We start from the raw sequence: 56,148 nt of genomic DNA, 5'->3' as shown, positions 1-56,148 counted from the left end.
AGAGGCATCGCTCCAGGCGGAGCGAAGGCCGGTGCGTGAGGGCGCGCCGGATAATTGAAGTACGGGAGAGGGCGCTGGCCGTGAGCGGTGACGTACAATCACCGCTCACGCAGCGTCCTTTTTTTACCAATAAAAGACAAGAAACGATGGACTTGCAAATCGCATTGCTGCTCGGCCAGGACGGCATCGTCAACGGCGCCATTTATGCGCTGCTGGCGCTGGCGCTGGTGCTGGTGTTTGCCGTCACGCGGGTCATTTTCATACCCCAGGGCGAATTCGTTGCCTACGGCGCACTGACTCTGGCGGCCTTTCAAGCGGGGAAGACCCCGGGTACGCTCTGGCTCCTGCTCGGCGCCGGTGCCCTGGTTGCAGTTATTGACACTGTCATGGCTGTACGCAGCGGTAGCCTGGGACGGCTGAAACGCATCGCCCTTTGGGATCTGGTTCTGCCTGCCCTGGTGGCCGGACTTGTCCTCTGGCTGGAGCCGGGGAACCTGCCGCTGGTCGCGCAGGTGGCACTATCGCTGGCCATCGTCGTCCCGCTCGGCCCGATGGTCTATCGCCTGGCCTACCAGCCGCTGGCGGAAGCCTCGGTGCTGGTGCTGCTCATCGTCTCGGTGGCGGTGCATCTGGCCCTCGTCGGTCTGGGCCTGCTCTTCTTTGGCGCCGAAGGCTCGCGCACCACGCCCTTCAGTGAAGCGCAGTTCAATCTCGGCACGCTGACGGTCAATGGCCAGACGCTGTGGGTGCTCGGTGCCAGCGCCGTCCTGATCGTTGCCCTCTACCAATTCTTCGGTCGCACGCTCTACGGCAAGGCGTTGCGCGCCACTGCCATCAACCGGGTCGGTGCCCGCCTGATGGGCATCTCCACCACCATGGCGGGCAAGCTGTCCTTCACGCTGGCAGCGGGCATTGGGGCACTTTCCGGCATCCTCATCGCGCCGATCACGACGGTCTACTACGACACCGGTTTCCTCGTCGGTCTGAAGGGTTTCGTCGCCGCCATCATCGCGGGTCTGGTCAGCTACCCGCTTGCCGCCGCCGGAGCCATCCTTGTCGGATTGCTGGAATCTTTCTCTTCCTTCTGGGCCAGTGCCTTCAAGGAAGTCATCGTGTTCACCCTGATCATTCCGGTCCTCGTGTGGCGCTCCTTCACCTCCCATCATGTGGAGGAGGAGGAATGAAAGCGCGTCTGCCCTTCCTGGTATTTCTGGGCCTGCTGGTCCTGGGACCGGCGTTCCTGCCGGAGTTCTATGTCACGCTGCTCAATTACATCGGCTTGTATTCCATCGTCGCGCTCGGCTTGGTCCTGCTGACGGGCGTCGGCGGCCTGACGTCCTTTGGCCAGGCGGCCTTTGTCGGACTCGGTGCCTATGCCACGGGCTATCTGACGACCGCCTACACCGTATCGCCCTGGCTGGCCTTGCTGGTCGGCCTGGCCGTGACGGCCGCAGTAGCGCTGATACTGGGCTTTCTCACACTGCGGCTGTCCGGCCACTATCTGCCGCTGGGCACCATCGCCTGGGGCCTCAGCCTGTATTTCCTTTTCGGCAACCTCGAGTTCCTCGGCGGGCACACCGGCCTGACCGGCATCCCCGTCCTCGAATTGGCCGGTTTCAAGCTGGATACCGGCCGCGAGTTCTATTATCTGATCTGGGCGGCTCTGCTCGGTGCCATGCTGGCGACGCAGAACCTGCTCGATTCGCGGGAGGGGCGCGCCATTCGCGCGCTGAAGGGCGGCGGCCTGATGGCCGAGAGCATGGGCGTCAACACGGCCCGCACGAAGACCATCATCTTCCTGATAGCTGCGCTGTTCGCCTGCGTCTCGGGCTGGCTCTACGCCCATCTTCAGCGATTCGTGAACCCGACGCCCTTCGGCCTGCACATCGGCATCGAGTATCTCTTCATGGCCGTGGTCGGAGGCGCCGCGCATGTCTGGGGCGCATTGGTTGGTGCCGGCCTCATCACCATCCTCAAGCAATGGCTGCAGGATGTCCTGCCGAAGATCTTCGGACAAAGCGGCAATTTCGAGGTGATCTTTTTCGGCATCATGCTGATCTTGGTGCTGCAGCGTGCGCGAGAGGGCATCTGGCCCTGGCTGGTGCGACTGGTTCCGGTGCGGCAGGGACAGCGTACGGTCGCCGAGGCGGAGGCGCTGCCGCGGCGCGAGATGCCGGTTGCCGGTACGGTGCTGCTGGAGGTGAAGGACGCCCGCAAGCAATTCGGCGGCCTGGTCGCCAACAACAACATGAACCTGACCGTGAAGGCCGGCGAAGTGATGGCCCTGATCGGCCCCAACGGCGCCGGCAAGAGCACCATGTTCAACTGCATTTCGGGCGTCGATCCGGTCACCTCCGGCGAGATCCGCTTTCTGGGCGAACGCGTCGACGCGTTGACCTCCCGCGAGATCGCGCGGCGCGGCATGGGCCGTACCTTCCAGCACGTGCGCCTGCTGCCGACCATGAGCGTGCTGGAGAACGTCGCCATCGGCGCCCATCTGCGCGGATCGAAGGGCGTGCTCTCGGCCTCTCTGCATCTCGAGCGCGCCGAGGAGGCCCGCCTGCTGGCCGAGGCCAAGCGTCAACTCGAGCGCGTCGGCCTGGGCGAGCATTTGTTCGACGAGGCGGGCAGCCTGCCGCTCGGCCAGCAGCGCATTCTCGAAATTGCCCGTGCGCTCTGTTCCGATCCCTGCCTGCTGCTGCTCGACGAGCCGGCGGCCGGCCTGCGCTATCTGGAGAAACAGTCGCTGGCCGAACTGCTGCGCAAGCTGCGCAGCGAGGGCATGGGCATCCTGCTGGTGGAACACGACATGGATTTCGTCATGGGCCTAGCCGACCGCGTTGTCGTCATGGAGTTCGGCGAGAAGATTTCCGAAGGCCTGCCCGAGGAAGTACAGAAGGATCCGGTGGTGCTGGAAGCCTATCTCGGAGGGGTGGAATGATGACGACCCCAATCCTGGAAATCCGCGAGCTGTGCGTCTCCTACGGCAAGGTCGAGGCGCTGCACCACATCAACCTCAAGGTGGAGGCGGGGAAGATCGTCACGGTGATCGGACCCAACGGCGCCGGCAAGACCACCATGCTCTCCGCCATCATGGGCCTGCTGCCCTCGAAGGGCGAGATCGAATTCCAGGGCGAGGTGCAGCGCGACATCGAGGTCGAGCATCTCGTCGCCATGGGCATGACGCTGGTGCCCGAGAAGCGCGAGCTGTTCGGCGAGATGAGCGTGGAGGACAACCTCCTGCTCGGTGCCTTCCAGCGCTACCGTCACGGTGACCGCGACGAGGGCAAGACCATGGACCAGGTCTTCGCCACCTTCCCGCGGCTCAAGGAACGGCGCACCCAATTGGCCGGCACGCTCTCCGGCGGCGAGCGGCAGATGCTGGCGGTGGGCCGCGCCCTGATGGCCAAGCCGAAACTGCTCATGCTCGACGAGCCGAGCCTCGGCCTCGCCCCGCTCATCGTGCGCGAGATCTTCCACATCATCGCCGACCTGAAGAAGACCGGCGTCGCCATCCTGCTCGTCGAGCAGAACGCGCGCGCCGCGCTGCAGATCGCCGACTACGGCTACGTCCTCGAGACCGGCAGCGTTGCCCTGGAAGGCGACAGCCGCCAACTGGCTGACGATCCGCGCGTCGTCGAAACCTACCTTGGATTGGGCGGAAAGAAGCAGTAAGTTTATGTAAGTTAAAGATTAAACAGGGAAATGTTTCACGTGAAACATTTCCCTGTTTTTTTGCTCGCTCCTCGCGTATCATGGCGCCTCCCTGAAGCGATCTCCGAGCCATGCTGTTTCCCACGCGTTATGACGTCATCATTATCGGCGGCGGCCATGCCGGCACCGAAGCGGCGCTCGCCGCGGCACGCGCCGGCTGCCGCACGCTGCTGCTGACGCACAACATCGAAACGCTGGGCGCGATGTCCTGCAACCCCTCCATCGGCGGCATCGGCAAGGGGCACCTGGTCAAGGAAGTCGACGCGCTCGGCGGCGCCATGGCGGCGGCCACCGACGAGGCCGGCATCCAGTTCCGCATCCTCAATTCCAGCAAGGGACCGGCGGTGCGCGCCACGCGCGCCCAGGCCGATCGTGTCCTCTACAAGGCGGCGATCCGCCGCCGCCTGGAGAACCAGCCCAATCTGACGCTGTTCCAGGCGGCCGTTGACGACCTCACCGTGTCCGGCGACCGTGTCACCGGCGCCGTCACCCAGCTCGGCCTGCGCTTCGAGGCCGAAACCGTGGTGCTGACCGCCGGCACCTTCCTCGCCGGGCTGATCCATGTCGGCCTCGATCACTACCAGGCCGGCCGTATGGGCGATCCCCCGGCGGTGAGCCTCGCCGCGCGCCTACGCGAGTTGAAGCTGCCCGCCGGTCGCCTGAAGACCGGCACGCCGCCGCGCCTCGACGGGCGCAGCATCGATTTCTCGATCATGACCGTGCAGCCGGGCGACGACCCGGCACCGGTGTTTTCCTTCCTCGGAAATGCTGCGCAGCATCCGCGGCAATTGCCCTGCTGGATCACGCATACCACCCAGCACACGCACGACATCATCCGTGGCGGTCTGGACCGATCGCCCATGTTTACAGGAGTCATCGAAGGAGTGGGTCCTCGCTATTGTCCCTCCATCGAGGACAAGATCCACCGCTTCGCCGACAAGACGAGCCACCAGATCTTCCTCGAGCCGGAAGGCCTGACGACGCACGAGATCTACCCGAACGGCATCTCCACCAGCCTGCCCTTCGATGTGCAGCTCGAGCTGGTGCACTCCATCCCCGGCCTCGAGCACGCCCACATCCTGCGCCCCGGCTACGCCATCGAGTACGACTACTTCGACCCGCGCGGCCTGCATTCCTCGCTGGAAACCAAGGCCATCCGGAACCTGTACTTCGCCGGCCAGATCAACGGCACCACCGGCTACGAAGAGGCCGCCGCCCAGGGCCTGCTCGCCGGCCTCAACGCCGCCCTGCGCGCCAAGGGCGAGGCACCGTGGTGCCCGCGCCGCGACGAAGCCTATCTCGGCGTGCTGGCCGACGACCTCATCACCCGCGGCGTCTCCGAGCCCTACCGCATGTTCACCAGCCGCGCCGAATACCGCCTCAGCCTGCGCGAGGACAACGCCGACCTGCGCCTGACCGAAGCCGGCCGCCGGCTGGGCCTCGTCGACGACGTGCGCTGGGACGCCTTCAGCCGCAAGCGCGAGGCCATCGCCCGCGAGCAGGAGCGCCTGAAGACGACCTGGGTGAATCCTAAGACGGTCGATGCCGCGAACGCCGAACGCGTCCTCGGCAAGCCGCTCGAGCACGAATACAGCCTGGCCGAACTGCTGCGCCGGCCCGACGTGAGCTACGCCAGCCTGATGACGCTACCCGGCGCGGGCGAGCCGATCGTCGATGCGCAGGCCGTCGAGCAGCTGGAGATCCAGGCCAAGTACCAGGGCTACATCGACCGCCAGGCCGAGGAGATCGCCAGGAGCCGCGAGCAGGAAGACACGCCGCTGCCGGACGACCTCGACTACCGCACGGTGCGCGGCCTCTCGATCGAGGTGCAGCAGAAGCTCAACCAGCACCGGCCGGAAACCCTCGGGCAGGCCTCGCGCATCCAGGGCATCACGCCGGCCGCCATCTCGCTGTTGCTGGTGCACCTGAAGCGGCGCGGCTCATCGTTGCGGGAATCCCGCAGGCGCGCATGAGCAGGGTAGAACAAATGTCGCGCGGCCTGGCTGCGCTGGGCCTGGATTTGCCGCCCGCCGAGCAGGAGAAGCTGCTGGCCTTCGCCGCGTTGCTCGGCAAGTGGAACAAGGTGTACAACCTCACCGCGCTGCGCGACGAGGAACAGGTGATCAGCCACCACCTGCTGGATTCGCTGGCGGTGCTGCCGTACTTGGGCAACGCGAAACGCCTCGCCGACATCGGCAGCGGCGGCGGCCTGCCGGGCATCCCGCTCGCCATCGCGCGGCCGGACCTGCAGGTGGCGCTGGTGGAGAGCAACCAGAAGAAATCGGCCTTCCAGCAGCAGGCGAAGATCGAGTTGCGCCTCGCCAACGTCTCGGTGCACTGCGCGCGGGTCGAGGCCTGGCAGCCGGCGGAGAAATGCGACGTGGTGATCTCGCGCGCGTTTTCCGATCTCGCCGAGTTTGTCAAGCTGTCCGGCCATCTGCTCGCCGAAGGCGGCGCGCTGCTGGCCATGAAGGGGGTGCACCCCTACGAGGAAATCGCCCAGCTGCCGGCCGGCTGGCGCGTGGCGGAGGTGACGCCATTGCAAGTGCCGGGCGTGGAGGGCGCGCGCCACCTGGTGCGCGTGATAAGGGAGCAATAAAAAAATGTCCTATATATTTGCAGTCGCCAACCAGAAGGGCGGGGTCGGCAAGACCACCACCACGGTGAACCTCGCTGCGGCGCTCGCCGCCCAGGGCCAGCGCGTGCTGCTGGTCGACCTCGACCCGCAGGGCAACGCTACCATGGGCAGCGGCGTGGACAAGCGCACGCTGAAGAACTCGGTCTACCACGTGCTGCTTGGCCTGACCTCGCTGGCCGAGGCGCGCCAGGCATCCGAGACCGGCAAGTACGACACCCTGCCGGCCAATCGCGATCTTGCCGGCGCCGAAGTGGAGATGGTCGACCTCGACAACCGCGAGACGCGCCTCAAGCACGCCCTGGCGATGCACGACAAGGACTACGATTTCGTCCTCATCGACTGCCCGCCCTCGCTCAGCATGCTGACGCTGAACGGCCTGTGCGCCGCCAACGGCGTCATCATCCCGATGCAGTGCGAGTACTACGCGCTGGAGGGCCTCTCCGACCTGGTGAACACCATCAAGAAGGTGCACGCCAACCTCAACCCGGACCTCAAGATCATCGGCCTGCTGCGCGTCATGTTCGACACGCGCAGCACCCTGTCCAACCAGGTCAGCGCGCAACTCGAGCAGCATTTCGGCGACAAGGTGTTCAAGTCCATCGTGCCGCGCAACGTGCGCCTGGCCGAGGCGCCGAGCTACGGCATGCCCGGCGTGGTGTTCGACCGCGCCGCCAAGGGCGCGCAGGCGTATCTCGCCTTCGCCGCCGAGATGATCGAACGCGTCAAGACATTCTAGGGAGACAAAATACATGGCTACCAAACCGAAAGGCCTCGGCCGCGGGCTCGACGCCCTGCTCGCCGGCAACAGCAACGAGCCGCAGCGCCAGGACACCTTGCGCGTCGACTACCTGCAGCCCGGCAAGTACCAGCCGCGCACGCACATGGACCAGGAGTCGTTGAACGAACTGGCCGCCTCCATCAAGGCCCAGGGCGTCATGCAGCCGATCCTGGTGCGCCCGGTCGACGGCGGCCGCTACGAGATCATCGCCGGCGAGCGCCGCTGGCGCGCTTCGCAGCTGGCCGGCCTGCACGAGGTGCCGGTGCTGGTGCGCGAGATCCCCGACGACGCGGCGCTCGCCATGTCGCTCATCGAGAACATCCAGCGCGAGAACTTGAACCCCCTGGAAGAGGCGATGGGCATCCAGCGCCTCATCGACGAGTTCGGCATGACCCACCAGCAGGCCGCCGATTCCGTCGGCCGCTCGCGTCCCGCCGCCAGCAACCTGCTGCGCCTGCTGCACCTCGCCAAGCCGGTGCAGGACCTGCTCATGTCAGGCCAGATCGACATGGGCCATGCCCGCGCGCTGCTGCCGCTGGCCAAAGCCAGCCAGGTGCAGCTCGCCCACCGCATTTCCGCCAAGGGCTATTCCGTGCGCGAAGCCGAGCGCATGGTGCAGCACGAGCTCAATCCGCCCAAGCAGAAGGCCGCCGCGGCGAAGAAGGAAGACCGCGACGTGGCGCGCCTCGAGGAGGAACTCGCCGATTCGCTCGGCACGCAGGTGAAGATCAAGATGAGCGCCAAGGGTGCCGGCCAGATCGCCATCGGCTTCTCCAGCCTCGACCAGCTCGACGGCCTCCTCGAGAAGCTGCGTTAATTGTTCTCCGCCGCCGCCTCCCGCGGCGGCGTCGGCGCGAAGTAGCTGGCGGCGATCACCAGCAGCGCCACGCCGAGCAACGACACCGTGCGGCCCAGCGTGTTCACGTGGGCCGTGTCCACCAGCATCAGCTTCAGGCCGACCACCCCGAGCAGTCCGAAGCCGGCGAACCACAGCGTGCGCAGGCCGCGGCGCGTCGCCTGGATCATCAGGCCGAGGGCGAGCAGGGTCCACAGGATCGACCAGCTCGCCTGCAGCGCCACCGAGTCGACCAGGGCGTGCCAGACGAAGGGCACGCCCAGCCAGTGGTGCACCGTGCGCGCCGCACCGGCGCTGACCCAGACGAAAGTCAGCCCCCCCAGCACGGCGAAGAGAAGGCCTTTCGCGCGGGACTGCTCACGCACCCAGGCGAACAGCGTCGCCAGCACGAGAATCTGCGCAAGGTCGAGCGGATTGAGCAAGGGGATGTAGGTCCACCCGCCGGCCGTGCCGGAGTAATCGAAGTTGAGCACGCAGGTCCACGCCGCCAGCGCCAGCACCACCGGACTCGAGCCCAGACTCAGATAGGCGTTGCGGTTCGTTGCGAGCGGCCATGCGTCGATCCGCGCTGCATAGTGCGCCGCCGCGAGCTGCAACGCCGGCACCACGCCCCAGCCGAGCATGCGCGCGAGGCGGATCTCGGGCAGCCCTTCCTTCAGCTGCCAGCTCGCCTCCCAGCCGGCGAGCGCGGCGAGCACGCAGAAGCCCAGCGCGTGGCGAAGCTTGAGCCACAGCGTTTCACCTTCATCCTCCTGGCGCTTCAGCACTGCGAAGTGGCCGGCATACGCCAGCAGCCAGCTGATCCACGCCGCATCGGCGAAAGGATGGCGCTTGAGGTCGAGCACCGCCACGGCGCCGCCGGCCAGCACCAGCGGCAGCAGGACGGCGGCCCGGCGTAGAATCAGCCAGTCGAGCCGTTTGCCGGCGAACTCGGCCGCCACCAGCGGCAGGGCAACCAGTGCCAGCGAGGCGGCGAAGCGCCAGGGCCGCTCGACGAAGACGTCGATCTCGTTGAGCCCCGTTCCGTAAAGCCACAGCGCGCTCCACAGCAGCATCGCGGCGGAGAGGAATTGCGGCGCCGCCTTCGGATTCATACGGCTGGCCGCGTAACTCCCGATCAATCCGGCGACCGCCACCAGCATGCCGCCGACGAAGACGTCGTTGGCGAGCGCCGTGACGTGACGGAGCTCGTCGACGTGCAGCAGGAAATAGCCGCCGGCGACGAGCTGCAGCGCCAGGCCGGCCAGCGCGATGCGCGTGCGTTCGCGTTTCGCGCCCATCCACGCCGCCGCCGCGCCTTCCAGCGCCCACAGCGCCACCGTCGCACGCGCGCCGAAGGCAAAGGGCACGGCCAGCGTCAGCAGCGCGGCGCCGACCCAGCGCTGGCTCTCCGCCAGCACCGACAATTCATCGCTGCCGCGCCGGGCGACGAAGGTGGCGATCGCCAGGTAGTACAACCCCGCAAGGCCGGCCGACCAAGCGAGGCCGTATTCGAAGGGCTCCACCAGCGGCACCTGCAGGAAGCCGCACACCACCGGCGTGCCGAAGATCAGCACGGCATCGACGCGGTCCACTGCCGCGGTGCCCGGCGCCGCACGCAGCGCGAACACGATCGGGATCAGGCTGTAGATGAGGAACAGGACGACGAGGAAGGGCTCGGCCGTCGAGAAATACTCCGGCCGGTAGAACTTCAATCCCCAGTTCACACCGATGGCGAAGGTGAGCAGGAAGCCCGCCACGTTGAGCGAGCGCCACGACCTGAACCAGCTCAGGCCGAAGATGAACAGGTTCAGCAGGGTGAAATAGGAGAACAGCACGACGTGGTTGCCGGTGTCGCTCGAAGCGAGGATCGGCGCAAGGAAGGCGCCGATCAGGCCGAGCACCGCCAGCGAGCGGCCGTCCTGGATCGCGGCCAGCAACATGCCGCCGACGCCGAGTAGCACGAACAGCGCGAAGGCCGCGGCGGTGCCGATCAGCGCGTAGCGCGTCAGGGCGAAATAGACGACGAGATACAGCACCGCCACGCCGCCGCCCTGCAGGGCGAAGCCGAACATCTCGTGGCCGGCGCGCTTGCGCCAGCCGAGCACGCCCAGCGCCACGCCGAACAGCGCCGCGATGCCGAGGCGCGCCTCCGCCGGCAGCACGCCGAACTCGGCGGCGAGCTTCAGCGCCGAGCCGACGCCGAAGATCAGCAGCACGACGCCGATCTTCGCCAGGATGTTGCCGCCGAAGAGCAGCTTCGCCAGCCAGCCCGGCTCCTTTTCCGTCGCCGGTTCCCCGGCAGGCGGAACAGCCGCCGCTTCCTCCGGCAAAGTCAGTCTCTGCGGGACGGCGGTTATCTCGGCCTGAGGCTCGGCGTTCGTTTCCGCGGCCGGCGGCGCTTCGACGGCAGGGGCTTCCGCCGGCTTGGGCGGCGCGGCCTGCAGTTCGTCCAGCATCTTGTAGAGCCAGCGCATCTTCGCCTCGAGGTCGGCGTAGCGCCGCTCCGACTCGCGCCGCGCCTTGCCCAGCCGCCATTCCAGCAGGACGTAAATGAAGATCAGCGCGACGAAAAAGCCGAAGACGGTTTCCATTCCTGCCTCCTTAGTGGGCATCCCCGCGGAGATTGGCGACGATTTCCTGCAACGCTTCCGGCGTAGCGGCTGCCGGCGCCACCGCCGGCGCCACGCACAAACTGACTTTCGAGAACAGGCCGCGCCGGAACGGTCGCGTCATGGCCGGCCCGTCCTTGCGCGAGAAGAAGCTGCCCCACAGTCCCTTCAGCGCCATCGGCACCACCGGCACCGGCGTGCGTTCGACGATGCGGGTGATGCCCTTCCTGAACGGATACAGCTCGCCCGTGTCGGTGATGCGGCCTTCCGGGAAGATGCCCACCAGGTCGCCGGCCTCGAGCGCCTTCGCCACCTCGTCGTAGGCCTTGTCCAGCAACGCCGGGTCTTCCTTCGCCGGGGCGATCGGGATGGCGCGCCCTTCGCGGAAAACAAAATTGATGATCGGCAATTTGAAAATCTGGTGGTCCATGACGAAGCGGATCGGCCGCGGGCTGGCCGCCATGATCACCAGCGCGTCCACGAAGCTGACGTGGTTGCAGACGATCACCGCTGCGCCTTCCTCGGGAATGTGCTCCAGCCCTTCCTTCTTCAGGCGGTACACCGAGTGGATCAGCAGCCACACGATGAAGCGCATGAGAAATTCCGGCACCAGCCGGTAGATGTACAACGCGACGACGGCATTCAGCAGCGCCGTGGCGAGCAGCAGCTGCGGGATGGTCAGGCCCGCCGCGAAAAGGCCGATGGCGATGCCGGCCGCGGCGACCATGAACAGCGCATTGAGGATGTTGTTGCCGGCGATGATGCGAGAGCGGTGCGAAGGCTCGGAGCGGATCTGGATCAGCGCATACAGCGGCACGATGTAGAAGCCGCCGAAGAGGCCGATGAGGAACAGGTCGGCGAGGATGCGCCAGTGGCCGGCATCGTGCAGGAAGGCCGCCAGCGCCATCGGTTCGTGCTGGAGGTGCGCGGCCAGCGCGAAATAGAGGTCGATGCCGAACAGCGTCATGCCGATCGAGCCGAAGGGCACCAGGCCGATCTCCACCTTGTGGCCGGACAGGCGCTCGCATAGCAGCGAGCCGACGCCGATGCCGATCGAGAAGACGATCAGCAGCAGCGTCACCACCGACTCCTGGCCGGAGAGGATGTCCTTCGACAGGTTGGGGAACTGCGTGAGGAAGATCGAGCCGTAGAACCAGAACCAGGAGATGCCCAGCACCGAGAGGAACACCGTGCGGTTGCCGCGCATGAACCGGAAGTTGCGCCAGGTCTCGGTGAAGGGGTTCCAGTTGATCCTGAGCGACGGATCGGCCGCCGGGGCGAGCGGTATGAAACGCGAGAGCAGGAAACCCGTCGCCGAGATGCCCATGGTGACGAGGGCCGCCGCGGTGACCCCCCAGCCCTCCTGCGCCACCAGCCAGCCGCCCAGCATCATGCCGGCGAGGATCGCCACCGAGGTGCCCATCTCGACCATGCCGTTGCCGCCGACTAGTTCGGATTCCTTCAGGTGCTGCGGCAGGATGGCGTACTTCACCGGGCCGAACAGCGCCGACTGGACGCCGCCGAGGAAGAGGGCGGTGAACAGCAGCGGCAGGCTGTGCAGGAAGAAGCCCGCCGCGCCGAGCGCCATGCAGCACAGCTCGATCGCCACCGTGATGCTGATCAGGCGCGACTTCTCGTACTTGTCCGCGAGCTGGCCGGCGGTCGCCGAGAACAGGAAGAAGGGCAGCACGAACAGCCCCTGCGCCAGGTTCTGCAGGATGTCCGTCGACATCGTCGTGTAGCTGGCGGTGGAATAGGTGAGCAGGATCACCAGCGCCTGCTTGAAGACGTTGTCGTTGAGCGCGCCGAGGAATTGCACGCCGAAGAAGGGCGCGAAGCGCCGCTCCTTCAGCAGGCCGAACTGACCGGATGACATGAACCTTTCTCCCTGGTATCCGTTGTTGTTAGTCGAGGCGGACCAGCACCCGCTTGCTGGCCGGGTCGCGCGACGCGACGAAGGCAAACACCGATTCCACCGTCACCGTGTCGATCTTGCCGGCCCAGCGCCGCTCCGACGGATGGTCGTCGAAGGCGATGTTGGCGCGGAACATGCGGCCGCCCAGGCGCGTCATCGCGGGAATTTCCAGCGTCGTCGGCGCGTAGCCGCTGGCCTTCAGCCACTGCTGCGCCTCGGCGCGACTGACTGACGGGCCGGGCCCCGTCGCGTCGGCCATCACTTCCAGCGCCCACTGGTTGGAGTTTTGGTAGCGCGTCGAGAACGGATAGGCGAGCATGTTGTAGTTCGGCTCGTGCAGGCGGACGAAATTGCCCTCGCGCAGGCTGGCGGCGACCTTCTTCTGCATCTCCTCGCCCGGCACCACGATCAGCCCTTCCCAGGCGAACAGGTCGTCGAGGAAGAAGTTGGCGAGGCCCTCGTTGAACAAATCGGAAACGGCGGTGCCGCACTGGTTGAGCATGTGCACCACCAGCCAGCGCCCCTGCGGATGGTCGCGCCAGGCGAAGCCGAGATGCGAATAGCGCAGCCGGTATTTCGACAGGTCCTGCCCGACGCGCCCGATCAGGGCGACTTCGGCGCCCGAGGCCTCCAGCGCATCGCGCGTTTTCAGGGCTAGGCGGAAAGCCTTCTGCAGCGTTTCGGCCGTAGGCGGGTTTTCCGAGCAGGTCTGGCCGGCCTGGGCGCGGCCGCCCAGCAAAAACAGGCAGGCCAGGACGAGGAAGAGCGCTTTTCTCATTCAGCCGCCCCTCAGTGCTTCACGCGGGAATGGTGGATCAGCGATTTGCCGACCTCATTGGGAATGAAGGCGATGATCTTTCCCGAGGCGACCAGGGCCTTGCCGGTGGACTCGGCGACCACCGAGACCGCCGTGCCGACGGCGACCGAGGCGTTGCCGGAAAGGTCGGCCGCCACCTTGACCGAGACGGTGGCCGCCTCGGAGGCATTCTTCAGCACCAGCACCACGGCATCGCCTATCTTCTCGATGGACTGGACCGTCAGCATCGAACCGACCGCCATTACCGAAGCGGTTCCGGCGACGACCACGCCGACCGCGCGCGAGGCGGCGGCGGAAGCGTTGCCCGAAGCGCGCGAAGCATCCTGTGCAAAGGTCGGAGCGGAAAACAGCAGGGCGGCGGACAGCAGAACGACAGACTTCAGCTTCATATCTTCTCCTTCTTCTTTTCAAAAAACGATCGGGTCATGAAAACGGACGGTGCGAAGCGCCGGCCCCTGAACGACAGGTGGCGCTTCAGGACGAAGTCGAACAGCAGCGGATTGTGTTTCCGGATTTCGCCCAGCACCGGCACGGCGGACTGCGGTATCAGGCCGAGCTGCACCATATAAGTAACGGAAAACAGCGGCATCACGCCGGGCAGCGGGTAGTCCGAGCCGTTGTGCAGGCGCGCATGCCAATCCTCGCGTGCGAGCACGGTTTCCAGCGCCGGCCCGGCGCGGTTCAGTTGCGTCATGGCCGAGATGTCGCCGTTCAGCTTCGGGCCGTAAGTGGGGTCGTCCATCAGGCGGGCGAAGAGGTCGAAGCTGTCGACATAGGGCCCGTTTTCGCCCTTGTCGAGGTCGCGGTCCTGGCCCATCGAGCCGCAGTGGGCGATCACGGCGCGCACGCCATGGTCCAACGCCCGGCGCAGCAGCAGGGGGTTGCCGAAGTGCTGCGTGTTGCCGCCGTGCACCGCGCGTTCCTCGCCGGCATGGCTGATCAGCGGCAGATCGAGCTTCGCCAGCGCCGCGAAGAAGCGGTCGCACAGGGGCGAGGCCGGGTTCATGCCCTGCGCGGCGGGCAGCCACTTGATGGCACGGGCGCCGCCGGCCGCGGCGCGCTCGAGTGCCTCGATACAATCCGGGCGGTAGGGATGGATCGAAGCCACCCATTCGAAATATTGCGGGTACTTGCGCGCCATGTCCCGCGCGTAGTCGTTCGGCACGAAGAACGAACTGTTGTCGCGGTCGACCGTGCCGTCCTCGCGGTGGTGGTAATCGAAAGCGAACAGCATCAGCTTGACGCCCGGCCGCATGCCTTCCAGCAGGTTGTGCATGCGCTCGATGTAGCTCTGGTCGACCCGGCCGGGGGCGTCGTGGGCGCAGCCGGCGTTCAGGAAGAACAGCCGCTGGGCGTACTGGATCGGGTACACCATGGATTCCAGCGACGGGCTGATCCAGATGCCGCTGCCCGAATCCCCGGTGCCGACGAGGTGGGCGTGGCAGTCCCAGACCTGGGCCGGATCGAGCCCTTCCCAGGCAGCTTCGACAAGTTCGTGATCGGCCACTTCGCGCGGAAGGGCCGCCAGGCATGGGTTCATCAGGCCATGCTCGGGCCAGAAACGCCAGGCGGCTGCGCCGGCAAGTCCCAGGCCGGCAGTGCCGGCGATCATCAGGAAGCGGCGGCGGTTCATGCGTTGTGCTCCAGGTAATCGAGCACATTGCTGAGGACTTCCCGCAGGAAGTCCTTGTTGATCCAGAAGTAAACCTCCTTGCCTTCCTTGCGGCTGTCGAGCACGCCGGCTTCGCGCAGGATCTTCAGGTGGTGCGACACGGCGGAGCGGGAAAGCGTCGATACCTCGGCGATCTGGCCGACATTCAAGCGCTCGCCGGGTTCGAAAGTCAGCAGGATGCGCTGGCGATGCTCGTCGCCGAGCGCGGTGAATACCCTGGACATGTGCTTCCAGGCAGACGGGATGGCGCGGGAGTAGTCGGGATTCATAACGAAGAATTTAGTTATTTAGTTATATCTTGTCAATGACAAATTTTGCTGCGTCGCACCAATATGGGTATTGAACCGATCTATTTGATAACTGGAGATTTAATTGGCTTGCATACCAGCAACCACGCGGTTTTCCGGTTTGACAGATCTTTTATAAGACTATAAAATCCGCCGTCTTTGTAAGCGGCGGCCGCGTTGCGCAGCGCGAAGTTTTGCAGCGCGCAAATTCGGGTTGTCGAGCGTGGTGAAGCCGGCATGCTGATGTTCCGGGCAGTTTTTCTGCAAGCGGTCGCAACCCTGGTGGTGGCGGCAATCGCGGGGCTCCTGGCAGGTAAGCACGGCGCGGTTTCGGCGGCACTCGGTGGTGCCGCGATCGTCCTGCCCAATGCGCTTTTCGCCCTGCGTCTGTTCGCGGAAAGCCGGAAGCCGGGCGGCGCTTCACCCGCCGCGTTCTTTGTCGGGGAATTCATGAAAGTCGCCGCAACCATCGCGTTGCTGGCGGCGGCCGCAAGCCTGTACCGCGAAATGCATTGGCTCGCATTGATCGCTGGTCTGGTAGTGGCCCTTAAAGCGAATCTATTGGCACTTTTGAGCAAAAAGTTCTGAACATGGCTACCGAGCACGCTCCCACCGCTTCCGAATACATCGTCCACCACCTCACCTTCCTCACCAACAAGAAGCAGGTTGGCCTGGTCGACTGGTCGGTCCTCCACCTCGATACCCTGTTCTTCTCCATCGGCCTCGGCCTGCTCGGCGTGTTCATCCTCGCCCGCCTTGCCGCCCGCGCCACTTCCGGCGTGCCGGGCCGCTTCCAGGCCGCCGTCGAGATCGTCGTCGAAATGGTCGCCGACCAGGCCAAGGGCATCGTGCATTCGCCCGAGTCGCGCAAGTTCGTCGCCCCGCTGGCGCTCACCGTGTTCATGTGGATCTTCCTGATGAACGCCATGGATCTGCTGCCGGTCGATCTGCTGCCGAAAATTTGGTCCTGGATTTTCGGCGCTGCCGGCCACGATCCGCACCATGCCTACCTGCGCGTCGTGCCGACCGCCGACTTGAACGCCACGCTCGGCATGTCCTCCGCCGTGCTCCTGCTCTGCCTCTACTACAGCGTCAAGATCAAGGGCCTCGGCCACTGGATCCACGAACTGTTCACCGCCCCCTTCGGCGCGCATCCCGTGTTGTGGCCGATCAACTTCGCCATGCAGCTGATCGAATTCGTCGCCAAGACCGTCTCGCACGGCATGCGACTCTTCGGCAACATGTACGCCGGCGAACTGATCTTCATGCTGATCGCCCTGATGGGCGCGGCCTGGGCCGGCACCCTCGGCTCCGGCCTGCTCTGGATCGGCGGCGTCATCGCCGGCACGATCTGGGCCATTTTCCACATCCTGATCATCACCCTCCAGGCCTTCATCTTCATGATGCTGACCCTGGTGTATGTCGGTCAGGCGCACGAGAGTCACTAATTACTTAACCCGTTTTTTGTCTTAAACCTCGTAACCAAAGGAGTTGTCATGGAACAAATCATTGGCTTCGTTGCTCTGGCCGCCGGCCTGATCATCGGTCTGGGTGCCGCCGGCGCCTGTATCGGCATCGGCATCATGGGCAGCCGCTTCCTCGAGTCGTCGGCCCGTCAGCCCGAGCTGATGAACACCCTGCAGACCAAGATGTTCCTGCTGGTCGGCCTGATCGACGCCGCGTTCATTATCGGCACCGGTATCGCCCTCTGGTACACCACTGCCAACCCGTTCCTGCCGAAGTAATCGACCCCCGTCCAATCAAGGAGCGATTACCGTGAATCTGAACGCAACGCTGTTTGCCCAGCTGGTTGTGTTCTTCATTCTGGCGTGGTTCACGATGAAATTCGTGTGGCCGCCCATCATGAAGGCACTCGACGAGCGCGCGAAGAAGATCGCCGACGGGCTATCGGCTGCGGACAAGGCGAAATCCGAACTGGCGCTGACCGAGAAAAAGGTCGTCGATGAGCTGAAGAAGGCCCGCGAATCCGCCACCGAGCTGCGTGCCGGTGCCGAGAAGCAGGGCGCCCAGCTGATCGAGGAAGCCCGCCAGGAAGCGGCGCGCATCATTACGCAAGCCCGCCAGGCCGCCGAGGCCGAGGCCGGCGTCGCCGCCCAGCGCGCCAAGGAGGCCCTGCGCGAGCAGGTCGCCGCCCTCGCCGTCGCCGGTGCCGAGCGCATCCTGCGCAAGGAAATCAACGCCCAAGTCCACGCCGACCTGCTCGCCAACCTGAAACAGGAACTCAAGTAAGCCATGGCCGAGAACATCACCCTCGCACGCCCCTACGCCGATGCCGCATTTCAATTGGCGCGGGCGACCAATGCGCTGGGTCCATGGCAGCAGGCGCTCGACCGCATGGCGGCCGTCGCCGCCGACGCGCAGATGGTGGAATGCATCGGCAATCCCCGCCTGCTGCCGGCGCAGGTCGCGCAGCTGTTCCTCGACGTCGTCGGATCGGTCTCTGCCGAACAGCAGAACTTCGTCCGCCTCCTCGTCGACAACGAGCGCCTGCAGGTTCTCCCCGAGATCCGCGACCTTTACGTCGAACTGAAGAACGGGCAGGAGGGTGTGCAGGAGGCCGACATCGCCTCCGCCTTCCCGCTAGACGATGCCACGCTGAAGAATCTCGTCGCCGAACTGGAAGCACGCTTCAAGTGCAAGATCCAGGCGACGGTCAGCCTCGACCCCGAGCTCATCGGCGGGGTGCGGATCGCCGTCGGCGATCAGGTCATCGACGCTTCCGTGCGCGGCAAGCTCGCAGCCATGGCCACGGCGCTACAGAGCTAAGAAACCAGGAGTCAAGACATGCAACTCAATCCCTCCGAAATCAGCGACCTGATCAAGAGCAAGATCCAGAATCTGCAGCTGGCCGCCACCGCCCGCACGGAAGGCACCGTCGTCTCCGTGACCGACGGCATCTGCCGCGTGCACGGCCTGGCCGACGTCATGCAGGGCGAAATGCTGGAATTCCCCGGCAACACCTTCGGCCTCGCCATGAACCTCGAGCGCGACTCCGTCGGCGCGATCATTCTCGGCGAATACGAGCACATCACCGAAGGCGACACCGTCAAGTGCACGGGCCGCATCCTCGAAGTGCCGGTCGGTCCCGAGATGGTCGGCCGCGTCGTGAACGCCCTGGGCCAGCCCATCGACGGCAAGGGCCCGATCGCCGCCAAGCTCTCCGAGCCGATCGAGAAGATCGCCCCGGGCGTGATCTGGCGTAAATCGGTGTCGCAGCCGGTGCAGACCGGCCTCAAGTCGGTCGACTCCATGGTGCCGATCGGCCGCGGCCAGCGCGAGCTGATCATCGGCGACCGCCAGACCGGCAAGACCGCGGTGGCCATCGACACCATCATCAACCAGAAGGGCAAGGACCTGTTCTGCGTCTACGTCGCCATCGGCCAGAAGGCCTCGACGGTGAAGAACGTGATCCGCAAGCTGGAAGAGACCGGCGCGATGGAATACACCATCGTCGTCGTCGCCACCGCCTCCGAGTCCGCCGCGATGCAGTACATCGCCCCGTACTCCGGCTGCACCATGGGCGAATACTTCCGCGACAACGGCCAGGACGCCCTGATCATTTATGACGACTTGACCAAGCAGGCCTGGGCCTACCGCCAGATCTCGCTGCTGCTGCGCCGTCCGCCCGGCCGCGAAGCCTACCCCGGCGACGTGTTCTACCTGCACTCCCGCCTGCTCGAGCGCGCCGCCCGCGTCTCCGAAGCCTACGTCGAGAAGTACACCAAGGGCCAGGTCAAGGGCAAGACCGGTTCGCTCACCGCGCTCCCCGTCATCGAGACGCAGGCCGGCGACGTGACCGCCTTCGTGCCGACCAACGTCATCTCGATCACCGACGGCCAGATCTTCCTGGAGACCGACCTCTTCAACGCCGGCATCCGTCCCGCCATCAACGCCGGCATCTCGGTGTCCCGCGTCGGCGGCGCCGCCCAGACCAAGGTCATCAAGAAGCTCGGCGGCGGCGTGCGTCTGGCSCTSGCCCAGTACCGCGAACTCGCGGCCTTCGCCCAGTTCGCCTCCGACCTGGACGAAGCCACCCGCAAGCAGCTCGAGCGCGGCCGCCTGGTGACGGAACTGATGAAGCAGGCCCAGTACTCGCCGATGCAGGTGGCGGAAATGGCCGTGACCCTGTTCACCATCAACAAGGGCTACTTCGACGACGTCGAGGTGAAGCGCGCCCTCGCCTGCGAGGCCGCCCTGCACCAGTACATGCGCCAGAAATACGCCGACCTCATGAACAAGATCGAAAGCACCAAGGACCTCGACGCCGATGCGGAGAAGGCCCTCGATGCCGCCGTTCAAGAGTTCAAGAAGACCTGGGCGTAACCACTAGCCGGAGCCAACCATGCCAAGCGGCAAGGAAATACGCACCAAGATCAAGAGCGTGCAAAACACGCGCAAGATCACCAAGGCCATGGAGATGGTCGCGGCCTCGAAGATGCGCAAGGCACAGGAGCGCATGAAGGCCGCGCGTCCCTACGGCGAGAAGATCCGCCGGCTGGCCGCCAACCTGTCCCACGCCAACTCCGAGTACAAGCACCCCTTCCTCAAGAAGATGGGCGAAGTGAAGCGCGTCGGCCTGATCGTCGTCACGACCGACAAGGGTCTGTGCGGCGGCCTCAACACCAACGTGCTGCGCATCGCGCTCAACAGCCTGAAGGAATGGGAAGGCAAGGGCGCCGCCGACATCCGCGTCACCGCCATCGGCTCGAAGGGCCTCGGCTTCATGCAGCGCCTCGGCGCCAAGGTCGTGTCCAACGTCACGCACCTTGGCGACACGCCGCACCTCGAGAAGATGATCGGCCCGGTGAAGGTCATGCTCGACGCCTTCCAGGCCGGCGAGCTCGACGCCGTCTACATCGCCTACACCCGCTTCCTGAACACCATGAAGCAGGAGCCGGTGCTGGAACAGCTGCTGCCGCTCTCCGGCGAACAGCTGCGCCCGACCGAGCACGGCTGGGACTACATCTACGAGCCGGACGCCCGCGCCGTCATCGACGAGCTGCTGGTCCGCTACGTCGAGGCACTGGTGTACCAGTCGGTGGCCGAGAACATGGCCTCCGAGCAGAGCGCGCGGATGGTCGCCATGAAGGCCGCCTCCGACAACGCCGGCAACGTGATCAACGAACTGCAGCTGGTCTACAACAAGACCCGCCAGGCCGCGATCACCAAGGAAATTTCCGAAATCGTCGGCGGCGCAGCAGCCGTCTAAGAATTTGTTAATTGGGGAAATACGATGAGTCAAGGAACGATCGTACAGTGCATCGGCGCCGTGGTGGACGTCCAGTTCAAGCGCGAAGACATGCCGAAAGTCTATGACGCTCTCAAGATGGACGGCTCCGAGCTGACGCTGGAAGTGCAGCAGCAGCTCGGCGACGGCGTCGTGCGCACCATCGCGCTGGGCTCCTCCGAGGGCCTGCGCCGCGGCATGGTGGTCAGCAACACCGGCAAGCCCATCATGGTGCCCTGCGGCAAGGCCACCTTGGGCCGCATCATGGACGTGCTCGGCGCGCCCATCGACGAAGCCGGCCCGGTGGCCACCGAAGACCGCCGCTCCATCCACCAGAAGGCCCCCGCCTTCGACGAGCTGGCCCCCAGCCAGGAGCTGCTCGAGACCGGCATCAAGGTTATCGACCTGATCTGCCCGTTCGCCAAGGGCGGCAAGGTCGGCCTGTTCGGCGGCGCCGGCGTCGGCAAGACGGTGAACATGATGGAGCTCATCCGCAACATCGCCATCGAGCACTCCGGCTACTCCGTGTTCACCGGCGTGGGCGAGCGCACCCGCGAGGGCAACGACTTCTACCACGAGATGAAGGAGTCCAACGTTCTCGACAAGGTCGCCCTGGTGTACGGCCAGATGAACGAGCCCCCCGGCAACCGTCTGCGCGTCGCGCTGACCGGCCTCACCATGGCCGAGCACTTCCGCGACGAAGGCCGCGACGTGCTGCTGTTCGTCGACAACATCTACCGCTTCACGCTGGCCGGCACCGAAGTGTCCGCGCTGCTGGGCCGCATGCCCTCCGCCGTGGGCTACCAGCCGACGCTGGCCGAGGAAATGGGCCGCCTGCAGGAGCGCATCACCTCCACCAAGACCGGCTCGATCACCTCGATCCAGGCCGTGTACGTGCCCGCCGACGACCTCACCGACCCGTCGCCGGCCACCACCTTCGGCCACCTCGACGCCACCGTCGTGCTCTCGCGCGACATCGCCGCGCTGGGCATCTACCCCGCCGTGGATCCGCTGGATTCCACCAGCCGCCAGATCGACCCCAACGTCGTCGGCGAGGAGCACTACTCCACGACCCGCGCCGTGCAGGCCACGCTCCAGCGCTACAAGGAACTGCGCGACATCATCGCGATTCTGGGCATGGACGAACTGGCCCCGGAAGACAAGCTCGTCGTCTCCCGCGCCCGCAAGATCCAGCGCTTCCTCTCGCAGCCCTTCTTCGTCGCCGAAGTGTTCACCGGTTCCGCCGGCAAGTACGTGCCGCTGAAGGAAACCATCCGCGGCTTCAAGATGATCGTCAACGGCGAGTGCGACGCCCTGCCCGAGCAGGCCTTCTACATGATCGGCACCATCGACGAAGCCTTCGAGAAGGCCAAGACCCTGCAATAACGGACTTCCCTCCCTCTCCCGCAAGCGGGAGAGGGCCGGGGAGAGGGCAAGAGGGAAATAGGGAAAGGTAACCATGGCAATGACCGTACACGTCGACATCGTCAGCGCGGAAGAATCGATCTTCTCGGGTCTGGCGGAGTTCGTCGTTCTCCCGGGCGAAGCCGGCGAGCTGGGCATCATGCCCGGCCACACGCCGCTGCTCACCCGCATCAAGCCGGGCGTCGTCCGCGTCAAGACGCAGGACGGCCACGAAGAGCTGGTTTTCGTCGCCGGCGGCATGCTCGAAGTGCAGCCCAACCTCGTCACCGTGCTGGCCGACACCGCCATCCGCGGCAAGGACCTCGACGAAGCCAAGGCCCTCGACGCCAAGAAGAAGGCCGAGGAAGCGCTGCAGAACAAGACCTCGCAACTCGAGTACGCCAAGGCCCAGGCCGAACTGGCCGAAGCCATCGCCCAACTCGCCGCCATCCAGAAACTGCGCAAGCCGCGGCACTGAGCGAAAGTAACAGCAAATAAAAAAGGCAGCTTCGGCTGCCTTTTTTATTTGTTTTCATTAAGTTAGTCAGGTTAAAACCTATTAACTTACTAGCCATTTACTAATTTGCTATCGAATTAGTAGACAAGCCCTGACCTGGCTAGTAACCTACTAATCAATTACTAATTCAATAGCAAATTAGTAGGTGGCCATGAAAATCCCAATATCGCCCCCCTCCGAATGGGCTATCTCCGGAAAGATCCCACCTGAACGGATGAGCCGGATCATGGAGAACTATTCTCCTCTGGCGGCGGGCGAATACCTCCACTGGGATCAGATACGTCATCGTGCCCCGCCGAACGACCTTTCATTGGAAGAATGGTGGTTTGCGATTAAGATGGCGCGCCTTGGCCAGTCCCGGCAACTTCCGTTACTGGATAAGGCTGGCAAACCCTTCTTGCTGGCAATGCCGGAATCCGTGTTGATTCATTTGCATCACATCGACCGCGATGCCGCAGGCGAGATACGCGCAGCCGCAGAGATCAATACTCCGGAACAGCGTAATCGTTATCTGCTTCATTCGCTCATCGAAGAAGCCATCACCTCAAGTCAGCTAGAAGGCGCTGCCACTACGCGGAAAGTTGCCGAGTCCATGCTGCGCGAACAACGCAAGCCGCGTGACCGCAGCGAGCAAATGATCTTCAACAACTACCAGGCGATGGAAATCATTCGGGGCATGAAGGATGACCCAATAACGCCCGAGCGAATCCTGAATCTGCACCGCGTTCTTACGGAAGGTACGCTCGATGACCCCGCCGATGCTGGACGCTTGCGTCTAAACGATGACGTGCATGTCGTCGATCACCGAGACGGTACTCTTCTGCATCAACCGCCCCCCTTCGGCGAATTACCGGAACGTCTCGAGCGGCTATGTGCGTTCGCCAACGCTGACGAAAACGCCGTGCCCTTCGTGCATCCGGTGCTGCGTGCGATCCTGCTTCACTTCATGATTGGCTACGACCATCCGTTCGTGGATGGCAATGGCCGCACTGCACGGGCGTTGTTCTACTGGTCCATGGCGCGCAGTGGCTACTGGTTGATGGAATTCCTTTCGATCTCCCATTTCCTGCGTGCCGCACCTTCGCAGTATGTGAAGGCGTATCTCTACACAGAGACCGATGGCAGCGATACCACCTACTTCGCTCTGCACCAGCTCGATATCATCCGCAAGGCCATTGAAGCGCTACATGACTATCTCGCACGCATGGGTGAAGAACAGCGCAGCGCCCAGCGCTTGCTGTCAACTTCTCCGGCTCTGCGCAACAAATTCAATCACCGTCAAGTCGCCCTGCTGGGGCATGCCCTCAAACATCCGGGTGAAATCTACCGAATCGACACACACCAACGTGTGCATAGCACTGCCTATCAAACGGCGCGCTCGGATCTGTTGAATCTTGCCAAGCTGAACCTTTTGATAGCGGACCGCAGCGGCCGAGCCATGCTCTTTACTGCACCGGGGGATTTGCAGGAACGGATTGTGAATATGGCGAGCTAAGGCCCCGCCCGTGCTAGCATTCCCGTCGTCATTTCCAAGATGAGACTCTAGTCTTGGCGCCACAACCAGAACAAAAAGCGAGGGAGGAGATCGACCGGCTGCTATCGGCAGCGGGTTGGCATGTCTGCGACGCCGATAAAGCCAACATCCACGCCGCGCGCGGCGTGGCCATTCGCGAGTTTCCCCTCCCAGGCTATGGCTTCGCCGACTACCTGCTTTACGTGGAGGGCAAGGCCGCCGGGGTAATCGAAGCCAAAAAGGAAGGCGTCACCCTTACCGGCGTCGAGACTCAATCCGACAAATACACCAAGGGCCTGCCCGCCGGACTGCCGCGCTGGGGCAATCCCTTGCCCTTCTCTTATCAATCGACCGGGGCGGAAACCCGCTTCACCAACGGTCTCGATCCCCAGCCCCGCTCCCGGCCGGTGTTCGCTTTTTACAAGCCCGACCTGCTGGCCGAATGGCTCGCCTACCTCCCCTCTCTCGCAAGAGGGAGAGGGGCCGGGGGAGAGGGCGCTTTTACTGCCGCCCCGCCCTATGCCACTTTTCTCAGCCCCCGCGCCCCCGAAGAGCCGGCGCTGAGCCAATTGTCGGTCGCATGAAGGGCATCCTAAAAGGTAAGCTTGGTGCTATTGCGGCCAGTTTATGAAGGACTAGCTAATACATGACCCCAGCCAATTTTCAGCAACTTTCAAACTTCATCTGGTCCGTCGCCGATCTGCTGCGCGGGCCGTATCGCCCGCCGCAATACGAGCGCGTGATGCTGCCCCTCACGGTTTTGCGCCGCTTTGATTGTGTGTTGGAGCCCACCAAGGCCGCCGTGCTGAAAAAGCACGCGGAACTGGTAGCGAAGAACAAAGAATTCAAAGCCAAGAAAAAGGAGCCGATCAGCGTTGATCCTATCCTCAATAATCTGGCCAAGGACGAGGACGGCAATCCGCTCGGTTTCCACAATCACAGCCAGCTCGACTTCCGTAAACTGAAGGGCGACCCGGACAACATCGGTCGCCACCTGACCGACTACATCAACGGTTTCTCTGAGAACATTCGCAAGATTTTCGAACGCTTCGAGTTCGAGAAGGAAATCGAAAAGCTCGAAGAGGCCAACCGCCTCTATCAAGTAGTCGCGCAGTTTGAAAGTATCGACCTCCACCCCCGGCACGTGGACAACATCACCATGGGTCTGGTGTTCGAGGACCTGATCCGGCGTTTCAACGAAGCGGCGAACGAAACGGCCGGTGACCACTTCACCCCGCGCGAGGTCATCCGGCTCATGGTCAACCTGCTGCTGGAGCCCGATACCAAGGTGCTCACACAGGCAGGCGTCATCGTCACCATTTGCGACCCGGCATGCGGCACCGGTGGCATGTTGGCCGAGTCGCAAAACTGGATCCGCGCCCACAATGAACACGCCACCGTCAAAGTCTACGGCCAGGACTACAACCCGCGCTCCTACGCCGTGGCTGCGTCCGACCTGCTCATCAAAGGCCATCGCGACAGCCGCATCGAATACGGCAACACGCTTACGAACGATCAGTTTCCGGACATGCGCTTCGACTACCTGCTCGCCAACCCGCCCTTCGGCGTGGACTGGAAAGGCGAGCAGAAGATCATCGAGCGCTGGCCCAATTTCCGCGGCTACAGCGGCAAGTTGCCGCGCGTCAACGACGGCGCACTGCTGTTCCTGATTCACATGATTTCCAAATTTCAGGACTGGCAACCCGGCAACCGCGACAAACCCGGCTCGCGCGTGGCTATCGTTTTCAATGGTTCGCCCCTGTTCACCGGCGGCGCCGGCAGCGGCGAGAGCGAAATCCGCCGCTGGATCATCGAACATGACTGGCTCGAAGCCATCGTCGCCCTGCCCGAGCAGATGTTCTACAACACCGGCATCGGCACCTTTGTGTGGGTCGTCACCAACCGCAAGGCAAAACACCGCAAGGGCAAGATTCAGTTGATCGACGCCCGCGAACGCTGGGCGCCGATGAAGCGCAGCCTCGGCAACAAGCGCCGCTATCTGGACGAAGACGCCATTACCACCGTTACCCGCGAACACGGCGCGCTGGACGACTCCAAAACCAGCAAGATTTTGGACAATGCCGATTTCGGCTACCGGCGTATCACAGTGCAGCGGCCGTTACGTCTGCGCTTCCAGATCACGCAGGAAACCAAAGAGAAGTTTCTCGATGCCTGCCCAGAACTGCTCGACGCCTTCCTGGCCGTCGAAGAAGTGCTGGGCGGCGAACCGCGGCTCGACTGGAACGCCACTTGGGAACAGGTGCAAGACATCGTCAAGGCACTGCCGGAAGATGTCGAAGGCTGGGCCAAGGGCGCAAAAGGCACGGCGCAAAAGAAACTCTTCCGCGAGGTGTTCACCGCCGTCGATCCTGAAGCTGAACCCGCCATCGCCAAACACCACAAGATAGAAAAGCTCGACACCGCCGCGCTGTTCCCCAACCAGTCCTTGCCTGCACTCAAGCCCGCCGAATTGGAAGCGGCGCTGGGGTTGCACACCGACGGCAAGGGCAAACACATCGAATACGAACCCGACCCCGCGCTCAAAGACGCCGAGAACATCCCCTTGAAGGAAGACATCGTCAGCTACTTCCTGCGCGAAGTGCGGCCCTACGTGAACGACGCCTGGATCGATCGCGAAACGCTGGACGAACAAGACGGCGGCATCGGCAAGGTCGGCTACGAGATCAACTTCAACCGCGTGTTCTTTCAGTACCAGCCGCCGCGGCCGTTGCACGAGATCGACAAGGAGCTGGAAGCGGTCGAGAAGCGGATCATGGAGTTGTTGCGCGAGGTGACGGAGTGAAGGAACTGTCTATCGCACAAACTCTACCCGGCGAATGGGAAACGATTCGCTTCCGATATGTCGCGAATACCTCTAAAGGAAGGTTACCCGAGAAATTAGAGGATGAGCCGCGCGTCGAGACGGGGGGCGTACCATACCTTTCAATGGAGTATCTGAGAGGTGACTCAGAGCCTACGGAGTTTGTTTTTCCGAATGGCATGGTTACTGCGAATGAAGGTGACATCCTTCTGTTGTGGGATGGATCAAACGCTGGTGAATTCCTGCACGCCAAATTCGGCGCTGTATCTTCGACAGCGGCCTTGCTAATCCCTGTCAAATTTGATCGAAGCTACCTGTTTTGGTTATGTAAAGGCATTGAGCCGGTTCTTAAGACATTCACTATTGGAATGGGAATTCCTCACGTTGATGGCGAATATCTGAAGGACCTGCAACTACCATTTCCAACGGACGAGAGATTTCAGAAAGCAATTGCCGACTACCTCGACCGAGAAACCGCGCGCATCGATGCGCTGGTGGCGGAAAAGGAAAAGATGCTGGACCTGTTGGAAGAAAAACGCGCCGCCCTCATCAGCCGCGCCGTCACCCGCGGTCTCAGGCCCAACGTCCCCCTCAAACCCTCCGGCCTCGACTGGCTGGGCGATATTCCGGCGCATTGGGGAATCGAGCGAGCGAAGAATCTATTCTCTGTTCGCGATCAACGTTCGGAATTGGGCGATGAGGAGTTATTGACCGTTTCGCACATAACGGGTGTGACGGCTCGGTCGGAAAAGGACGTTTACATGTTTCAGGCTGACGATAAAGCGGGATACAAGCTGTGTTACCCCGGCGATTTGGTAATTAATACGTTGTGGGGGTGGATGGGCGCGATGGGGGTAACGCCCCTCGAAGGTATCGTGAGCCCGGACTATCACGTTTACACATCAAAGGGCGATCTGTTGCCTGAGTTTGTGGAACTACTCTGTCGGTCGAGACCCTTTGTGGCTGAGGTAAGTCGTTGGTCTAAAGGCGTCTGGTCATCAAGGCTTAGATTGTACCCAGAGAACTTCTTTGAAATGCGTTTACCTATGCCCCCAGCGAATGAACAGCGCGCGATAGTCAAAGAACTCGAACTGAATCATTCCAAGACGAAGGTCCTGGTCGATACTTTGTTCCGTTCTATAGAGCTTGCGAAGGAGCACCGCGCAGCCCTTATCACCGCCGCCGTCACTGGCCAAATCCCATTGGAGGAAATGGCGGCATGAAGCTGGAACGCCTCAGCCTCGCCCACTGCGGTGGTTTTGAACAACTAGACATCGGCTTCGAGTCGGATGTGACGTTGATCGCGGGCGTGAACGGCGTAGGTAAGTCCACGTTGTTGCGCGCGCTGGCAACCGTGCTTTCTCGCGCGATCCCGGAATTCACGCCGTCGCGTTCGACGGCGATCTATTTCACCGATGATGACATTTTCAGCGATAGAACCTCGTTGGAAGTTTCGGCGCGACTGCGCCTCGGCGATCAGACGCTCAATGCCGGGGTGCAGCGCGTGCGCGCGGCCGAGAATGAAAGTGACCGCTTTATCCTCTTGCGACAGGAGCAGTCACCCACCGAAGCCGTGCGTTTCACCGAAGCCTTGCGGGCGCGCACCCTCACCGGCGACCTCGAAGCGGGCATCAAAGAAACCCGCGCTGCACTGTCCGCGCTCAAGACGGCCGCCAATCCGCCGCTCGCGGTGTATTTCACCCCCAAGCGCCAGTTGCCGGGCCAGCCGCGAACCTTGCCGGCCGTAAAGCCGTTTGACCCGTCGCTGGCCTACGGCCGCGCCCTGCATGACCGAGAAGTCGAGTTGCGCGAGTTCATGCACTGGTTCCGTACTCAACAGACTCTGGGTGCGGAAAACGAGCCGCGTCGACTGAAGGTGCTGGATGCTTTGCGTAACGTGGTTCATGAGCTGGTGCCGGAATTCACGAATCTGCGCATACAGGAAAAGCCGCGTCTGGGGTTCGTCGTCGACAAACGCGACCAGCCGTTTTATCTGCACCAACTATCCGACGGCGAGCGCGGACTGCTGGCCTTGGTCTTCGACCTCACCCGGCGGCTGGCCATCGCCAACCCGGACAGCGACAACCCCATCGCCGAGGGCGTGGCGCTGGTGATGATCGATGAGATTGAATTGCATCTGCACCCGAAATGGCAACGTGACGTGTTGGGGCGGCTGCGAAAGTTGTTCAAGAGTTGTCAGTTCGTGGTGACGACCCATTCACCTCTAGTTTTGGGCGAGGTTGAAGCCCGCTGTGTGCGTTTTCTGGAATACCAAGATGGCAGGGTTGTCGTGACAGTACCGGCGGAGGCCTATGGTATGGATGCCAACCGCATCTTGCAGGAGCTTATGGGTGCACCGGTGCGTACCAAGAAGATTGATGCTGAGCTGAAAGTGTTGTTTGAATTGATCGATAAGGAAGAATTTGACGCAGCGCGCAAGAAGATTACCGAGTTGGAGAAGCCGCTTGGCGAAAGCGAACCGGAACTGACGCGCGCCAGCTCGTTGATCAAGTTTCTGGAAGGGTCGGATTAATGCGGAACATTCAGAAGAATGCCGAACCCCATTCACTCACCGAGCATCGCCTTAAGGCTCACGCCGATTTCGACAATTACGCCGACAAGGCAAACCTGCGGAAATATCTGGTCGTGGAGCAGCGGGGTTTGTGCTGCTACTGTCAGTCTCGAATCCGGCCGGACACTGCGAGTATGAAGATCGAACATTGGCAGTGTGAGGCAAGATATCCGGCTAGGCGCCTTGATTACAGAAACCTGCTCGGCGCGTGTTTGGGTGGCAAAGGTCGCCCCGGGCGAGAACAACACTGTGACACCAGCAAGGGCGATACCGATATTGTTCTATCCCCCGCGGACCCGGCCTGTAACGTAGAGCGTCTTGTTCAGTTTCTCGGTGATGGCCGCATCAAATCCGATCAGGCACACATCGATCGCGAACTGAATGATGTGCTGAACCTCAATTGGTCATGCTTGGTCAACAACCGCAAAGCAGTCCTGGAGGCGTTCAAGGATGCACTTCACTATGGGCGCATCGGCAATCCGGCCCATGAATTGCGGAAGTGGGATGGTTCGTTGGCGGGTGAGTTGGCGGAGTACAGTCAGGTCGTCGTGTACTACCTGAGGAAGAAACTGCGGATGGTGCCCGCATGAAACAGACCAGCGAAGCTGCGTTTGAAACGGCCATTGAGGCAGTGTTGTCGGCCGATGGCTACAGGAAGCTACTTTCGGACGAATTCAATCGCGAGCGGGCGATCTTTCCCGCTGTCGTGCTGGAATTCGTTTGCAGCACCCAGGCGAAGACATGGGAGAAGCTGCAAGCCTTGCACGGTGACCAGACCGGCGAGCGGGTGCTGGAGGCGCTATGTAAATGGATAGAGATACATGGCGTGCTCTCGACACTCCGTCACGGTTTCAAGTGCTTTGGCAAAACACTGCGGGTCGCGTTCTTCCGTCCTGCTCATGGGCTCAATCCAGAACTTGAGGCGCGTTACGCGGCCAATCAACTGGGTATCACCCGGCAGCTGCATTTCAGCCCGACCAGTGAGAAGTCGTTGGATGTCGTGCTATCAGTTAACGGCATACCGGTCGTAACGCTGGAACTCAAGAACCCGCTTTCGGGACAGACGGCCGCCAATGCGATCCATCAATACCGGAACGATCGCGACCCGCGTGAGCCGATTTTTCAATTTACCAAGCGCACATTGGTGCATTTTGCCGTTGATACGGAAGAGGTGCATATGACCACGCGCCTTGCCGGGTCCGGTACACATTTCCTGCCATTCAATCGTGGCAACCAGGGCGGCGCGGGCAATGAACCGGACAAGGTAGGTCGCAACTACAAGACCGCGTATTTGTGGGAAGAGGTCTTGCAGCGCGATAGCTTGATGGATTTGCTTGCGCGCTTTCTTCACCTCGATGTGGAGGAGAAGACCACGGACGACGGCAAGAAGGTTCGCAAGGAAACGATGATCTTTCCGCGCTATCACCAGTTGCAGGCGGTACGTCAGATGGTGTCGGCCGCGGCGAAGGAGGGTGTGGGGCACAACTATTTGGTGGAGCACTCGGCGGGTAGCGGCAAGAGCAACACGATAGGCTGGCTCGCGCATCGGCTCTCTTCGCTGCACAACGACAAGGATGAGCGCATCTTCGACAGTGTCGTGGTCATTACCGACCGTGTTGTTCTCGACCGCCAGTTACAAAATACGATTTACCAGTTTGACCACCGCCAGGGTGTGGTGCAGAAAATCGACGAGGACTCGCGCCAACTTGCGGAGGCGCTGGAAACGGGCGTACCGATCATCATTACCACGCTGCAAAAGTTTCCGTTCGTCACCGGACAGTTGATGAAACTCGCCGAAGAACGTGGAGAGGGTGGCAGCTATTTGCCGACCCGTAAGTATGCGGTGATCATCGATGAGGCGCACAGCTCGCAGTCAGGTGAAACGGCCACCGAGCTCAAAGGGGTGTTGGGCGGAGCCGAGCTGAGAAAGAAGGCGCAGGAATTGGCGCAAGAGGAAGGTGAAGTGGAAATGGAACGTCTATTTCGTTCCATGGCCAAGCGTGGTCATCAACCGAACATGAGTTTCTTTGCGTTCACCGCTACGCCGAAACACAAGACACTGGCGATCTTTGGCCGCAAGGGTGAACCGTTTCACCGCTACACCATGCGGCAGGCGATCGAAGAACGGTTCATCATGGACGTATTGGCCAGTTACGTCACTTATAAAACCTATTACAAGTTAGTCAAAAAGGCCGAGGACGATCCCAACGTTGAGCGCAAAAGAGCGGCAAAGTCGCTCGCCCGCTTTCTGCGACTACACCCACACAACATTGGCCAGAAGACAGAAATCATGGTCGAGCATTTCCAGCAGCATACCCGGCACAAGATAGGTGGCCATGCAAAGGCCATGGTGGTGACGGGATCACGGCTGGAGGCAGTGCGCTACAAACAGGCATTCGATGAATACATCGCCGCGAAAGGTTACACCATCAAGACACTGGTGGCGTTTTCCGGTACCGTCGAAGACGACAAGATTCCGGAGAAGATCTATACCGAAGTGGAAATGAACGAGGGGGTAAGAGAAAAGGAGTTGCCTGATACATTCGCTAAGCCTGAGTACCGCGTATTGCTGGTGGCCGAGAAATACCAGACAGGATTCGACCAGCCGTTGCTGCATACGATGTACGTCGACAAGCGGCTTGGCGGCATTCAAGCCGTGCAGACCTTGTCGCGCCTGAACCGAACGCACCCGCTCAAGGATGATACCTTTGTGCTGGATTTCGTGAATGATCCCGCCGACATACAGGAGGCGTTTCGCCAGTATTACGAAGGGTCGGTGATGGGGGAGCAGGTAGAGCCGGAGAAGCTGTATGAGGTCAAAGCCGAACTGGATGCCTCGGGAATTTACCAGCAGACCGAAGTTAGCGAGTTCGCAGCGATATTCTTCGCACCCAAGCGCCGCCAGAGTCCAAACGATCACAAGAACATGAATGCTGTCCTCGATCGGGCAGTTGCGCGCTTTCTGCAACTGCAGAATTCGGAGGAGGAAGAAGCCGAGTTGTGGCGAGGGAAGGCGCAAGCTTTCCGCAACTTGTACAGCTTTTTAAGCCAAGTGATTCCCTATCAGGACAGCGATCTTGAAAAGTTGTTTACCTATTTGCGGCATCTCGCGCTGAAGTTGCCAAAACGCAAGACCGGGCCCGGATATCAGTTTGATGAGGAAGTCGAACTCGATTATTACCGTCTGCAGAAGATCAGCGAAGGATCGATTAACCTCAGCGAAGGTTATGCGAAGCTGCTTAATGGGCCTGGAGAGGTTGGCTCAGGAATGGTTCGAGAGGAGCACGTTTCACTATCCCGACTGATTGACATCATTAATGAGAGATTCGGTGGTGAGCTAAACGAGGCGGATCAACTTTTCTTTGACCAGATCGAAGAAGCAGCGAGTCAAAGTGAGGTTTTGCAAAAGGCTGCGGAAGTCAATCCTCTCGATAAGTTTCAGCTGGTTTTTCGACAGATATTGGAATCTTTGTTTATCGAGCGCATGGAGCTGAATGAAGAGCTGTTCGCGGATTACATGAGCAAGCCGGAGCTACAAGAGTTGGTGGCAAAGTGGTTGGGAAGCCAAGTTTATGAACGGTTATCAAAATCGGTAAGGCAAGCTCAGTGAGCCATCCCGTAATTAGATCCCAGAGCAAGTATGACTCGGCCCATTTCTGGGCCACAGTCTGCTGTCGCGATGCACGCGCTCTAATTTGCTCCCGGCGAATTTGCCAGGATCCGGCCAAGCTGTGGCGGATAGTGTCGATCTCATCGACAAGGACCAGCGGGTGTCGATTGGCGCCGACGGCCGCTTACGCGCCTGCGCCTACGAAGACCTCATCAACCGCGACAAGGCAAGCCTGGACATCTTCTGGCTCAAAGACGAATCCCTGTCGGAATCCGACAGCCTGCCCGCGCCCGAAGTGATCGCACAGGAAATCGTCGAGGACCTGGAGGCGGCGCTGGAGCAGTTTCGGGAGATTCTGGCGGATATGGGTTCAGAAACGGCCGAGGCAGTTAAGTAGCTACCGTACTTGTAAGTAGTCAGTTCGTTTATCGCCGTCCTACAGAGACTGACTTTTTCTAGAGATATGAGTGGCCATATGGCGCCCACCTTGGAACTGCTGCTCCTTTTTGGTATTTGGATAGCCCCGCTTTACCTTTTCGTCCAGATCATTGTGTATTGGCGCAAGCGCCAGAGCAGCACGGACCGCCGATCTCCGCTGACGCGCGGCCTGCTTCGCTCGCCTGGGCAAACGATCAGCGAACAGTTGGACGAAGCCCGCCTTGATACTTTGGGGTATATGTCTGTTGGTGCGGCCGGCCCCCTTTTAGCCTATGCCATGTACTTGGCAGATCGGCTTCACAGGCCAGAGCCTTCCACGTTAATTATCTGGATGTGTGCGCTGACTGGGGCATTTTTGTGGGGCTTCTGTCTTTTTAAGGCTAATCGCCTCATCAAAGAACGCATCAAGCTGCAGCTAGGCTACGAAGCTGAGGTAGCGGCTGCGCAAGAACTTAACACGCTCGCCCACGATGGTTACTGGGTGTTTCACGATTTTCCCGCTGAGAAATTCAATATCGATCACGTAGTGGTTGGTCCCTCCGGTGTTTATGCGGTCGAAACCAAGGGGCGCCCTAAGCGCACCGGAGGTGGAGACAACAAAGGCTGGGAAGTCTTATACGACGGACGCAGCTTGAAGTTCCCGGAATGGACGGAGACCGCACCGCTTCAACAAGCGGCTAGACAAGCCAAGTGGTTGAAGGAGTGGCTATCGAGTGCCGTTGGAGAACCCCTGCAAGTTGAGCCGGTCTTGATGTTGCCCGGTTGGTATGTGCGTAGGACAGCATCGGAAGGAATTGCGGTGCTGAACCCCAAGAACGCGGGTGGGTATTTCAATCTCATCGCCAAGCAGACCCTCTCGGAAAAGCTGATCAAGCAGATCGTCCATCAACTCGACCAGCGTTGCCGAAACGTGGCACCGAAGGCTTATAGCGCGCCAGAAGAGTAAACGACGTCTTGCCCGATAACCTTCTCCCCCCACCCAACACCCCCTTCGGCCACCCCCTGCGCAGCCTGTGGTCGCTCGACCCGGGCATCCGTTTCCTCAACCACGGTTCCTTCGGCGCGGCGCCCTTGCATGTGCTCGCGGCGCAGGCGCGCTGGCGCGAGGCGATGGAGCGCGAGCCGGTGCGCTTCATGGTGGATGAGCTGCCGCCCGCGCTGTTGGCGGCGCGGGTGCGGCTGGCCGGCTTCGTCGGCGCCGTGTCGCAGCGACTGACTTTTGTCGAGAACGCCACGGCGGGCGCCAACGCGGTGCTGCGTTCGCTGCGCTGGCGGGCGGGGGAGCGCATCGTCATCGCCGACCACGCCTATCCGGGCGTGAAGAACGCGGCGCGCTTCGTCGCCGAGCGCCATGGACTGACTTTGACGGAGGCGCGCGTGCCCTGGCCGCTGCCGGGGCCGGAGGCGGTGGTGGCGGCGTACGCGGAAGCGCTCGCCGGCGGCGCGCGCCTGGCGATCGTCGACCATGTCTTCGCGCCGCTGGCGGCGGTGTCGCCCGTCGAGGAGATCGTGCGCCTGTGCCGCGCGTGCGGCGTGCCGGTGCTGGTGGACGGCGCGCACGCGCCGGGGATGCTGCCGCTGGCGCTCGATGCGCTGGCGGATCAGGGCATGACTTGGTACGTCGGCAACTGCCACAAGTGGCTGTGCGCGCCGAAGGGCTGCGGCTTTTTGTATGCGACGCCGGAGGGGCAGCGCGACCTGCACCCGACGGTGGTGTCGAACTTCTACGGCGAGGGCTACGAGCAGGAGTTCGCCTGGCCCGGCACGCACGACCCGAGCGCGCGGCTGGCGGTGACGGCGGCGCTGGAATTCATCGAGGCCTTGGGTGTCGACTGCTACCAGTCCGAGCTGGTCGGCCAGGCGCGGGCGGCGGCGGAGCTGGTCGCCGATGCGTGGAAGGTTGCGCCGGGCGCGCCGTCAGGCATGTGCGCGGCGATGGTGTCGCTGCCGCTGCCCGTCGACGAGGCCGGCAGCGAGGAGGCCGCGCGCCGCTGGCGCCGGCGGCTGCTCGACGAGCACCGCATCGAGGTGCCGGTCTTCCCCATCGCCGGCCGCCTCTGGGCGCGCCTCTCGGCGCAGGTGTACAACGAGCTGTCGGACTACGAGGCGCTGGCGCGGGTGTTCGGGTAGGGAATTATATGCAGGTTATAGCCGGCATTATTCTTGACATTAGCTTGTTATAGCCGGCACAATAAGCTCGCATAGGCAGGTTATAGCCTGCTCAAGGAGCGTCTGATGATTGATTCAAATAAGAAACTCAAGCGAATGCAGCTTTCCGATACGCTGCAGGCTTACCCGAGCCCGGAGGCAGCCATGCCGCCGCGGGGTGGATGGGTGCGTGCGATCCGTGAAGCGCTGGGCATGACGCAAGCGCAACTGGGTGCGCGCGCCGGTATCAGCCGGCAATCGGTGCAGGATTTCGAGCGGACCGAGGCCGAACGCCGGATCACCCTTGAGAGCTTGGATCGCCTGGCGCGGGCGATGGGTTGCCGCGTGGTCTATGCGCTGGTGCCGGAGGGGGGCACCCTCGACGACCTGCGCGAGCGCCGCGCCGACGCGCTTGCCGAGGCCATGCTGCAACCGACGGACCATTCCATGAAGCTGGAGGCGCAAGGCGTGTCGGCAAAGGAACGCGAGCGCCAGCGCAAGTTGCTGGCCGAATCCTTGCTGAGTGGCAGTGCGCGCAAGCTATGGCAATGAATCTCGACTATCCGCCCGGCGCCACGCCGCTCGATCCCGACGAGGCGGCCGGGCTGATTCCCTCGCACATCGCCAACCACGGCCAGTTGAATGAATGGGAGATGGTGAACATCATCGAGGGGGAGCGATGGGCTTTCGGGCGGCGACACAGGAATCTGCTCGGAAACGAGTTCGTCTGCGCCTTGCACAAGCGCATGTTCGGCACCACCTGGCGCTGGGCGGGAAAATTCCGCACCACCGAAAAGAACATCGGCGTGGACCCGCTGCGCATCCAGCCAGCCTTGCATGATCTATGCGAAGACGTGAAGACGCAGCTTGAATGCAAGAGCTACCCGCTCGACGAAATCGCGGCGCGGTTCAGTCACCGGCTGGTGGCGATCCATCCCTTCGCGAACGGAAACGGCCGGTTGTCGCGAACCATGGCGGATTTGCTGCTGGTGCAGCACGGCGAGCCGCGATTCTCCTGGGGTGCGGGGAACCTGGTTGCCGACGGCGAAGTGCGGCAGCGCTATCTCGCAGCACTGCGCGCTGCCGACGGCAAGGACTACGGACCGCTGCTGGCGTTCGTGCGTTCGTGATCGGGTGTTGCGAGCCGCCGGACAGCGAGGCGCTGGCGCGGGTGTTCGGGTAGGGGCGTTCAGGCCGCCAGTTTCGCGCTGGCGAGACGGTTCAGGCTAACGCCCTGCTCGGCGGCCTGGATGGCGAGCGAGCGATGGACTTCCGGCGGAATGCGCACGCGGAACTCGCCGCTGTAGTGCTTCTCCGCCAGCGGCACGGGAACGGTTTCGCCGGAGGCCTGCATGTCGGCCACCGCTTCGGCGACGATCTGGCGGATGCCCTTCAGGGCGGCTTCGGGTGTTTTTGCCAGCCAGGACAGCGACGGGAATTCGGCGCACAGGCCGACGTGTTCGCCATCCTCGGCGGACCAGGTGACGCGATAGGTGTAGTGATCAGCGCTCATGGCGCATGGCCTCCAGCTTGTCGATCGCCAGCAGCACCTGCCTGACCTGATTCCTGAGTTCGCTGAACCGGACATTGGCCGGTTCGCGCCGCATCCGGTCGAGGATTTTCGGGATGGCCGTCATCGAGGATGGTACCAATAGTGACACCACAATACAAGGCTGTCACCATTGTCCTGCAGGGGGCAGTTCACCAGGTGAGCCAATGCGCCGTGTTGCGGAGGCTGACTTTCCCCGAGCCTTAAGGATTCTCAATGTCCTATTAGTGTCATGGACAATTTAGGCGATTCGTAAGAAATGGCATGGTGCTTCTAGTTATTTGTTATTGATGACTAATTACGCCAATAGTGGCGGCAGGAAAAAAATATTGAAACCTGAATGAACCCTTCTTAATCCTGTTTGTCTAGGACAATACGAGCCACATGACTCGTTCTACTGTTCAACTACTGGAGGATTGGAAAATGCAAGTTTCGAAATCGATCAGGAATCTGGCCGCCGGTCTGGCGATCTCCATGGCTGCCACGGCGGCCGTTGCCGAAATGAAGAAGGACATCGTCGATACCGCCGTTTCGGCGGGCAGCTTCAACACCCTCGTCACCGCCGTCCAGGCCGCCGGCCTGGTCGATACCCTGAAGGGCCCGGGCCCGTTCACGGTGTTCGCGCCGACCGACGAGGCGTTCGCCAAGATTCCCAAGGACCAGCTCGACGCCCTGCTGAAGGACAAGGAAAAGCTGCGCGCCGTGCTGACCTATCACGTGGTGTCGGGCGCGGTGATGGCCAAGGACGTCGCCCCGGGCCAGGTGCCGACCGTCCAGGGCCAGCCGCTCAACGTGGACGTCAAGTACGGCAACGTGATGATCAACCAGGCCAAGGTGGTGAAGACCGACATCGTCACCAGCAACGGCGTGATCCACGTCATCGACAGCGTCGTGCTGCCGAACTGAACCGTCTCCTCCCTGGATGCCCCCCCGCCATCCACCCTTGCGGGCGGCTCCGGCCGCCCGCTTTTTATTTCAGGCGAACAGCCAGGGCTTCGTGCAGGGGCAGCACTTGCACCTTGTCGTGCAGCGCATAGGACCGATTGCCCGGATAGATCACCCATAGCAGATCGAGCTTGAGGTCGGCCAGGGCATGGCGCATGGAGGGCGTAAGTTGCGGTGCGTCGGCGCGCTTGATTTCGATGCCGAGACGCCGGCCCTCCCTGATGAACAGCCCGTCCAGTTCCGCGCCGGTGTGGGTCGCCCAGAAATAGGTCTCGTCCGGCTCGAGGCCGCGGATCAGCTCTTCCATCACGAATCCTTCCCACGAGGCGCCGCATTTCGGGTGGGCAAGCAGGGCGTTGCGCGCATCGATGCCGAGCAGCCGGTGCAGCAGGCCGGAATCGCGCCAGTACAGCTTGGGCGCCTTGACTTGGCGCTTGCCGATGTTTTCGTGCCACGGCTGCAGCTGCCGGACGAGATAGCTGCCGTCGAGCAGATCGAGGTAGCGCCGCACGCTGGATTCCGAAATGCCGAGCGAGCGGGCCGGCTCCGCGGCATTCCAGACCTGCCCGTGGTAATGCGCCAGCATGGTCAGGAAGCGCATCATCGCTGCCGGTGCGAGGCGCATGCCCAGCTGCGGCAGGTCGCGCTCCGCCAGGGCGAGCAGGAACTGCCGGCGCCAGGCTTGGCTGTCGGCCTGGCTGCGTGCCAGATACGAGCGCGGAAAGCCGCCCCGGAGCCAGAGCGTATCGGCAGCCTCGAGGCCGGTCTCGGCCAGGCCGAACCCGCCTACCTCGATGACTTCGATGCGGCCGGCAAGGGATTCGCTGGATTGGCGGAGCAGGGCAGGGGATGCGCTGCCCAGCACCAGGAAGCGGGCCGGGGTGTCCGGCCGGTCCGCCAGGACGCGCAGGACCGGAAACAGGTCGCCGGAGCGCTGGATCTCGTCGATGACCACCAGGCCGGCAAGCGGCGCGAGGGCGGTCATCGGTTCGGCCAGGCGGGCCAGGCTGACCGGATCCTCCAGGTCGAAATAATTGGGCGAATCGTGCGCGACGAAGCCGCGCGCCAGCGTGGTCTTGCCGACCTGACGCGGCCCGACGAGGGCGACGACGGGATTGCGGGCGAGGGCCTGCCCGATCCGCCGGCGAAGCGCTTCCCGGTTGATCATGGCCGGGAATCTACCATGAAATTCGGTCAGTAACTAGTGGAATTTCGTGGTTGATTCCCGCAGGCGGCTATGAGGCTCAGGCGAACAGCCAGGGCTGCGCGGCCTTGTGCTTGGCTTCGAAGGCCTTGATCTCGTCGGCGTGCTGCAGCGTCAGGCCGATCTCGTCCAGGCCGTTGAGCAGGCAGTGCTTGCGGTGCGGCGTGATGTCGAACTGGAACCACTCGCCGGCGGGGTTGCGCACGGTCTGCGTCTCGAGGTCGACGCGCAGCCGGTAGCCCTTCTGCGCGGCGCACTCGCGGAAGAGCTGGTCGACGATGGCGCTTGAAGCCACGATCGGCAGCACGCCGTTCTTGTAGCAGTTGGAGAAGAAGATGTCGGCGAAGGACGGCGCGATGATGACGCGGAAGCCGTAGTCCTCGATGGCCCAGGGCGCGTGCTCGCGGCTGGAGCCGCAGCCGAAGTTGTCGCGCGCGAGCAGCACCTGCGCGCCCTTGTAGCGCGGCTGGTTGAGGACGAAGTCCTTCTTCAGCGGGCGCTTGCTGCAGTCCATGCCGGGCTCGCCGACGTCGGCGTAGCGCCACTCGTCGAAGAGGTAGGGGCCGAAGCCCGAGCGCTTGATCGACTTGAGGAACTGCTTGGGGATGATGGCGTCGGTGTCGACGTTGGCGCGGTCGAGCGGGCAGACCAGGCCGTCGAGGGATTTGAAGGGTTTCATGGCGGTTCCTTATTGCTTGCGGATGTCGACGAAGTGGCCGGCGATGGCGGCGGCGGCGGCCATCTCGGGGCTGACGAGGTGGGTGCGCCCGCCGGCGCCCTGGCGCCCTTCGAAGTTGCGGTTGGAGGTGGAGGCGCAGCGCTCGCCCGGGGCGAGGCGGTCGGCGTTCATGGCCAGGCACATCGAGCAGCCCGGCTCGCGCCACTCGAAACCGGCCTCGATGAAGATCTTGTCGAGGCCCTCGGCCTCGGCCTGGCGCTTGACCTGGCCGGAGCCCGGCACGACCAGCACCAGCTTCACATTCGCCGCCTTCTTCTTGCCCTTGGTGTATTTCGCGGCGGCGCGCAGGTCCTCGATGCGCGAGTTGGTGCACGAGCCGATGAAGACCTTGTCGACCGCGATCTCCTCGATCGGCGTGTCGGCCTTGAGGCCCATGTACTGCAGGGCGCGCTCGATGCCGGCGCGCTTCTGCGCATCGCTTTCCTTCGCCGGGTTGGGCACGCGGCCGCCGACCGGCAGCACCTGCTCGGGCGAGGTGCCCCAGGTGACCTGCGGCTCGATCTTCGCGGCGTCGAGCTCGACCACCGCGTCGAACTTGGCATTGGCGTCGGACTGCAGGGTCTTCCAGTAGGCGACGGCCTTGTCCCAGTTTGCGTCCTTCGGTGCGAACTGGCGGCCCTTGAGGTATTCGAAGGTCTTCTCGTCGGGGGCGACGAGGCCGGCGCGGGCGCCGCCCTCGATGGCCATGTTGCAGAGGGTCATGCGGCCTTCCATGGAGAGGGCGCGGATGGCGCTGCCGCCGAACTCGACGGCGTAGCCGGTGCCGCCGGCGGTGCCGATCCTGCCGATGATCGCCAGCGCGATGTCCTTCGCCGTGACGCCGGGACTGACTTTTCCGTCGACCCTGATGAGCATGCGCTTCGAGCGCTTGCCGACCAGCGTCTGCGTGGCGAGCACGTGCTCGACTTCGGAGGTGCCGACGCCGAAGGCCAGCGCGCCGAAGGCGCCGTGGGTGGAGGTGTGGCTGTCGCCGCACACCACGGTCATGCCGGGCAGCGTCGTGCCGTTCTCCGGGCCGATGACGTGGATGATGCCCTGGTTGGCGTGCTTGAAGGGGAAGTACACCAGGGCGCCGAAGTCGCGGATGTTGGCGTCGAGCGTCTCCACCTGCAGGCGCGAGATCGGGTCCTTGATGCCCTCGTCCCAGTGGTCGGTCGGCGTGTTGTGGTCGGGGTTGGCGACCACGCTCGAGGAACGCCAGGCCTTGCGGCCGGCCAGGCGCAGGCCCTCGAAGGCCTGCGGGCTGGTCACCTCGTGCATGAGGTGGCGGTCGATGTAGAGCAGGCACGTGCCGTCGGATTCCTCGCGGACGACGTGCGATTCCCAGAGTTTGTCGTAAAGCGTCTTGCCAGCCATGATGGTTCCTTCTATTGCAGGTGTTACTTGAAAGTGATGTTCGTCATTCCCGCGAAAGCGGGAATCCATGGGTCCCCGCTTTCGCGGGGACGACGGGAGCGGGTGTACGCCGCTCCTGCTCGCGCACCAGCTTGTACTCGATGGAATCCACCAGGGCGTGCCAGGAGGCGTCGATGATGTCGGTGGACACGCCGATGGTGGTCCAGTGCTCGCGGTGGTCGGTCGATTCGATGAGCACGCGCACCTTGGCGGCCGAGGCCTGGTCGGAATCGAGCACGCGCACCTTGTAGTCGGTGAGGCGGATCTCGCCGATGGCCGGGTAGAAGCGCTCGAGCGCCTTGCGCACGGCCTTGTCGAGGGCGTTCACCGGGCCGTCGCCCTCGGCGGCGGTGATCTCGGTCTCGTCGCCGACGCGGATCTTGATCATCGCCGAGGAATTCATGCCGTTGACCGAGGGCTCGTTCACCATCACCTTGAACTCGACCAGCTCGAAAAAGGGCGTGTACTTGCCGAGCATCTTGCGCACGACCAGCTCGAAGGACTGCTCGGCGGCTTCGAAGTGGTAGCCCTCGTGCTCGAGCTGCTTCAGGCGGTCGATGATCTTCTTCGTCTCGGGCGAATCCTTGCCGATCTTCGGGTCGACGGCCCGGATGCGGGCGAGCAGCGTGCTGCGGCCGGCGACTTCGGACATCAAGGTGCGGCGGCTGTTGCCGACGAGGTCGGGGTCGATGTGCTCGTAGGAGACCGGGTTCTTCACCACGGCGTCGATGTGCATGCCGCCCTTGTGGGCGAAGGCGTCGGCGCCGACGTAGGCGGCCTTCTCGTTGTGCGGCATGTTGGCGATGTCGGACACCGCGCGCGCCACCGTGGTGAGCGTGGCCATGTTCTGCGGCGGGATGCACTCGAAGCCGAGCTTCAGCTGCAGGTCGGGGATGATCGCGCACAGGTTGGCGTTGCCGCAGCGCTCGCCGATGCCGTTGATGGTGCCCTGCACCTGCGTCGCGCCGGCCTGCACCGCCATCACCGAGTTGGCCACCGCCATCTCGCAGTCGTTGTGGCAGTGGATGCCGATCGGCGTCTTGAACTGGCCGACCACCTTCTTCGTGACCTCGAAGACGACGTCGGGGAAGGTGCCGCCGTTGGTGTCGCACAGGCACAGGCTGTCGGCGCCGGCGTCGGCGGCGGCCTTCAGGGTGGCGAGCGCGTAGTCCGGGTTGGCCTTCCAGCCGTCGAAGAAGTGCTCGGCGTCGTAGACCACTTCCTTGCCCTGCTGCTTGAGGTAGCGGATGGTGTCGCCGATCATGCGCAGGTTCTCGTCGAGCTTGGTGCGCAGGATCTCGGTGACCTGGTAGTCCCAGCTCTTGCCGAAGATGGCGACGGCGTCGGTGCCGGCGGCGAGGATCGAGCGCACGTTGCCGTCGTCCTCGGCCTGGATGCCGATCTTGCGCGTGGCGCCGAAGGCGATGAGTTTGGCGTTCTTCAGCTTCATGCCGCGCACGCGCTCGAAGAATTCCAGGTCCTTCGGGTTGGAGCCGGGGTTGCCGGCCTCGATGTAGCGCACGCCGAGGGCGTCGAGCCGCTCGACGATCTTGACCTTGTCCTCCACGGAATACGAGATGCCCTGGGCCTGGGCGCCGTCCCGCAAGGTGGAATCGTAGATGGAAATCCGTTTCATCCCCGTATTTTACAGGGAGAAGGGGTCAGGCGCCGGTCAGTTCCCCGGCCAGTTCGCCGAGCCGGCGCACCCCCGCTTCGATGGCCGGCGTCCACGGGTTGCCGCAGTTCAGGCGCAGGCAGTTGCGGTAGAGGCCGCTGGGCGAGAACAGGTCGCCGGGCACGCAGGCGATGTTCTCCTCGGCGGCGCGCTCGAAGAGGAGGCTGGTGTCGACCTTGCCGGGCAGCTCCAGCCAGAGCACCACGCCGCCCTGCGGCCGGGTGATGCGCGTGCCCTCGGGGAAATGGCGCGAGACGGCGTCGGCGGTGCGCTCGACCTGCTGCCGGTAGGCGCGCCGCAGCGCGCGCAGGCTGCGGTCGTAGGCGCCGGTCTCGAGGAAGCGCGCCAGCACGTTCTGCGTGATCGGGTTGGTGGCGCCGCTCGCCAGGGTTTTTTGCCGCATCACCTCGGTGGCGAAGCGGCCGGCGGCGACGTAGCCGCAGCGCAGGGCCGGCGTGATCGACTTCGAGAATGAGGCGCAGAGCATGACGTTGCCGCTGCGGTCGAAGGCCTTGGCCGGCCACGGCCGCCGCTCGCCGAACTGCAGGTCGCCGTAGATGTCGTCCTCGATCAGCGGCACGCCGCGCGCGTCGAGCAGGCGCACCAGGCGCTTCTTGTCGGCGTCGGAGAGGATGGTGCCGAGCGGATTGCTCGAGTTGGTGACGAACAGGCAGGCCTTGACCTTGCCGTCGCGCGTGGCGAGGTCGAGGGCGTCGACGGAGAGGCCGCGGCGCGGGTCGGTGGGGATCTCCAGCGCCTTGAGGCCGAGCGACTCGATGAGCTGCAGCATCAGGTAGTAGCTCGGCGACTCGACGGCGACGGTGTCGCCGGGCTTCGTCACGGCGCGCAGGCAGAGGAACATTGCCTCGCTGCAGGAGTTGGTGACGACGATCTCGTCGGCGTCGAGCGGGCCGCCCCAGGCGAGCGAGCGGCGCACCAGCTGGCGCACCAGGGCCGGCTCGTTCATGTCGGTGTGGCTGTTGCTGCGCAGGAGGTTCGGCTGCTGGCGGGCGACGCTCGCGTAGAGGCGCTGGATCGCCGCCACCGGCAGCAGCGAGGTGTCGGGCAGCGCCGCGCCGAGCGGCACGACGCCGGGGCGGTTGTTGAGCTGCAGCACGCGCAGGATGCGCTGGGAGAGGTCGACCTTCACCGGCCGCGCCGGCGTACGGCGCGCCTCCGGCTCGGCGCGCGCCAGCGGGCGGCGGCGCACGAAGAAGCCGGATTGCGGCCGCGCCTCGACCAGGCCGCGGTCCTCCAGGGTGCGCAGCGCCTGCAGCACGGTGGACACCGAGAGGCGCTTCTCCTGCGAGAGCTTGCGCACCGAGGGCAGGCGGTCGCCGGGGCCGAGCACGCGGCGGTCGATGAGGCCGGCGAACTCGTCGGCGAGGGTTTCGTAGCGGAGGCTGCGCTCTTCCATGCTGGATCTCCCGATGACCCCGCCATCGTAGGCGGCGCTGCCGGGACGGAACAGATACAGTTGCGCCCCGGATCGACCGGCACAGTTTGCCAAAACGCGGAACTGTATTGGTAACAATTTCGTGTTGCTGTATCTGTATCGGTGGCGGGCGGAAACCTAGACTGGCTGCATCGTTTCCCGCAGGGGGCCGCCATGGATCACTACTGTCTGCAGCTTGCGCCGATATCCCTCGCCGACGGCGAGACCCTCGTGCTGGAGGACGCCCGGGGCGTCGTCATCGACGCCACCCGCGGCCTGCTCTGGGTGACGGTGACCGGCGAGCCGGGCGACGTCTTCCTCTCGCCCGGCCAGAGCTGGTGCGTGCCGGGCCGCGGCCGCGTCGTCATCGAGGGCGCGACGAAGTCGCTGAATGAACTGCGCGTGCACTGCCCGGCTTCCTTCCTGCAACGGCGCGTGCGCCCCTTCCTCGACCGCAGCCTGGTGTGCCTCTGCGCGGGCCTGCGCCGCGAGGGCAAGGCTACGGCTTGACGACGACCGGCGTGCCGTCGGTCACCAGGTTCCAGATCTCCTCGATGTCCGGGTTGCTGACGGCGATGCCGCCGGTGGTCCAGTCGCTGCCCTTGAGGGCGACGGCGAGCGGGCCGAGCCAGTCGGGCGTGCCATGCAGCTGCAGGCCGCCGCCGGCGTGTTCGGCGGCGGACGGCGACTGGCGGGCGAGACGCAGGGCGAGGTGGTTGGGGCTCTTCGGGTTGCGCCCAATGATGACGTAGCGGCCGGCCGGCGCGCTGCTTTTCGCCCCGAGCGAGATGCGGTAGCTGCGCACGACGCGCTTGCAGCCCATCAGCGTCAGGCGGCGCCGCGTTTTGTCGACGACCAGCTTGTCCACCCGCGGCACCAGGATCGGCCGCGGATAGCCGGAGTTGTCGTCGAAGGCGCGCGTGTTGGCGAGGGCGACGGAGAAGCAGAGGGCGTTCATGTCATGGCTCCTTTCAGAGGGCTTGGGCGGTGACGACGTAGCGCAGCGGGCCGCCGGCGCGCAGGGCGTCGAAGGGGTAGCAGGTGATCAGCGTCAGGCGCGTCTCGCCGGGCGCCTGTGCCAGCACGCGGGTCTCGGACTTGTCGACGATCTCGGCGCCGGCGACGCGGTAGCGCCGTGTCACGGAGACTGACTTTTGCACGACGATCTCTTCGCCCGGCTTCACGTCGCGCAGGAAGGCGAAGTGGGTGTCGCGATGGGCGCCGACGACGCTGTTGCCGGCCTCGCCCGGCAGCGGCGTGCCGAAGACGTGGCCGGGGCCGAAGGCGATGGTGCGGCCGTTGGCACCGGCCAGCACGTAGCGCTCGATGCCGCGGTCGGGCACCGTGAGGCGCGCCACCGGCCAGGTGTCGGCCCAGGGCCAGGGTTTGGCGTGTTGTTCGCCTTCCAGCGTGCGCGCCCAGGCCTGCTTGATCAGCACTTGCGCCAGCCAGGCTTTCGCCTGGATGTATCCGCCCTGGCCGAGCTGCCAGAGGCTGACGCTGAAGGCGACGGCGGCGAGCCAGAGTTGCCAGCGGCGCGGCAGGAGGTAAGTTCGGCCGCGCACGACGGCGCGGGCGGGCTCGGCGTGCATCGCCGCGGGCCAGGCGCATTCGACGCCGAGGGGCCAGTCTTCGCGCGAGGCGGGTCGGCTGAAGGTCATGGCTTTCATCTCAGGCCCTCCTCAGTGCAAGCGGCTCACGGCGCGCGGTGACGTACAGGCCGATCGCCAGCAGCAGGCTGAGGCAGCCGGCCAGCAGGTTCCACAGCGAATCGGTGGCGCCCTGCGGCAGCTCGCCGAAGACCTTGCCGTACTCCCAGCCTTCCGGCAGGTTGGTCGGGATGGCGCCGGACTGGAGTTCGTCCTCCTTCGGCCGCACCGGCGTCTTGTCCACCGCGACGAGGCTGGTGTACTTGCTGACGAGGTGGTGGGCGAGGGCGACCTCGATCACCGCGTCGCGCACTTCTTCCTCCTTGGCGCCGTCGCGCTGGCTGTCGATGAGGGAGGCGATCTTCTCGCGCGCCCACAGCACGCCCATGCCCTTGCCCGTGCGCGCGTCGGCAAGCGGGAGGATGGCCTGCCAGGGTGTGTCGCCGCGCAGGCCGGAGAGCTTGATGTCGCCTTCCGCCTTGTCGAGCGCGGCGGAGACGACGATCGGCTCGCCCAGGTAGAGATCCGGCACGCGTTTCGGCCAGGCTTCGACGCTGCCCGGCCAGGCGATGTCGACGCCCTTCAGCACCGGCGATTCGAGCTTGGCGAAGAGGCTCCCCATCTTTTCCTTCACTTCCTCGATCTTGCCGATGTAGGTGAAGGTGCCGCGGCCGGTCTGCGCGGCCTTGCTCATGAAGTGGCTGTTGGGCGCCGAGCCGATGCCGACGGTGAACAGGCGCGAGTCGCCGAGCTTGTCCTTGATCAGCTTGAACAGGTTGTCTTCGTTGCCGACGGCGCCGTCGGTGAGGAAGATCACCTGGCGGACGCGGCCGGGGTTCTCGCGGCCGTTCAGCGCGAGGTTGAGGGCCAGCGCCATCTCGGTGCCGCCCTGCGCCTGCAGCTTGCGCACCCAGCGTATGGCGTGCTCGCGGTGGGCGGCGCTGGCCGGGCGCGCGTCGGCGTAGAGGGCCTTGGCGTAGGAGTTGAATTCGACGACGTTGAAGCTGTCCTGCTCGGAGAGGCGCGCGATGGCGAGCTCGAGGGCGTCGCGGGCCTGGGCGATGGAGCTGCCCGACATGGAGCCGGAGGTGTCGATGACGAAGACCACTTCGCGCGGCAGGCGGGCGGCGGCGACCTCCTTCGCCGGCGGCATGACCATGAGCAGGGCGTAGCGCTTGCCACCTTGGTTTTCGGTGAACAGCGCCGCCTGCGGGGCATGGCTGGCCGCCGGCGTCCACTTGAGTTCGAAATCCTTGTTGGCCGGCACGCTGCCTGCGGCCAGCTCGACGATGCGGCCGCCGCCCTCCGTCTCGTGCTGCACGATGGCGTGGTAGGGGCTGTCGACGCGGGCGAGCGGCACGCCGGCATCGAGCACGACCTTCAGGCGCACCGGGTTGGTCGGCGCATGTTTGGCCGGGTCGAGCACCGGCGGCGTGATGCGCGCGGCATCGGGCACCTGGTCGGTGTTGTTCGCCCAGCCCGTGCCCGCGCCCTGGCCTTCGGCGGGCGCGCCGGGGATGTAGCGCGGGCCGACCACCATGGGGAAGCGCAGGCTGAAGCTGCCGCTCAGTTGGGTAACCTCGTATTTGAGGGTCTGCTGGTATTCGATCTCGACGACGATCTCGCCGCGCGGCGGGATGTTGGCCACGTTCGTCGTGAAGATGTTCGGCCGCTCCTGCTCGACCAGCGCGGCGCGCCGGCCCGACGACTTGGCCTGCTCGTACCGGGCGCGCGCGGCCTGGCGCTCCTGGATGTCGCCCTCGACGATGCGGTCGCCGACTTTCATGCGCAGGTGGTCGACCGCGGCGTTCTCCGGCAGCGGGAAGACGTAGATGCCTTCGAACCAGGTGTCGTAGGGGTTGCGGTAGGTCTGCCTGACGACGGCGCGGGCGACGATGCCGGAGACCTCGATCTCGGCCTCGGTCGCCACCGCCGGCACGGCGAGGGTGGCGCCCTCGGATTTGAGCAGCAGCGTGCCCTGCTGCACCTCTTTCGGCTTCATCGGCACGAGTTCCGATGCCTGCGCGTCGTGGGCCAGCAGCAGCACCACGCCGGCCAGCGCGATCGAGGTGGCCAGCCCGATGGCGAAGGCCAGCACGACCTTGGCGACGAGTTCGACGAACAAAAGCTTCCTGCGGCTGACGAAGAAGCCCGACACCGTGTTCATTGTTTTTCTCCTTCCCGTTTGACGACGCTTGCATTGAAGCCGGGAAGGCGGGCGGGAGCCGGGAGGGAAAAGGGCGGGGCGGCGAAGAATTGTGGCAAAAATATGGCAATGAAAATGACCATCCCCCCGACCCCCTTCCCGCGGAAGGGGGTGACGGTTGTTCGCTGCGCTCCATGCCGCTGACTGGCCCCGCCTTGGGGCGGCCCGGCGACGGGGCCAGCGCATTTAATTCGGGTATATTCCAGCGCATGCCGAAACGCATCGCCATCGTCGAGGACGAAGCCGCCATCCGCGCCAACTACGCGGAGGCGCTGGCGCGCCAGGGCTATGAAGTCGCCGCCTACGCCGGCCGGCCGGAAGCGCTGGCGGCGTTCCGCACGCGGCTGCCGGACCTGGCGGTGATCGACATCGGCCTCGGCGACGAGCCGGAGGGCGGCTTCGAGCTGTGCCGCGAGTTGCGCGCGATGAGCCCGCGCCTGCCGATCATCTTCCTCTCGGCCCGCGATTCGGACTTCGACATCGTCTCGGGCCTGCGCCTCGGCGCCGACGACTACCTGACCAAGGACATCAGCCTGCCGCATCTGCTGGCGCGCATCGCCGCGCTGTTCCGCCGCGTCGACGTGCTGGGCGAGCCGCAGGCCGAAGAGGAGGTGCTCGAGCGCGGGCCGCTCAGGCTGGATGCCAAGCGGCTCGTCGCCACCTGGAACGCCGTGCCGGTGGAACTGACTTTGACCGAGTTCTGGATGGTGCACACCCTGGCGAAGTTTCCCGGCCACGTGAAGGATCGCGACCAGCTCATGCACGACGCCAAGCTGGTGGTGGACGAGGGCACCATCACTTCCCACATCAAGCGCATCCGCCGCAAGTTCCAGGCCGTCGATCCGGCGTTCGACCGCATCGACACGGTGTACGGCATGGGCTACCGCTGGAAGGCATGAACTTCCGCATCACCCTCAGGCTGAAGCTGGCGCTCGTCGCGCTGACGCTGCTCGCCCTGCCCTGGGTCGGCTACCGCTACGTGCAGGAGATGGAGCGCTTCCTGCTCGAGGCGCAGCAGCAGGCGCTGCTGGCGACGGCGCGCGCGGTGGCCACCGCCCTGCACGAACGGCCGCAGCTGATGCGCCTGAAGGTCGCCGAGGACGACGCGGCGCGGCGCGCAGCGGAGGAGGGCCTGAAGCAGGCGGCGGAGCGGGCGGACATAACCGGCCAACCGGCGGTGGTCGAGGAGATCGGCCGCGAGTCGGTGATGACGGAACAGCAGTCGGTGGCGGAGATCACCGCCATCCTGCGCGGGCTGGAGCGCTCGACGGGGCGCATCTGGGTGGTGAACCGCGAGCTGAAGCTGCTGGCGCTCGCCGGCAGCCTGAAGCCGAAGGCGAAGCCGGAGAGCGACGGCGCCGACGGCGCCGCAAGATTGTGGCGCGACATCCTCGCCCGCATCGTCTCGCGTCCGGATGCGGACTTCGACGAGGCGCTCGACGAGGACGTGCTCGCCACCGGCCGCGAGATCACGCGCGCCCTGCTCGGCGCGCCGGCGACGCGCGTGCGCAACAGCGCGGACGGCCGCGCCGTCATCGTCTCGGCGGCGCACCCGATCTGGCGCCGCGACAACGTGCTGGGCGCGGTGGTGGTGGAGGAGACCACGCATTCCATCCTCTCGGTGCGCAGCCAGGCCATGGAACGCCTGCTGCTCGCCACCATCGCGGTGTTCGCGCTGGCCGCCGCCGTGCTGCTCGGTTTCGCCACGCGCCTGTCGAACCGCATCCGCCGCCTGCGCGACGAGGCGGAGAGCGCGGTCGACGCGCACGGCCGGCTCAAGCAGCTCGTCTCGGGCTCGCGGGCGGGCGACGAGATCGGCGACCTGTCGCGCAGCTTCTCCGCCGTGCTGGCGAAGCTGGCCCAGCACCACGGCTACCTGGAGAGCCTGGCCGGCCGCCTGTCGCACGAGCTGCGCACGCCGATCGCGGTGGTGCGCTCGTCGCTGGAGAACCTGCGCCTGGAGCCGGACCCGGCGCAGGCGCAGGTCTATCTCGGCCGCGCCGAGGAAGGCCTCGCGCGCCTGTCGAAGATCCTCACGCGCATGAGCGAGGCGACGCGCCTCGAGCAGAGCCTGCGCAGCGAGGCGCGCGAGCGCTATGACCTCGCCGCGGTGGTGACGGAATGCGTGAGCGGCTACCGGCTCGCCTATCCGCAGCACAGCTTCGACCTGCAGCCGCCCGACCAGCTGCTGCAGGTCGACGGTTCGCCCGACCTGCTGGTGCAGCTGCTCGACAAGCTGGTGGCGAATGCGGTCGACTTCGGCCGCGCCGGCACGCCGGTGCGCATCGGACTGCTGCGGGCGGGGAACGATGCGCAGCTGGTCGTCGCCAACGCAGGTCCGCCGCTGCCGGCGGAGGTGCAGGGCCGGCTGTTCGAGGCGATGATCTCGTCGCGGCCCGATCGCGGCGGCGAACGCAACGATGGGCCGCACCTCGGCCTCGGCCTCTACATCGCGCGCCTCATCGCCGAATTCCACGGCGGCACGATCGCCGCCGCCAACCAGGCGGATGGCGTGGCCGTGACGGTGACGCTGCCGCTTGCGGCGGGGTAACATGCAGCGGTGATTTCCAGTTCGGACCCCGTTTTCGATCTGCTCATCGTCGGCGCCGGCATCAACGGCGCCGGCCTCGCGCGCGACGCCGCCGGGCGCGGCCTCAAGGTGCTGATCGTCGACCAGGGCGACATCGGCGGCGCCACCTCCTCGGCGTCGACCAAGCTCATCCACGGCGGCCTGCGTTACCTCGAGCATTACGAATTCGGCCTGGTGCGCGAATCGCTCGCCGAGCGCGAAATCCTCCTGTCGATCGCGCCGCACCTGGCGCACGAGCAGCGCTTCGTCATCCCGCACACGCCGGCGCAGCGGCCGCGCTGGATGATCCGCCTCGGCCTGGCCCTCTACGACGGCCTGGCGCGCGGCTCCAGCCTGAAGCGGGCGGAAGCGCTGAGCTTCCGCGGCACGCCGTTCGGCGCGCCGCTGCGGCCGGAGTTCGCGCGCGGCTTCGCCTACTCCGACCTCGCCACCGACGATGCGCGCCTGACGCTGCTCAACGCGGTGTCGGCGGCGCAGCTCGGCGCGCGGGCGATGACGCGCACGCAGCTGGTCGGCGCGCGGCGCGCGGGCGGCCAATGGAAGGCCGTGCTGCAGGCGGCCGACGGCGCGCAACGGGAATGCGCGGCGCGCATCCTGGTGAACGCGGCGGGACCGTGGACCGCGGAGCTGCGCAAGGCGATCGCCGGCGATGCCGCCGGACCCGAATCGCTGCGCCTGGTGAAGGGCAGCCACCTCGTCGTGCCGAAGCTCTACGAGGGCGGGCAGGCCTACCTGCTGCAGAACGACGACGGCCGCATCGCCTTCGTGATTCCCTTCGAGGACGAATTCAGCCTGGTCGGCACGACCGAGGTGCCGCTCGACGCGCCGGATGCCGCGCCGCGCATGGACGCCGCCGAGGCGGGCTACCTGTGCGGGCTGGTGAACCGCTTCTTCCGCACGCCGCTGCAACCGGAGCAGGCGGTGTGGTCGTTTGCCGGCATCCGCGCCTTATACAACGCTGGCGACGACGGCAAGGGCAATGTCTCGGCGGTGAGCCGCGAGTACCGCCTGACGGTGGACGGCGGCGCGGGCGAAGCGCCGCTCTTGTCGATCTTCGGCGGCAAGCTCACCACCTACCGGCACCTTGCCGAGCGGGTGCTCGAGCGGCTGAAGCCCTGGCTGCCGGGCCTGCGCCCTCCATGGAGCGCGTCGGTGCACCTGCCCGGAGGCGGATTGGGCAAAAGCGGCCTGCCCGGCCTGCTGCTCGAACTCTCCCGGCGCTATCCGAAGCTGTCGCCCGACCTGCTGCATGCGCTGGCGCACCGACACGGCACCCTTGCCGGGCGCGTGCTCGGGCAGGCGCAGACGGAGGCGGGGCTGGGGGAATATTTCGGCGGCAGCCTGTACGCCGCCGAGGTGGACTACCTGGTCGCCCACGAGTGGGCGCGCGAGGCCGACGACATCCTCTGGCGGCGCACGAAGTGCGGGCTGAAAACAAGCGAGGCGGCACGGGGCCGCCTCGCCGACTACCTGCGGGAAAAGCTTACAGCGGCTTCTTGATGGTGATGGCGCCGCGGATTTCCGCCGGGCCGTAGCCGACGCCCTTGTCGTTCGGGTAGAGCTCCTTCAGCTTGGCCTGGGTCGCCGGGCTGATGCGGTCGGGCGTGCCGTGGCATTGCAGGCAGAGGTCCTGCGTCGGCAGGGCCTTCATGTAGCGGTACATCTTCACGCCGTCGACCGTCACGACTTCGCCCTTTTCCAGCCCGGTCGGCTTCTCGCCGGCGGCGGTGCGCTTGTCGAAATCCTTCAGCACGGCTTCTTCCCAGGCATCGGGTACGGCCTTCGGGTTGCGGTTCTTCAGGCTGACGCGGCGGATGGCCCAGCCGGTCTTTTCCGAGGCGGCCTTGGCCATGGCCGGGGCCTTTTCGCGGCAGACGCCGATGGCGCCTTCGGGGCCGCCCTTCTTGATTTCCTCTTCGAGGACGGTGAGGAGTTTCGGCGGAATGCCCGAGGCGACGCCACGGGCCTCGGTCAGCAGCTTGTCTTCGGCAGCGAAGGCGGGGGCGGCGGCGATGGCCAGCGCCAGGGGCAAGGCGATTCGAATGGTCTTGTTCATGTTCTCCTCCCAGGAAAAAGTGCGCGGGCCATTGTCCATGAGGGCCGCGCGGGCTTCTGTAACCTAAGTCACACAGGATTACTTGTCGAAGGCGGCGATGCGCCGCTCGAGGGCGTCCGCATCGCGGCGGAGCGCATCCACCTCGCCGGCGAAGGCGCTCATTGCGGCCTTGTCGACGCCGGCGGGCTGCTCGTAGCGCAGGTATTCGGCGACATTCTCCGCCAGGCGCCGCGCCGCATCGGCCTGCGCCGCGGCGATGCCGCCGGCGGTCTTCACGATCCGGTGCGCGGCGATGTCGCCGACCGCGCGGCCGAGATCTTCTTCGGCGTCCCAGTCCAGCTTGCGCAGGACGAAGCCGAGCGCCTCGGCGAAATCGGCGGCACCGGTGATGTGGGCGTCGCGCATCATGGCGTCGCGCCCCTGCAGCAGGGCCAGCGCCGCGCCGGCGGGCAGGACGATCTCGACGGCGGGTTCGCCCGTGCCGAGCGATTCGAAGGTGCCGTCGGGCGCGATGCGGAACGCGAGCGGCAGCGGTCCCAGCACGAGGCGCGCGCGCCGGCCGGCGAAGGGGGCGAGCTTCGCGCGCGCCCAGGGCGCGGCGGCGAGCAGATGGTTGAAGGCCTGAAGGAGGGCGAGGTCGAGCACGGATCGCTCCAACGAAAAGGGGCCCGCAGGCCCCCGATCCGGTTTGCGGCGTTCAGTTGGCCTGCTGGATGCCGGCGACCGCCCAGCCGCGGCTGCCGTCGACCGGCTTGGTCAGGTGCCAGGTTTCGTCGAAGGCTTCCGGCGCGGCGCCCTCGGTTTCGCGGATGGCACCGTGGAAGCGCACGCTGGCGACGTACTGCGCGCCTTCCTCGGCGACCTCGAGCAGTTCCGCGTTCAGCGTGACGACGTCGGTCTGCTGCGGCGCGTCGCCGCGCTCATTCATCTGCAGGCGAATCTCGGCAAAGACTTCCGGGGTGGTGAAGTTGCGGATGTCCTCGATGTTGCCGGTATCGTGGGCCGCCTGCAGGCGCACGAAATTGAGCTTGGCCTGGCGCAGGAAGCCGTCGACGTCGAAGCCGGCCGGGATGTTGCCGGCGGCCGAAGGATGTGCAGCGCCCGCGGCGGGCTGGGCCTCGAAGCGCAGCGGGGCGTTGCCCGCGCCGGCTCCGGCGTACTGCAGGGACTGACTTTGCGGCATGCGCTTGCGCGTCAGCAGCCGGAACACGAACACCGCCGCCGCGACGAGCAGCAGGATCATGACGAAGGAAGCGAGTTCCTCGCCCAGGCCGAGGTGGGAGAACAGGGCGGCCAGGCCGAGGCCGGCGGCCAGGCCGGCGACCGGGCCGAGCCAGCGGCTGCCGCCGGCGGCCGGTTGCGCCGCCGCCGGCTGGGTCGGGGTGGTGGCCGGCGCCGCGCTCGGCTTGGCAGGAGCGGGAGCCGGCGCGCTGCGCTGCATGCCGAAGCTCTTGCTGCCGCCCATCCTTCTGGCTTCCGCATCGCCGACGGCGAAGCCCAGCCCGACAAGGGCGGCAAATACGGCGATCAGGGCATTTCTCATGGCGTCTCCTCTCAGAATTTGTAACCGCGATGCAGGGCGACCACGCCGGCCGCCATGTTGAAGTATTCGACCTTGCCGAGGCCGGCTTGTTCCATCATGCCCTTCAGCGTTTCCTGGTCGGGATGCATGCGGATCGATTCGGCCAGGTACTGGTAGCTGCCGGGGTCGTTGACCACCTTGCTGCCCAGCCAGGGCAGCACCTTGAAGGAATAGAAGTCGTAGGCCGGCGCCAGCGGCTGCCAGACCTTCGAGAACTCCAGGATGAGCAGGCGGCCTCCGGGGCGCAGCACGCGCGCCATCTCGGCCAGCGCCTTTTCCTTGTGCGTCATGTTGCGCAGGCCGAAGGCGCAGGTGACGCAGTCGAAGTGGTCGGAGGGGAAGGGCAGCTTCTCGCCGTCGCACTGCGCCGCCGGCATCATGAAGCCGTGGTCGATCAGGCGGTCGCGGCCGCGCACGAGCATGGCGTTGTTGATGTCGGTGAGCCAGACCTGGCCGCTGCTGCCCACTTTTTTCGCGAAGGCCAGCGAGAGGTCGGCCGTGCCGCCGGCGACGTCGAGCACGCGGTCGCCCGCGCGCACGCCGGAGACCTCGATGGCGAAGGCCTTCCACAGGCGGTGCATGCCGAGCGACATGAGGTCGTTCATGAGGTCGTACTTGTCGGCGACCGAATCGAAGACGCCGGCGACGTGCTTCGCCTTCTCGGCCTCGTCGACCTGCTTGTAGCCGAAATGGGTGGTCTTGTCTGTCATGCTGCGCCGTGTCGTGGGGACTGACTTTTCAATGCGAGCCGCAGCTGCCGCCGCCGCAGCCGCCGCTGCCGCAGCCGCCCTCTTTCGGCAGTTCGGGATAGTCGGCCGGATCGCGGCTGGCGCCGGCTTCCTGCATGCGGTCGAGGTACTCCTGCCAGAGCCGGTCGCGGCTGGCGCCCAGCCAGTAGAGATAGTCCCAGGAATAGATGCCGCTGTTGTGACCATCCGAGAAGGTCGGCTGGATGGCGTACATGCCGACCGGCTCGACGTGCTGGATTTCCACGTCGCGCTTGCCGACCTGCAACGTCTCCTGGCCGGGGCCATGGCCGCGCACCTCGGCGGAGGGACTGTAGACGCGCATCAACTCGTAGGGCAGCTCGAAGCGGCTGCCGTCGCTGAAGGCGACTTCCATCATTCTGGACTTCTGGTGCAGCTTGATTTCGGTGGGGATCGGGGTGTCTTTGTCGAGTCCGCCCATGTCAGTCTCCAGGCGTGAAATGAGACGGCAATCATACCCCAGAAGACCGCCCGAATAACCGCGCTTACAGGCGGGTGAAGGCGATGCGCTCGAAGTCGGCCCCGCTGGCCATCAGCCTGTCCAGCCGCAGCCGGGCCGGGCGGTCGGCGAAGGCTTCGATGACGCGCCCGGCCTGGAACCAGCCGCGCGGCAGCACCAGCGAGGCGGGTTCGTCCAGGGCGGGCACGGCGGGCAGCAGGAAGGCGCGCACATAGCGTTCCGAGTGCGAGACGTTGGCGCCGGTCGGCCGCACGGCGATCCCCTGCGGCAGGCCCGGCAGGACGTGGATGCCGACGAGCAGCTCGTCCTGCAGCATCAGGTTCCAGCTGACCTGCGCCAGCAGGAAGTGCCCGCCGT

At 64.6% G+C, this 56,148-nt stretch carries 55 protein-coding genes (1 of these 55 only partly in view); 33 read left to right on the top strand and 22 right to left on the bottom strand.

Features of this window, described 5'->3' with window-relative positions:
- Positions 1-146 precede the first annotated feature (146 nt).
- The 7 genes from ROZ00_13960 (at position 147) to ROZ00_13930 (ending at position 7,947) form a co-directional block, all read left to right on the top strand.
- Positions 147-1,184 (top strand): branched-chain amino acid ABC transporter permease, encoded by a 1,038-nt coding sequence (locus ROZ00_13960; GenBank protein MDT3737329.1) that lies wholly within the window; start codon positions 147-149, stop codon positions 1,182-1,184.
- Positions 1,181-2,941: a branched-chain amino acid ABC transporter ATP-binding protein/permease gene (locus tag ROZ00_13955; protein MDT3737328.1), complete on the top strand. Its 1,761-nt coding sequence runs from the start codon at positions 1,181-1,183 to the stop codon at positions 2,939-2,941. The genes ROZ00_13960 and ROZ00_13955 overlap by 4 nt, the downstream gene beginning before the upstream one ends.
- Complete coding sequence (locus ROZ00_13950; GenBank protein MDT3737327.1) at positions 2,938-3,675, top strand: ABC transporter ATP-binding protein; 738 nt, start codon at positions 2,938-2,940, stop codon at positions 3,673-3,675. Before ROZ00_13955 ends, ROZ00_13950 begins: the two co-directional genes overlap by 4 nt.
- Before the next feature lie 110 nt (positions 3,676-3,785).
- Positions 3,786-5,687: a tRNA uridine-5-carboxymethylaminomethyl(34) synthesis enzyme MnmG gene (gene mnmG, locus ROZ00_13945; GenBank protein MDT3737326.1), complete on the top strand. Its 1,902-nt coding sequence runs from the start codon at positions 3,786-3,788 to the stop codon at positions 5,685-5,687.
- The gene (rsmG, locus tag ROZ00_13940; GenBank protein ID MDT3737325.1) at positions 5,684-6,313 is read left to right on the top strand and encodes a 16S rRNA (guanine(527)-N(7))-methyltransferase RsmG; all 630 of its coding nucleotides are present in this window, start codon (positions 5,684-5,686) and stop codon (positions 6,311-6,313) included. The genes mnmG and rsmG overlap by 4 nt, the downstream gene beginning before the upstream one ends.
- A gap of 4 nt (positions 6,314-6,317) precedes the next feature.
- On the top strand, positions 6,318-7,088 hold the full coding sequence (locus tag ROZ00_13935; protein MDT3737324.1) for a ParA family protein: 771 nt from the start codon (positions 6,318-6,320) through the stop codon (positions 7,086-7,088).
- Positions 7,089-7,101: 13 nt separating this feature from the next.
- Positions 7,102-7,947 carry a ParB/RepB/Spo0J family partition protein gene (locus tag ROZ00_13930; protein ID MDT3737323.1) on the top strand — a complete coding sequence of 282 codons (846 nt, stop codon included), beginning with the start codon at positions 7,102-7,104 and terminating at the stop codon, positions 7,945-7,947.
- Here the strand turns inward: ROZ00_13930 and ROZ00_13925 are convergent.
- Genes ROZ00_13925 through ROZ00_13900 form a run of 6 tightly spaced genes read right to left on the bottom strand, consistent with a single transcriptional unit; the run spans position 7,944 to position 15,250 of the window.
- The gene (locus ROZ00_13925) at positions 7,944-10,559 is read right to left on the bottom strand and encodes a DUF2339 domain-containing protein (protein ID MDT3737322.1); all 2,616 of its coding nucleotides are present in this window, start codon (positions 10,557-10,559) and stop codon (positions 7,944-7,946) included. The genes ROZ00_13930 and ROZ00_13925 overlap by 4 nt on opposite strands.
- A gap of 10 nt (positions 10,560-10,569) precedes the next feature.
- Positions 10,570-12,453, bottom strand: coding sequence for an MFS transporter (locus tag ROZ00_13920; GenBank protein ID MDT3737321.1), 1,884 nt, complete (start codon positions 12,451-12,453; stop codon positions 10,570-10,572).
- A gap of 28 nt (positions 12,454-12,481) precedes the next feature.
- Complete coding sequence (locus tag ROZ00_13915; protein MDT3737320.1) at positions 12,482-13,270, bottom strand: DUF2145 domain-containing protein; 789 nt, start codon at positions 13,268-13,270, stop codon at positions 12,482-12,484.
- 11 nt (positions 13,271-13,281) lie between these two features.
- A complete protein-coding gene (locus tag ROZ00_13910; protein ID MDT3737319.1) occupies positions 13,282-13,698 on the bottom strand; it encodes a hypothetical protein in 417 nt (138 codons plus the stop codon).
- The gene (locus tag ROZ00_13905; protein ID MDT3737318.1) at positions 13,695-14,942 is read right to left on the bottom strand and encodes an amidohydrolase family protein; all 1,248 of its coding nucleotides are present in this window, start codon (positions 14,940-14,942) and stop codon (positions 13,695-13,697) included. The genes ROZ00_13910 and ROZ00_13905 overlap by 4 nt, the downstream gene beginning before the upstream one ends.
- Complete coding sequence (locus ROZ00_13900) at positions 14,939-15,250, bottom strand: metalloregulator ArsR/SmtB family transcription factor (GenBank protein ID MDT3737317.1); 312 nt, start codon at positions 15,248-15,250, stop codon at positions 14,939-14,941. The genes ROZ00_13905 and ROZ00_13900 overlap by 4 nt, the downstream gene beginning before the upstream one ends.
- A 195-nt stretch (positions 15,251-15,445) precedes the next feature.
- On the opposite strand from ROZ00_13900, the gene ROZ00_13895 reads away from it, so the two are divergent.
- The 21 genes from ROZ00_13895 to ROZ00_13795 all read left to right on the top strand — a co-directional run bounded on the left by ROZ00_13895 (position 15,446) and on the right by ROZ00_13795 (position 36,669).
- Positions 15,446-15,856 (top strand): ATP synthase subunit I, encoded by a 411-nt coding sequence (locus tag ROZ00_13895; protein ID MDT3737316.1) that lies wholly within the window; start codon positions 15,446-15,448, stop codon positions 15,854-15,856.
- A gap of 2 nt (positions 15,857-15,858) precedes the next feature.
- A complete protein-coding gene (atpB, locus tag ROZ00_13890; protein ID MDT3737315.1) occupies positions 15,859-16,716 on the top strand; it encodes a F0F1 ATP synthase subunit A in 858 nt (285 codons plus the stop codon).
- Between the two features lie 48 nt (positions 16,717-16,764).
- Complete coding sequence (gene atpE, locus ROZ00_13885) at positions 16,765-17,013, top strand: F0F1 ATP synthase subunit C (GenBank protein ID MDT3737314.1); 249 nt, start codon at positions 16,765-16,767, stop codon at positions 17,011-17,013.
- 31 nt (positions 17,014-17,044) lie between these two features.
- A complete protein-coding gene (locus ROZ00_13880) occupies positions 17,045-17,518 on the top strand; it encodes a F0F1 ATP synthase subunit B (protein ID MDT3737313.1) in 474 nt (157 codons plus the stop codon).
- Positions 17,519-17,521: 3 nt separating this feature from the next.
- Entirely contained in the window at positions 17,522-18,055 is a 534-nt protein-coding gene (locus ROZ00_13875) for a F0F1 ATP synthase subunit delta (protein MDT3737312.1), read from the top strand.
- Positions 18,056-18,073: 18 nt separating this feature from the next.
- A complete protein-coding gene (gene atpA, locus ROZ00_13870; protein ID MDT3737311.1) occupies positions 18,074-19,612 on the top strand; it encodes a F0F1 ATP synthase subunit alpha in 1,539 nt (512 codons plus the stop codon).
- Between the two features lie 19 nt (positions 19,613-19,631).
- A complete protein-coding gene (atpG, locus tag ROZ00_13865; GenBank protein ID MDT3737310.1) occupies positions 19,632-20,498 on the top strand; it encodes a F0F1 ATP synthase subunit gamma in 867 nt (288 codons plus the stop codon).
- A 24-nt stretch (positions 20,499-20,522) separates the two neighbouring features.
- Positions 20,523-21,902, top strand: a complete 1,380-nt coding sequence (atpD, locus tag ROZ00_13860; protein MDT3737309.1) for a F0F1 ATP synthase subunit beta — start codon at positions 20,523-20,525, stop codon at positions 21,900-21,902.
- A gap of 79 nt (positions 21,903-21,981) precedes the next feature.
- The gene (locus tag ROZ00_13855; protein MDT3737308.1) at positions 21,982-22,398 is read left to right on the top strand and encodes a F0F1 ATP synthase subunit epsilon; all 417 of its coding nucleotides are present in this window, start codon (positions 21,982-21,984) and stop codon (positions 22,396-22,398) included.
- 265 nt (positions 22,399-22,663) lie between these two features.
- On the top strand, positions 22,664-23,932 hold the full coding sequence (locus tag ROZ00_13850) for a Fic family protein (protein ID MDT3737307.1): 1,269 nt from the start codon (positions 22,664-22,666) through the stop codon (positions 23,930-23,932).
- A gap of 53 nt (positions 23,933-23,985) precedes the next feature.
- Positions 23,986-24,534, top strand: coding sequence for a type I restriction endonuclease (locus tag ROZ00_13845; protein ID MDT3737306.1), 549 nt, complete (start codon positions 23,986-23,988; stop codon positions 24,532-24,534).
- 62 nt (positions 24,535-24,596) lie between these two features.
- Positions 24,597-26,753 (top strand): class I SAM-dependent DNA methyltransferase, encoded by a 2,157-nt coding sequence (locus tag ROZ00_13840; GenBank protein ID MDT3737305.1) that lies wholly within the window; start codon positions 24,597-24,599, stop codon positions 26,751-26,753.
- A complete protein-coding gene (locus ROZ00_13835) occupies positions 26,750-27,994 on the top strand; it encodes a restriction endonuclease subunit S (GenBank protein ID MDT3737304.1) in 1,245 nt (414 codons plus the stop codon). The genes ROZ00_13840 and ROZ00_13835 overlap by 4 nt, the downstream gene beginning before the upstream one ends.
- Positions 27,991-29,304: an AAA family ATPase gene (locus tag ROZ00_13830; protein ID MDT3737303.1), complete on the top strand. Its 1,314-nt coding sequence runs from the start codon at positions 27,991-27,993 to the stop codon at positions 29,302-29,304. Before ROZ00_13835 ends, ROZ00_13830 begins: the two co-directional genes overlap by 4 nt.
- The gene (locus tag ROZ00_13825; GenBank protein ID MDT3737302.1) at positions 29,304-29,933 is read left to right on the top strand and encodes a retron system putative HNH endonuclease; all 630 of its coding nucleotides are present in this window, start codon (positions 29,304-29,306) and stop codon (positions 29,931-29,933) included. The genes ROZ00_13830 and ROZ00_13825 overlap by 1 nt, the downstream gene beginning before the upstream one ends.
- Complete coding sequence (locus ROZ00_13820; GenBank protein MDT3737301.1) at positions 29,930-32,953, top strand: type I restriction endonuclease; 3,024 nt, start codon at positions 29,930-29,932, stop codon at positions 32,951-32,953. Before ROZ00_13825 ends, ROZ00_13820 begins: the two co-directional genes overlap by 4 nt.
- Before the next feature lie 121 nt (positions 32,954-33,074).
- Entirely contained in the window at positions 33,075-33,350 is a 276-nt protein-coding gene (locus ROZ00_13815) for a hypothetical protein (GenBank protein ID MDT3737300.1), read from the top strand.
- Positions 33,351-33,440: 90 nt separating this feature from the next.
- A complete protein-coding gene (locus tag ROZ00_13810) occupies positions 33,441-34,337 on the top strand; it encodes a nuclease-related domain-containing protein (protein ID MDT3737299.1) in 897 nt (298 codons plus the stop codon).
- Between the two features lie 8 nt (positions 34,338-34,345).
- Positions 34,346-35,521, top strand: coding sequence for an aminotransferase class V-fold PLP-dependent enzyme (locus ROZ00_13805; protein ID MDT3737298.1), 1,176 nt, complete (start codon positions 34,346-34,348; stop codon positions 35,519-35,521).
- A 105-nt stretch (positions 35,522-35,626) separates the two neighbouring features.
- On the top strand, positions 35,627-36,091 hold the full coding sequence (locus ROZ00_13800; protein ID MDT3737297.1) for a mobile mystery protein A: 465 nt from the start codon (positions 35,627-35,629) through the stop codon (positions 36,089-36,091).
- The gene (locus ROZ00_13795; GenBank protein MDT3737296.1) at positions 36,088-36,669 is read left to right on the top strand and encodes a mobile mystery protein B; all 582 of its coding nucleotides are present in this window, start codon (positions 36,088-36,090) and stop codon (positions 36,667-36,669) included. Before ROZ00_13800 ends, ROZ00_13795 begins: the two co-directional genes overlap by 4 nt.
- Positions 36,670-36,728: 59 nt before the next feature.
- Here ROZ00_13795 and ROZ00_13790 read toward each other — a convergent pair whose 3' ends face one another.
- The gene (locus tag ROZ00_13790) at positions 36,729-37,052 is read right to left on the bottom strand and encodes a toxin-antitoxin system HicB family antitoxin (GenBank protein ID MDT3737295.1); all 324 of its coding nucleotides are present in this window, start codon (positions 37,050-37,052) and stop codon (positions 36,729-36,731) included.
- Positions 37,042-37,176: a hypothetical protein gene (locus ROZ00_13785; GenBank protein ID MDT3737294.1), complete on the bottom strand. Its 135-nt coding sequence runs from the start codon at positions 37,174-37,176 to the stop codon at positions 37,042-37,044. The genes ROZ00_13790 and ROZ00_13785 overlap by 11 nt, the downstream gene beginning before the upstream one ends.
- 335 nt (positions 37,177-37,511) lie before the next feature.
- Between ROZ00_13785 and ROZ00_13780 the strand changes: the two genes are divergently transcribed.
- A complete protein-coding gene (locus ROZ00_13780; protein MDT3737293.1) occupies positions 37,512-37,994 on the top strand; it encodes a fasciclin domain-containing protein in 483 nt (160 codons plus the stop codon).
- A gap of 64 nt (positions 37,995-38,058) precedes the next feature.
- Here the strand turns inward: ROZ00_13780 and ROZ00_13775 are convergent, their stop codons facing one another.
- The 5 genes from ROZ00_13775 to ROZ00_13755 form a co-directional block, all read right to left on the bottom strand.
- Positions 38,059-39,201, bottom strand: coding sequence for an ATP-binding protein (locus tag ROZ00_13775; GenBank protein MDT3737292.1), 1,143 nt, complete (start codon positions 39,199-39,201; stop codon positions 38,059-38,061).
- Between the two features lie 76 nt (positions 39,202-39,277).
- Positions 39,278-39,916 (bottom strand): 3-isopropylmalate dehydratase small subunit, encoded by a 639-nt coding sequence (gene leuD / locus ROZ00_13770; protein ID MDT3737291.1) that lies wholly within the window; start codon positions 39,914-39,916, stop codon positions 39,278-39,280.
- A gap of 9 nt (positions 39,917-39,925) precedes the next feature.
- Positions 39,926-41,332, bottom strand: coding sequence for a 3-isopropylmalate dehydratase large subunit (gene leuC / locus ROZ00_13765; protein MDT3737290.1), 1,407 nt, complete (start codon positions 41,330-41,332; stop codon positions 39,926-39,928).
- Between the two features lie 43 nt (positions 41,333-41,375).
- Positions 41,376-43,007 (bottom strand): citramalate synthase, encoded by a 1,632-nt coding sequence (cimA, locus tag ROZ00_13760; protein ID MDT3737289.1) that lies wholly within the window; start codon positions 43,005-43,007, stop codon positions 41,376-41,378.
- Between the two features lie 25 nt (positions 43,008-43,032).
- Positions 43,033-44,463: a PLP-dependent aminotransferase family protein gene (locus tag ROZ00_13755; GenBank protein ID MDT3737288.1), complete on the bottom strand. Its 1,431-nt coding sequence runs from the start codon at positions 44,461-44,463 to the stop codon at positions 43,033-43,035.
- A 192-nt stretch (positions 44,464-44,655) separates the two neighbouring features.
- On the opposite strand from ROZ00_13755, the gene ROZ00_13750 reads away from it, so the two are divergent.
- Complete coding sequence (locus ROZ00_13750) at positions 44,656-44,991, top strand: DUF2917 domain-containing protein (GenBank protein MDT3737287.1); 336 nt, start codon at positions 44,656-44,658, stop codon at positions 44,989-44,991.
- Here the strand turns inward: ROZ00_13750 and ROZ00_13745 are convergent.
- Genes ROZ00_13745 through ROZ00_13735 form a run of 3 tightly spaced genes read right to left on the bottom strand, consistent with a single transcriptional unit; the run spans position 44,981 to position 48,297 of the window.
- The gene (locus tag ROZ00_13745) at positions 44,981-45,439 is read right to left on the bottom strand and encodes a L,D-transpeptidase (protein MDT3737286.1); all 459 of its coding nucleotides are present in this window, start codon (positions 45,437-45,439) and stop codon (positions 44,981-44,983) included. The genes ROZ00_13750 and ROZ00_13745 overlap by 11 nt on opposite strands.
- A gap of 13 nt (positions 45,440-45,452) precedes the next feature.
- A complete protein-coding gene (locus tag ROZ00_13740) occupies positions 45,453-46,151 on the bottom strand; it encodes a class GN sortase (protein MDT3737285.1) in 699 nt (232 codons plus the stop codon).
- Position 46,152: 1 nt separating this feature from the next.
- The gene (locus tag ROZ00_13735) at positions 46,153-48,297 is read right to left on the bottom strand and encodes a marine proteobacterial sortase target protein (protein ID MDT3737284.1); all 2,145 of its coding nucleotides are present in this window, start codon (positions 48,295-48,297) and stop codon (positions 46,153-46,155) included.
- 248 nt (positions 48,298-48,545) lie between these two features.
- Here ROZ00_13735 and pdsR point away from each other — a divergent pair, with 248 nt between their 5' ends.
- Genes pdsR through glpD form a run of 3 tightly spaced genes read left to right on the top strand, consistent with a single transcriptional unit; the run spans position 48,546 to position 52,426 of the window.
- Entirely contained in the window at positions 48,546-49,235 is a 690-nt protein-coding gene (gene pdsR, locus ROZ00_13730; GenBank protein ID MDT3737283.1) for a proteobacterial dedicated sortase system response regulator, read from the top strand.
- Complete coding sequence (locus ROZ00_13725) at positions 49,232-50,887, top strand: ATP-binding protein (protein ID MDT3737282.1); 1,656 nt, start codon at positions 49,232-49,234, stop codon at positions 50,885-50,887. The genes pdsR and ROZ00_13725 overlap by 4 nt, the downstream gene beginning before the upstream one ends.
- Before the next feature lie 9 nt (positions 50,888-50,896).
- Complete coding sequence (gene glpD, locus ROZ00_13720) at positions 50,897-52,426, top strand: glycerol-3-phosphate dehydrogenase (GenBank protein MDT3737281.1); 1,530 nt, start codon at positions 50,897-50,899, stop codon at positions 52,424-52,426.
- On the opposite strand, the gene ROZ00_13715 is transcribed toward glpD, so the two are convergent.
- The 6 genes from ROZ00_13715 to ROZ00_13690 form a co-directional block, all read right to left on the bottom strand.
- Positions 52,410-52,982 (bottom strand): DUF3365 domain-containing protein, encoded by a 573-nt coding sequence (locus tag ROZ00_13715; protein ID MDT3737280.1) that lies wholly within the window; start codon positions 52,980-52,982, stop codon positions 52,410-52,412. The genes glpD and ROZ00_13715 overlap by 17 nt on opposite strands.
- A gap of 78 nt (positions 52,983-53,060) precedes the next feature.
- Entirely contained in the window at positions 53,061-53,627 is a 567-nt protein-coding gene (locus tag ROZ00_13710) for a hypothetical protein (GenBank protein MDT3737279.1), read from the bottom strand.
- Between the two features lie 52 nt (positions 53,628-53,679).
- A complete protein-coding gene (locus ROZ00_13705; protein ID MDT3737278.1) occupies positions 53,680-54,525 on the bottom strand; it encodes a Tim44-like domain-containing protein in 846 nt (281 codons plus the stop codon).
- A gap of 11 nt (positions 54,526-54,536) precedes the next feature.
- On the bottom strand, positions 54,537-55,274 hold the full coding sequence (ubiE, locus tag ROZ00_13700; protein MDT3737277.1) for a bifunctional demethylmenaquinone methyltransferase/2-methoxy-6-polyprenyl-1,4-benzoquinol methylase UbiE: 738 nt from the start codon (positions 55,272-55,274) through the stop codon (positions 54,537-54,539).
- 28 nt (positions 55,275-55,302) lie between these two features.
- A complete protein-coding gene (locus tag ROZ00_13695; GenBank protein MDT3737276.1) occupies positions 55,303-55,752 on the bottom strand; it encodes a DUF971 domain-containing protein in 450 nt (149 codons plus the stop codon).
- Positions 55,753-55,816: 64 nt separating this feature from the next.
- Positions 55,817-56,148, bottom strand: partial view of a hypothetical protein gene (locus ROZ00_13690; GenBank protein ID MDT3737275.1) — the final stretch only. It continues 1,267 nt past the right edge of the window; only the last 332 of its 1,599 coding nucleotides appear in the window; its start codon lies beyond the right edge, outside the window; it ends in the stop codon at positions 55,817-55,819.

Origin of the sequence: Denitratisoma sp. (assembly GCA_032027165.1) — a bacterium.
GTDB lineage: Bacteria > Pseudomonadota > Gammaproteobacteria > Burkholderiales > Rhodocyclaceae > Desulfobacillus.
Note: the sequence above shows the minus strand (reverse complement) of the source record. Positions and strands in the feature narration are given on the sequence as shown.

Excerpts from the sequence above, each read along its gene's own strand:
- atpD (MDT3737309.1), top strand. The coding sequence starts at position 20,523 with ATGAGTCAAGGAACGATCGTACAGTGCATCGGCGCCGTGGTGGACGTC.
- ROZ00_13905 (MDT3737318.1), bottom strand. The coding sequence starts at position 14,942 with ATGAACCGCCGCCGCTTCCTGATGATCGCCGGCACTGCCGGCCTGGGA.
- cimA (MDT3737289.1), bottom strand. The coding sequence starts at position 43,007 with ATGAAACGGATTTCCATCTACGATTCCACCTTGCGGGACGGCGCCCAG.
- ROZ00_13855 (MDT3737308.1), top strand. The coding sequence starts at position 21,982 with ATGACCGTACACGTCGACATCGTCAGCGCGGAAGAATCGATCTTCTCG.
- ROZ00_13755 (MDT3737288.1), bottom strand. The coding sequence starts at position 44,463 with ATGGAAGAGCGCAGCCTCCGCTACGAAACCCTCGCCGACGAGTTCGCC.
- ROZ00_13960 (MDT3737329.1), top strand. The coding sequence starts at position 147 with ATGGACTTGCAAATCGCATTGCTGCTCGGCCAGGACGGCATCGTCAAC.
- ROZ00_13785 (MDT3737294.1), bottom strand. The coding sequence starts at position 37,176 with ATGACGGCCATCCCGAAAATCCTCGACCGGATGCGGCGCGAACCGGCC.
- ROZ00_13705 (MDT3737278.1), bottom strand. The coding sequence starts at position 54,525 with ATGAGAAATGCCCTGATCGCCGTATTTGCCGCCCTTGTCGGGCTGGGC.
- ROZ00_13910 (MDT3737319.1), bottom strand. The coding sequence starts at position 13,698 with ATGAAGCTGAAGTCTGTCGTTCTGCTGTCCGCCGCCCTGCTGTTTTCC.
- ROZ00_13875 (MDT3737312.1), top strand. The coding sequence starts at position 17,522 with ATGGCCGAGAACATCACCCTCGCACGCCCCTACGCCGATGCCGCATTT.
- ROZ00_13925 (MDT3737322.1), bottom strand. The coding sequence starts at position 10,559 with ATGGAAACCGTCTTCGGCTTTTTCGTCGCGCTGATCTTCATTTACGTC.
- ROZ00_13950 (MDT3737327.1), top strand. The coding sequence starts at position 2,938 with ATGATGACGACCCCAATCCTGGAAATCCGCGAGCTGTGCGTCTCCTAC.
- leuD (MDT3737291.1), bottom strand. The coding sequence starts at position 39,916 with ATGAAACCCTTCAAATCCCTCGACGGCCTGGTCTGCCCGCTCGACCGC.
- ROZ00_13775 (MDT3737292.1), bottom strand. The coding sequence starts at position 39,201 with ATGATCAACCGGGAAGCGCTTCGCCGGCGGATCGGGCAGGCCCTCGCC.
- ROZ00_13745 (MDT3737286.1), bottom strand. The coding sequence starts at position 45,439 with ATGAACGCCCTCTGCTTCTCCGTCGCCCTCGCCAACACGCGCGCCTTC.
- ROZ00_13715 (MDT3737280.1), bottom strand. The coding sequence starts at position 52,982 with ATGAACAAGACCATTCGAATCGCCTTGCCCCTGGCGCTGGCCATCGCC.
- ROZ00_13955 (MDT3737328.1), top strand. The coding sequence starts at position 1,181 with ATGAAAGCGCGTCTGCCCTTCCTGGTATTTCTGGGCCTGCTGGTCCTG.
- ROZ00_13930 (MDT3737323.1), top strand. The coding sequence starts at position 7,102 with ATGGCTACCAAACCGAAAGGCCTCGGCCGCGGGCTCGACGCCCTGCTC.
- atpE (MDT3737314.1), top strand. The coding sequence starts at position 16,765 with ATGGAACAAATCATTGGCTTCGTTGCTCTGGCCGCCGGCCTGATCATC.
- leuC (MDT3737290.1), bottom strand. The coding sequence starts at position 41,332 with ATGGCTGGCAAGACGCTTTACGACAAACTCTGGGAATCGCACGTCGTC.
- rsmG (MDT3737325.1), top strand. The coding sequence starts at position 5,684 with ATGAGCAGGGTAGAACAAATGTCGCGCGGCCTGGCTGCGCTGGGCCTG.
- ROZ00_13725 (MDT3737282.1), top strand. The coding sequence starts at position 49,232 with ATGAACTTCCGCATCACCCTCAGGCTGAAGCTGGCGCTCGTCGCGCTG.
- ROZ00_13935 (MDT3737324.1), top strand. The coding sequence starts at position 6,318 with ATGTCCTATATATTTGCAGTCGCCAACCAGAAGGGCGGGGTCGGCAAG.
- ROZ00_13750 (MDT3737287.1), top strand. The coding sequence starts at position 44,656 with ATGGATCACTACTGTCTGCAGCTTGCGCCGATATCCCTCGCCGACGGC.
- ROZ00_13790 (MDT3737295.1), bottom strand. The coding sequence starts at position 37,052 with ATGAGCGCTGATCACTACACCTATCGCGTCACCTGGTCCGCCGAGGAT.
- atpG (MDT3737310.1), top strand. The coding sequence starts at position 19,632 with ATGCCAAGCGGCAAGGAAATACGCACCAAGATCAAGAGCGTGCAAAAC.
- ROZ00_13695 (MDT3737276.1), bottom strand. The coding sequence starts at position 55,752 with ATGGGCGGACTCGACAAAGACACCCCGATCCCCACCGAAATCAAGCTG.
- mnmG (MDT3737326.1), top strand. The coding sequence starts at position 3,786 with ATGCTGTTTCCCACGCGTTATGACGTCATCATTATCGGCGGCGGCCAT.
- ROZ00_13800 (MDT3737297.1), top strand. The coding sequence starts at position 35,627 with ATGATTGATTCAAATAAGAAACTCAAGCGAATGCAGCTTTCCGATACG.
- ROZ00_13735 (MDT3737284.1), bottom strand. The coding sequence starts at position 48,297 with ATGAACACGGTGTCGGGCTTCTTCGTCAGCCGCAGGAAGCTTTTGTTC.
- ROZ00_13900 (MDT3737317.1), bottom strand. The coding sequence starts at position 15,250 with ATGAATCCCGACTACTCCCGCGCCATCCCGTCTGCCTGGAAGCACATG.
- ROZ00_13920 (MDT3737321.1), bottom strand. The coding sequence starts at position 12,453 with ATGTCATCCGGTCAGTTCGGCCTGCTGAAGGAGCGGCGCTTCGCGCCC.
- pdsR (MDT3737283.1), top strand. The coding sequence starts at position 48,546 with ATGCCGAAACGCATCGCCATCGTCGAGGACGAAGCCGCCATCCGCGCC.
- ROZ00_13820 (MDT3737301.1), top strand. The coding sequence starts at position 29,930 with ATGAAACAGACCAGCGAAGCTGCGTTTGAAACGGCCATTGAGGCAGTG.
- ROZ00_13795 (MDT3737296.1), top strand. The coding sequence starts at position 36,088 with ATGAATCTCGACTATCCGCCCGGCGCCACGCCGCTCGATCCCGACGAG.
- ROZ00_13825 (MDT3737302.1), top strand. The coding sequence starts at position 29,304 with ATGCGGAACATTCAGAAGAATGCCGAACCCCATTCACTCACCGAGCAT.
- ROZ00_13915 (MDT3737320.1), bottom strand. The coding sequence starts at position 13,270 with ATGAGAAAAGCGCTCTTCCTCGTCCTGGCCTGCCTGTTTTTGCTGGGC.
- ROZ00_13740 (MDT3737285.1), bottom strand. The coding sequence starts at position 46,151 with ATGAAAGCCATGACCTTCAGCCGACCCGCCTCGCGCGAAGACTGGCCC.
- ROZ00_13830 (MDT3737303.1), top strand. The coding sequence starts at position 27,991 with ATGAAGCTGGAACGCCTCAGCCTCGCCCACTGCGGTGGTTTTGAACAA.
- ubiE (MDT3737277.1), bottom strand. The coding sequence starts at position 55,274 with ATGACAGACAAGACCACCCATTTCGGCTACAAGCAGGTCGACGAGGCC.
- ROZ00_13840 (MDT3737305.1), top strand. The coding sequence starts at position 24,597 with ATGACCCCAGCCAATTTTCAGCAACTTTCAAACTTCATCTGGTCCGTC.
- ROZ00_13850 (MDT3737307.1), top strand. The coding sequence starts at position 22,664 with ATGGAGAACTATTCTCCTCTGGCGGCGGGCGAATACCTCCACTGGGAT.
- ROZ00_13780 (MDT3737293.1), top strand. The coding sequence starts at position 37,512 with ATGCAAGTTTCGAAATCGATCAGGAATCTGGCCGCCGGTCTGGCGATC.
- atpB (MDT3737315.1), top strand. The coding sequence starts at position 15,859 with ATGGCTACCGAGCACGCTCCCACCGCTTCCGAATACATCGTCCACCAC.